The organism is Microbacterium sp. T2.11-28 (assembly GCF_950097975.1).
In the GTDB taxonomy this organism is placed as follows: domain Bacteria; phylum Actinomycetota; class Actinomycetes; order Actinomycetales; family Microbacteriaceae; genus Microbacterium.
Map to the genome: position 1 here is coordinate 1 of NZ_CATNHF010000030.1, position 55,878 is coordinate 55,878.

General features: G+C 71.3%; 54 protein-coding genes and 1 tRNA gene (1 of these 55 only partly in view). 16 read left to right on the forward strand and 39 right to left on the reverse strand.

The genetic code is table 11. The annotated features are described in order from the left end of the window. The coding region (locus QQZ13_RS13820; protein ID WP_284529952.1) for an ATP-binding cassette domain-containing protein at window positions 1–767 on the forward strand (767 nt) is incomplete at its 5' end. Between the two features lie 6 nt (window positions 768–773). Here the strand turns inward: QQZ13_RS13820 and QQZ13_RS13825 are convergent. The 5 genes from QQZ13_RS13825 to QQZ13_RS13845 form a co-directional block, all read right to left on the reverse strand. Further along, window positions 774–1,370, reverse strand: coding sequence for a GNAT family N-acetyltransferase (locus QQZ13_RS13825; protein ID WP_284529955.1), 597 nt, complete (start codon window positions 1,368–1,370; stop codon window positions 774–776). A 9-nt stretch (window positions 1,371–1,379) separates the two neighbouring features. Further along, on the reverse strand, window positions 1,380–3,029 hold the full coding sequence (locus tag QQZ13_RS13830) for an SDR family oxidoreductase (protein WP_284529956.1): 1,650 nt from the start codon (window positions 3,027–3,029) through the stop codon (window positions 1,380–1,382). A gap of 86 nt (window positions 3,030–3,115) precedes the next feature. Further along, a complete protein-coding gene (locus QQZ13_RS13835; protein WP_284529958.1) occupies window positions 3,116–5,017 on the reverse strand; it encodes a helicase HerA-like domain-containing protein in 1,902 nt (633 codons plus the stop codon). A gap of 4 nt (window positions 5,018–5,021) precedes the next feature. Next, window positions 5,022–5,651 (reverse strand): phosphatase PAP2 family protein, encoded by a 630-nt coding sequence (locus tag QQZ13_RS13840; RefSeq protein WP_284529960.1) that lies wholly within the window; start codon window positions 5,649–5,651, stop codon window positions 5,022–5,024. 67 nt (window positions 5,652–5,718) lie between these two features. After that, on the reverse strand, window positions 5,719–7,047 hold the full coding sequence (locus QQZ13_RS13845; RefSeq protein ID WP_284529961.1) for a multidrug effflux MFS transporter: 1,329 nt from the start codon (window positions 7,045–7,047) through the stop codon (window positions 5,719–5,721). A 219-nt stretch (window positions 7,048–7,266) separates the two neighbouring features. Between QQZ13_RS13845 and QQZ13_RS13850 the strand changes: the two genes are divergently transcribed. Together QQZ13_RS13850 and QQZ13_RS13855 are read left to right on the forward strand one after the other, a co-directional pair. Continuing rightward, window positions 7,267–7,980 (forward strand): DUF3105 domain-containing protein, encoded by a 714-nt coding sequence (locus QQZ13_RS13850; protein ID WP_284529962.1) that lies wholly within the window; start codon window positions 7,267–7,269, stop codon window positions 7,978–7,980. Between the two features lie 14 nt (window positions 7,981–7,994). Further along, on the forward strand, window positions 7,995–8,675 hold the full coding sequence (locus QQZ13_RS13855) for a DUF305 domain-containing protein (protein ID WP_284529963.1): 681 nt from the start codon (window positions 7,995–7,997) through the stop codon (window positions 8,673–8,675). Window positions 8,676–8,764: 89 nt separating this feature from the next. On the opposite strand, the gene QQZ13_RS13860 is transcribed toward QQZ13_RS13855, so the two are convergent. The 3 genes from QQZ13_RS13860 to QQZ13_RS13870 form a co-directional block, all read right to left on the reverse strand. Then, entirely contained in the window at window positions 8,765–9,721 is a 957-nt protein-coding gene (locus tag QQZ13_RS13860; RefSeq protein ID WP_284529964.1) for a carbohydrate ABC transporter permease, read from the reverse strand. Further along, the gene (locus tag QQZ13_RS13865) at window positions 9,721–10,860 is read right to left on the reverse strand and encodes a carbohydrate ABC transporter permease (protein ID WP_284529965.1); all 1,140 of its coding nucleotides are present in this window, start codon (window positions 10,858–10,860) and stop codon (window positions 9,721–9,723) included. The genes QQZ13_RS13860 and QQZ13_RS13865 overlap by 1 nt, the downstream gene beginning before the upstream one ends. Window positions 10,861–10,963: 103 nt before the next feature. Next, window positions 10,964–12,301 carry an ABC transporter substrate-binding protein gene (locus QQZ13_RS13870; RefSeq protein ID WP_284529966.1) on the reverse strand — a complete coding sequence of 446 codons (1,338 nt, stop codon included), beginning with the start codon at window positions 12,299–12,301 and terminating at the stop codon, window positions 10,964–10,966. Between the two features lie 236 nt (window positions 12,302–12,537). On the opposite strand from QQZ13_RS13870, the gene QQZ13_RS13875 reads away from it, so the two are divergent. After that, window positions 12,538–13,593 carry a LacI family DNA-binding transcriptional regulator gene (locus tag QQZ13_RS13875; protein WP_284529967.1) on the forward strand — a complete coding sequence of 352 codons (1,056 nt, stop codon included), beginning with the start codon at window positions 12,538–12,540 and terminating at the stop codon, window positions 13,591–13,593. 55 nt (window positions 13,594–13,648) lie between these two features. Here QQZ13_RS13875 and rplL read toward each other — a convergent pair whose 3' ends face one another. The 3 genes from rplL to QQZ13_RS13890 form a co-directional block, all read right to left on the reverse strand. Next, a complete protein-coding gene (gene rplL, locus QQZ13_RS13880; protein WP_067162486.1) occupies window positions 13,649–14,041 on the reverse strand; it encodes a 50S ribosomal protein L7/L12 in 393 nt (130 codons plus the stop codon). Window positions 14,042–14,085: 44 nt separating this feature from the next. Beyond that, window positions 14,086–14,601, reverse strand: coding sequence for a 50S ribosomal protein L10 (gene rplJ, locus QQZ13_RS13885; protein WP_284529970.1), 516 nt, complete (start codon window positions 14,599–14,601; stop codon window positions 14,086–14,088). Window positions 14,602–14,909: 308 nt separating this feature from the next. After that, window positions 14,910–15,938 carry a hypothetical protein gene (locus QQZ13_RS13890; RefSeq protein ID WP_284529971.1) on the reverse strand — a complete coding sequence of 343 codons (1,029 nt, stop codon included), beginning with the start codon at window positions 15,936–15,938 and terminating at the stop codon, window positions 14,910–14,912. Between the two features lie 310 nt (window positions 15,939–16,248). Between QQZ13_RS13890 and QQZ13_RS13895 the strand changes: the two genes are divergently transcribed. The 3 genes from QQZ13_RS13895 (at window position 16,249) to QQZ13_RS13905 (ending at window position 19,252) form a co-directional block, all read left to right on the forward strand. Next, entirely contained in the window at window positions 16,249–16,938 is a 690-nt protein-coding gene (locus tag QQZ13_RS13895; RefSeq protein WP_284529972.1) for a YqaJ viral recombinase family protein, read from the forward strand. A 126-nt stretch (window positions 16,939–17,064) separates the two neighbouring features. Further along, on the forward strand, window positions 17,065–18,783 hold the full coding sequence (locus tag QQZ13_RS13900) for an MDR family MFS transporter (protein ID WP_284529973.1): 1,719 nt from the start codon (window positions 17,065–17,067) through the stop codon (window positions 18,781–18,783). A gap of 10 nt (window positions 18,784–18,793) precedes the next feature. After that, entirely contained in the window at window positions 18,794–19,252 is a 459-nt protein-coding gene (locus QQZ13_RS13905; RefSeq protein WP_284529974.1) for a MarR family winged helix-turn-helix transcriptional regulator, read from the forward strand. 22 nt (window positions 19,253–19,274) lie between these two features. On the opposite strand, the gene QQZ13_RS13910 is transcribed toward QQZ13_RS13905, so the two are convergent. The 7 genes from QQZ13_RS13910 to QQZ13_RS13940 form a co-directional block, all read right to left on the reverse strand. Further along, window positions 19,275–20,288, reverse strand: a complete 1,014-nt coding sequence (locus QQZ13_RS13910) for a sugar phosphate isomerase/epimerase (protein ID WP_284529975.1) — start codon at window positions 20,286–20,288, stop codon at window positions 19,275–19,277. Continuing rightward, window positions 20,281–21,147: a sugar phosphate isomerase/epimerase gene (locus QQZ13_RS13915; protein ID WP_284529976.1), complete on the reverse strand. Its 867-nt coding sequence runs from the start codon at window positions 21,145–21,147 to the stop codon at window positions 20,281–20,283. Before QQZ13_RS13915 ends, QQZ13_RS13910 begins: the two co-directional genes overlap by 8 nt. A 205-nt stretch (window positions 21,148–21,352) precedes the next feature. Beyond that, window positions 21,353–22,567 (reverse strand): substrate-binding domain-containing protein, encoded by a 1,215-nt coding sequence (locus QQZ13_RS13920; protein WP_284529977.1) that lies wholly within the window; start codon window positions 22,565–22,567, stop codon window positions 21,353–21,355. A gap of 2 nt (window positions 22,568–22,569) precedes the next feature. Then, window positions 22,570–23,664 carry an ABC transporter permease gene (locus QQZ13_RS13925; protein ID WP_284529978.1) on the reverse strand — a complete coding sequence of 365 codons (1,095 nt, stop codon included), beginning with the start codon at window positions 23,662–23,664 and terminating at the stop codon, window positions 22,570–22,572. Beyond that, entirely contained in the window at window positions 23,661–24,740 is a 1,080-nt protein-coding gene (locus QQZ13_RS13930) for an ABC transporter permease (protein WP_284529979.1), read from the reverse strand. Before QQZ13_RS13930 ends, QQZ13_RS13925 begins: the two co-directional genes overlap by 4 nt. Then, window positions 24,737–26,335, reverse strand: coding sequence for a sugar ABC transporter ATP-binding protein (locus tag QQZ13_RS13935; RefSeq protein ID WP_284529980.1), 1,599 nt, complete (start codon window positions 26,333–26,335; stop codon window positions 24,737–24,739). Before QQZ13_RS13935 ends, QQZ13_RS13930 begins: the two co-directional genes overlap by 4 nt. After that, window positions 26,332–27,441, reverse strand: coding sequence for a Gfo/Idh/MocA family protein (locus QQZ13_RS13940; protein WP_284529981.1), 1,110 nt, complete (start codon window positions 27,439–27,441; stop codon window positions 26,332–26,334). The genes QQZ13_RS13935 and QQZ13_RS13940 overlap by 4 nt, the downstream gene beginning before the upstream one ends. A gap of 115 nt (window positions 27,442–27,556) precedes the next feature. Between QQZ13_RS13940 and QQZ13_RS13945 the strand changes: the two genes are divergently transcribed. Both QQZ13_RS13945 and QQZ13_RS13950 read left to right on the forward strand, forming a co-directional pair. Continuing rightward, entirely contained in the window at window positions 27,557–28,744 is a 1,188-nt protein-coding gene (locus QQZ13_RS13945; RefSeq protein ID WP_284529983.1) for an ROK family transcriptional regulator, read from the forward strand. A gap of 150 nt (window positions 28,745–28,894) precedes the next feature. Beyond that, window positions 28,895–29,926, forward strand: a complete 1,032-nt coding sequence (locus QQZ13_RS13950; RefSeq protein ID WP_284529984.1) for an NADP-dependent oxidoreductase — start codon at window positions 28,895–28,897, stop codon at window positions 29,924–29,926. 153 nt (window positions 29,927–30,079) lie between these two features. Here QQZ13_RS13950 and QQZ13_RS13955 read toward each other — a convergent pair whose 3' ends face one another. After that, window positions 30,080–30,961, reverse strand: coding sequence for a LysR family transcriptional regulator ArgP (locus tag QQZ13_RS13955; protein WP_284529985.1), 882 nt, complete (start codon window positions 30,959–30,961; stop codon window positions 30,080–30,082). 27 nt (window positions 30,962–30,988) lie between these two features. On the opposite strand from QQZ13_RS13955, the gene QQZ13_RS13960 reads away from it, so the two are divergent. Further along, window positions 30,989–31,675 carry a LysE/ArgO family amino acid transporter gene (locus QQZ13_RS13960; RefSeq protein ID WP_284529986.1) on the forward strand — a complete coding sequence of 229 codons (687 nt, stop codon included), beginning with the start codon at window positions 30,989–30,991 and terminating at the stop codon, window positions 31,673–31,675. Between the two features lie 35 nt (window positions 31,676–31,710). Here the strand turns inward: QQZ13_RS13960 and QQZ13_RS13965 are convergent, their stop codons facing one another. Then, window positions 31,711–32,067 carry an iron chaperone gene (locus QQZ13_RS13965; protein ID WP_342395271.1) on the reverse strand — a complete coding sequence of 119 codons (357 nt, stop codon included), beginning with the start codon at window positions 32,065–32,067 and terminating at the stop codon, window positions 31,711–31,713. 58 nt (window positions 32,068–32,125) lie between these two features. Between QQZ13_RS13965 and QQZ13_RS13970 the strand changes: the two genes are divergently transcribed. Further along, the gene (locus tag QQZ13_RS13970; RefSeq protein ID WP_284529987.1) at window positions 32,126–32,404 is read left to right on the forward strand and encodes an acylphosphatase; all 279 of its coding nucleotides are present in this window, start codon (window positions 32,126–32,128) and stop codon (window positions 32,402–32,404) included. 100 nt (window positions 32,405–32,504) lie between these two features. Here QQZ13_RS13970 and rplA read toward each other — a convergent pair whose 3' ends face one another. From rplA to gabT, 13 genes are all read right to left on the reverse strand, one after another. Next, window positions 32,505–33,194: a 50S ribosomal protein L1 gene (gene rplA / locus QQZ13_RS13975; RefSeq protein WP_284529988.1), complete on the reverse strand. Its 690-nt coding sequence runs from the start codon at window positions 33,192–33,194 to the stop codon at window positions 32,505–32,507. 13 nt (window positions 33,195–33,207) lie between these two features. Further along, window positions 33,208–33,639, reverse strand: coding sequence for a 50S ribosomal protein L11 (gene rplK, locus QQZ13_RS13980; protein ID WP_284529989.1), 432 nt, complete (start codon window positions 33,637–33,639; stop codon window positions 33,208–33,210). Between the two features lie 236 nt (window positions 33,640–33,875). Then, window positions 33,876–34,925 (reverse strand): transcription termination/antitermination protein NusG, encoded by a 1,050-nt coding sequence (gene nusG / locus QQZ13_RS13985; protein ID WP_284529990.1) that lies wholly within the window; start codon window positions 34,923–34,925, stop codon window positions 33,876–33,878. Window positions 34,926–34,993: 68 nt separating this feature from the next. Beyond that, window positions 34,994–35,257: a preprotein translocase subunit SecE gene (secE, locus tag QQZ13_RS13990; RefSeq protein WP_284529991.1), complete on the reverse strand. Its 264-nt coding sequence runs from the start codon at window positions 35,255–35,257 to the stop codon at window positions 34,994–34,996. 70 nt (window positions 35,258–35,327) lie between these two features. Further along, window positions 35,328–35,400: transfer RNA gene (locus QQZ13_RS13995), tRNA-Trp, on the reverse strand. A 188-nt stretch (window positions 35,401–35,588) separates the two neighbouring features. Beyond that, entirely contained in the window at window positions 35,589–36,026 is a 438-nt protein-coding gene (locus QQZ13_RS14000) for a pyridoxamine 5'-phosphate oxidase family protein (RefSeq protein ID WP_284529992.1), read from the reverse strand. A 157-nt stretch (window positions 36,027–36,183) separates the two neighbouring features. After that, entirely contained in the window at window positions 36,184–37,548 is a 1,365-nt protein-coding gene (locus QQZ13_RS14005; RefSeq protein ID WP_284529994.1) for an NAD-dependent succinate-semialdehyde dehydrogenase, read from the reverse strand. A gap of 18 nt (window positions 37,549–37,566) precedes the next feature. After that, the gene (locus QQZ13_RS14010) at window positions 37,567–39,039 is read right to left on the reverse strand and encodes an NAD-dependent succinate-semialdehyde dehydrogenase (protein ID WP_284529995.1); all 1,473 of its coding nucleotides are present in this window, start codon (window positions 39,037–39,039) and stop codon (window positions 37,567–37,569) included. Then, window positions 39,036–40,592 (reverse strand): APC family permease, encoded by a 1,557-nt coding sequence (locus QQZ13_RS14015; protein ID WP_284529996.1) that lies wholly within the window; start codon window positions 40,590–40,592, stop codon window positions 39,036–39,038. Before QQZ13_RS14015 ends, QQZ13_RS14010 begins: the two co-directional genes overlap by 4 nt. Continuing rightward, window positions 40,589–41,476, reverse strand: coding sequence for a universal stress protein (locus tag QQZ13_RS14020; RefSeq protein ID WP_284529997.1), 888 nt, complete (start codon window positions 41,474–41,476; stop codon window positions 40,589–40,591). Before QQZ13_RS14020 ends, QQZ13_RS14015 begins: the two co-directional genes overlap by 4 nt. Continuing rightward, window positions 41,473–41,625, reverse strand: coding sequence for a hypothetical protein (locus QQZ13_RS14025; protein WP_284529998.1), 153 nt, complete (start codon window positions 41,623–41,625; stop codon window positions 41,473–41,475). The genes QQZ13_RS14020 and QQZ13_RS14025 overlap by 4 nt, the downstream gene beginning before the upstream one ends. Next, entirely contained in the window at window positions 41,622–43,004 is a 1,383-nt protein-coding gene (locus QQZ13_RS14030; RefSeq protein ID WP_284529999.1) for an NAD(P)/FAD-dependent oxidoreductase, read from the reverse strand. The genes QQZ13_RS14025 and QQZ13_RS14030 overlap by 4 nt, the downstream gene beginning before the upstream one ends. A gap of 169 nt (window positions 43,005–43,173) precedes the next feature. Then, window positions 43,174–44,529, reverse strand: coding sequence for a 4-aminobutyrate--2-oxoglutarate transaminase (gabT, locus tag QQZ13_RS14035; RefSeq protein WP_284530000.1), 1,356 nt, complete (start codon window positions 44,527–44,529; stop codon window positions 43,174–43,176). A 98-nt stretch (window positions 44,530–44,627) separates the two neighbouring features. Between gabT and QQZ13_RS14040 the strand changes: the two genes are divergently transcribed. After that, window positions 44,628–46,154, forward strand: a complete 1,527-nt coding sequence (locus QQZ13_RS14040) for a PucR family transcriptional regulator (protein ID WP_284530001.1) — start codon at window positions 44,628–44,630, stop codon at window positions 46,152–46,154. Between the two features lie 156 nt (window positions 46,155–46,310). Here the strand turns inward: QQZ13_RS14040 and QQZ13_RS14045 are convergent, their stop codons facing one another. After that, entirely contained in the window at window positions 46,311–47,777 is a 1,467-nt protein-coding gene (locus QQZ13_RS14045; RefSeq protein ID WP_284530002.1) for a helix-turn-helix domain-containing protein, read from the reverse strand. A 160-nt stretch (window positions 47,778–47,937) separates the two neighbouring features. On the opposite strand from QQZ13_RS14045, the gene aceA reads away from it, so the two are divergent. From aceA to QQZ13_RS14065, 4 genes are all read left to right on the forward strand, one after another. Beyond that, the gene (aceA, locus tag QQZ13_RS14050; protein WP_284530004.1) at window positions 47,938–49,269 is read left to right on the forward strand and encodes an isocitrate lyase; all 1,332 of its coding nucleotides are present in this window, start codon (window positions 47,938–47,940) and stop codon (window positions 49,267–49,269) included. Between the two features lie 118 nt (window positions 49,270–49,387). Then, window positions 49,388–51,052 (forward strand): malate synthase A, encoded by a 1,665-nt coding sequence (aceB, locus tag QQZ13_RS14055; protein ID WP_284530006.1) that lies wholly within the window; start codon window positions 49,388–49,390, stop codon window positions 51,050–51,052. Window positions 51,053–51,188: 136 nt separating this feature from the next. After that, complete coding sequence (locus tag QQZ13_RS14060) at window positions 51,189–51,524, forward strand: YciI family protein (protein WP_284530007.1); 336 nt, start codon at window positions 51,189–51,191, stop codon at window positions 51,522–51,524. 71 nt (window positions 51,525–51,595) lie between these two features. Further along, window positions 51,596–52,813 (forward strand): pyridoxal phosphate-dependent aminotransferase, encoded by a 1,218-nt coding sequence (locus QQZ13_RS14065; RefSeq protein WP_284530009.1) that lies wholly within the window; start codon window positions 51,596–51,598, stop codon window positions 52,811–52,813. Between the two features lie 57 nt (window positions 52,814–52,870). On the opposite strand, the gene QQZ13_RS14070 is transcribed toward QQZ13_RS14065, so the two are convergent. From QQZ13_RS14070 to QQZ13_RS14090, 5 genes are all read right to left on the reverse strand, one after another. Beyond that, complete coding sequence (locus QQZ13_RS14070) at window positions 52,871–54,007, reverse strand: UDP-N-acetylmuramate dehydrogenase (RefSeq protein WP_284530011.1); 1,137 nt, start codon at window positions 54,005–54,007, stop codon at window positions 52,871–52,873. Continuing rightward, entirely contained in the window at window positions 54,007–54,447 is a 441-nt protein-coding gene (locus QQZ13_RS14075) for a MaoC/PaaZ C-terminal domain-containing protein (protein WP_284530012.1), read from the reverse strand. The genes QQZ13_RS14070 and QQZ13_RS14075 overlap by 1 nt, the downstream gene beginning before the upstream one ends. Beyond that, window positions 54,444–54,890, reverse strand: a complete 447-nt coding sequence (locus QQZ13_RS14080; RefSeq protein ID WP_284530014.1) for a MaoC family dehydratase N-terminal domain-containing protein — start codon at window positions 54,888–54,890, stop codon at window positions 54,444–54,446. Before QQZ13_RS14080 ends, QQZ13_RS14075 begins: the two co-directional genes overlap by 4 nt. 79 nt (window positions 54,891–54,969) lie before the next feature. Beyond that, the gene (locus QQZ13_RS14085; protein ID WP_284530016.1) at window positions 54,970–55,764 is read right to left on the reverse strand and encodes a sulfite exporter TauE/SafE family protein; all 795 of its coding nucleotides are present in this window, start codon (window positions 55,762–55,764) and stop codon (window positions 54,970–54,972) included. Further along, window positions 55,761–55,878: the end of an ABC transporter ATP-binding protein gene (locus QQZ13_RS14090; RefSeq protein WP_342395272.1), read on the reverse strand. It continues 1,895 nt past the right edge of the window; only the last 118 of its 2,013 coding nucleotides appear in the window; its start codon lies beyond the right edge, outside the window — the gene reads right to left on this strand; its stop codon occupies window positions 55,761–55,763. Before QQZ13_RS14090 ends, QQZ13_RS14085 begins: the two co-directional genes overlap by 4 nt.

Here is a 55,878-nt window from a genome sequence, read left to right on the forward strand (position 1 = left end):
CCGCCGCGGCGCGCATCGCGACCGCGCTGCCGGCCACCGTCCCCGCGGAGCTGCCGGCCGAGACGCCGGCCACCGGCGTCGCCCCCGGGCTCGGCGCCGGGATCTCGCTCCGGGGCGTCGACGCGCGCTGGCCGGGAGCGGCGGAGCCCTCGCTGCGCGGGATCGACCTGGACGTCGCGCCCGGGGAGCGGCTGCTCGTCGTGGGATCCAGCGGCGCCGGCAAGACCACCCTCGCCCACGTGCTGGTCCGTTTCCTGGAGCACCGCGGCACGTTCACGATCGGCGGAGCCGACGTGCGGGAGATCGCCCCCGACGACCTGCGGCTGACGGTCGGCCTGTGCGAGCAGAACCCGATGCTGTTCGACGAGGACATCCGCCAGAACCTGCTGTTCGCCCGCGACACCGCGACCGACGACGAGCTGACCGACGTGCTGGAGCGGGTGGGCCTCGGCTCGTGGCTGCGGGAGCGGGGCGGTCTCGGCGCCCGGGTGGGCGAGCGCGGCGCGCTGGTCTCGGGCGGTCAGGCCCAGCGCATCGCCCTGGCGCGGGCGCTCCTGCGCGGCTTCGACGTGCTCGTCCTCGACGAGCCGACCGCGGGGGTCGACCCCGCCGCGAGCGACGCCCTGCTCACCGACCTGCTCTCCGTGGCCGGGTCGGAGCGGGCCGCCGGCGCGGACCGGGCCGTCGTGCTCATCTCGCACGTCACGGTTCCCGCGGGTCTCGTCGACCGCACCGTGCGCCTGGCCGACGGACGCATCGTCTCCTGAGTCAGGTCAGAGGCTCATCGCGAAGGCCTGCGCGCCGTGATGCGACGGCAGCGGCGTGAAGCCGAGGCGTGTGTAGAACGCGAGGGCACCGGTGTTGGCGGACGACGCGACGAGGTGCAGGCTCGGCACGCCGCGCTCGCGCAGCGCGTCCGCCAGCGTCTCGATCAGACGGCGCCCCCACCCCTGTCCCTGGATCTCGGGCAGCAGGTCGATGTGGAGGTGGGCGGGATGCGCGTCGCCGTAGGGCTCGGCTCCGGCGCGCCGGCCGTAGGCGTAGATCAGCGTGCCGTCCTGACGCGTCCGCTCGCTCTCGGGCAGAGGCCAGCGCGCGGCGAAGCGCGGCCACCACTGCGTCGCGAACCAGTCCTCGAACGCCCGCGTGTCCGGGGTCCCGACGACGTAGCCGAGCGGGGTCCCCTCGTCGCTCTCCACGACGAAGGCGAGGTCGGGATGCCGGGCGACGTACGGGAGGACGAAGACCTCGCCCCACAGGTCGTCGTCTTCGAAGATCCCCGTCCCGTCGGCGCCGGCGTCGGCGGTGCGCAGACAGATCTCGGACAGGGCGGGCTCGTCGCCGGGGCGGAAGGGACGGATCTGGGTCACGCTCCGAGTCTAGGGAGCGGGTGCCGCCGCCTCCGGCTGCGCGGTCGGCGTCGTCTGGGATGCCTCGGGTGTCTGGGGTGCCTCGGACGTCTGAGCGTCCTGCGTCGTCGGGGCGGCCTCGGCCGCGGCCGTCATGCGGTTGGCCATCCCCCGGAAGATGAAGCCGTGGAACGGCAGCACCGCGAGCCAGTACAGCCGGCCCGCGAGCCCCCGCGGGAAGAACACGGCCCGCTGCCGGTAGACCGCACCGCCGCCCGCGCCCGGTTCCGCCGGATCGCAGGCGAGGTCGAGCCAGGCCAGCCCCGGCACGCGCATCTCGGCGCGCAGGCGCAGCAGGCGCCCCGGATCGACCTTCTCGACCCGCCAGAAGTCGATCGCGTCGCCGACCGCCACGCGTCCGCGGCTGCGGCGCCCGCGCGCGAGGCCGACTCCGCCGACGAGACGGTCCATCCATCCCCGGATCGCCCACAGCACGGGCGAGGAGTACCACCCGCTCTCGCCGCCGATCGCGGAGATCACCGCCCAGAGCCGCTCCGGAGACGCGGTCGTGCGCGCCGTGCGCACGTCGGTGTACACGGTGCGCCCCGCCCACTCCGGGTCGCTCGGCAGCGGATCGGACGGGACGCCCGACACCGCGGCGTCCTGCCAGCTCGTCTCCACCGCGTCGGCCTCCACGCGGCCGAGCGCCAGCCGCACCGCCTCGCGGTAGCCGGTGAGCCCGTCCGCGGGCGGCGGGATCAGCCGGTCGACGTCGTGGTCGTTCATGACGCAGTCGTGCACGAGAGAGGCGATGAGCGGACGTGCGATCGAGCGCGGCACCGGCGTCACGACATTCACCCAGTGCGAGGCGAGCCCCGGCGTGAGCACCGGCAGCGGCGCGATCGGCCGCTGCGGAAGCCCCGCCTCCACCGCGTAGCCGTTCATCATCTGGCCGTAGCGGAGCACGTCCGGTCCGCCGATGTCGACCGTGCGGTTGACGTCCGGCGCTACCCGTGCGGCCCCCAGCAGGTAGTGCATGACGTCTCGCACGGCGATCGGCTGGATGTGGTTGCGCACCCAGCGCGGCGCCGGCATGTAGGGCAGCACCTCGGTGAGGTGGCGGATCATCTCGAACGAGGCCGAGCCCGACCCGATCACGACCCCCGCCTGCAGCACCAGCGTCGGCACGCCGCTGCGGAGGAACTGCTCGCCGACCTCCACCCGTGAGCGCAGGTGCGGACTCAGCTCCACGCCGTCGGGGTGGAGCCCGCCGAGGTAGACGATCCGGCCGACGGAGGCCGAGGCCGCCGCGGCCGCGACGGTGCGCGCGGCGGCGAGGTCGCTCTCCTCGAATCCCTTCCCCTGGCCCATCGAGTGGATGAGGTAGAACAGCACGTCGACGTCGGGCACGGCCTCGGCGACGGCGGCCTCGTCGTCCGCGGAGCCGGCCACCACCTCGACGTCGTCGCCCCACGAGAAGGCGGGGAGTCGCCCGGGGTGGCGCACCAGCACGCGCACCCGGTAGCCGGCGGCCAGCAGGCGCGGCACGAGCCGGCCGCCCAGATAGCCGGTGGCCCCGAGCACCAGCGCGCGCGGGGCGGAGCCGTCGGCGCGCGGGAGGGCGCGCAGCACCTCCTCGCGCCCGGTCGGAGTCGACAGGCCCGCGTGATCCTCACCCATGCGGGCACCTTACGCGCTCCGGCGCCGCACCCCCTACCCCCTTGCGTCCAGGCGTTCTGGCGTCCAGGGGGATCGGCGTGGCGCGGTCAGCGGCGGCCGGTGCCGAACACGCCGCGGATGACGGAGTTCAGGATCGTCTGCGTCGTCTTGGAGTTGAGCACCTGCTCCAGCGGCGACGTCTGCTTCGCGCGCGTCGTGCGCGTGCGCGTCGAGCCGCCGGTGGCCTTGATGAGGCGGTCGTACTCCTTCTGACGCTCGCGCTCCGCCGCGGCGTCGGCCTTGGCGATCGCGGCCTGCTGCTTCGCGAACTCGGCGTCGGCCTTGGCCTTCTCGACGGCCGCCCGCTCCGCGGCATCCTGCTCGGCGGCCGCGTTCATCTTGGCCGTGAGGATCTCGCGCGCCGACTCGCGGTCGATGGCGGTGCCGTACTTCGCCAGCAGCGGCGACGCGTGCACGGCGCGCTCGATGTCCGGGTCGGGCGTGGGCGACATGAGGCCCTGCGGCGCGCGCAGCCGCGTCCAGGCGACCGGCGTCGGCGCCCCCTTCTCGCTCATCACCGTCACGATCGCCTCGCCGGTGCCGAGCTCCTGCAGCGTGCGCTCGAGGTCGTACCCGCTCTTGGGGTAGGTGCCGACGGTCGCGCGGAGCGCCTTGGCGTCGTCGGGGGTGAAGGCGCGGAGGGCGTGCTGCACGCGCGATCCCAGCTGCGCCAGCACGTCGCCGGGCACGTCCTTCGGCGTCTGGGTCACGAAGAACACGCCGACGCCCTTGGAGCGGATGAGCCGCACGGTCTGCGTGATCGCCGCGAGAAAGTCCTTCGAGGCGTCCCGGAACAGCAGGTGCGCCTCGTCGAAGAAGAAGACGAGCTTCGGCTTGTCGAGGTCGCCCACCTCGGGGAAGATCTCGAACAGCTCCGCGAGGAGGTACATCAGGAACGTCGAGAAGAGCGCCGGCTTGTCGGCGACGCCGGGGACCTCGAGCAGCGAGATGACGCCGCGCCCGTCGGCGGCCGTGCGCAGGAAGTCCGCGACGTCGAACTCGGGCTCGCCGAAGAACACGTCGGCGCCGTCGTCGGCGAAGGTGATCAGCTCGCGGAGGATCACGCCCGCCGTCGCCGCCGACAGCCCGCCGAGCTCCTTCAGCTCGGCCTTGCCGTCCTCGCTCGTCAGGTACGACAGCACCGCCCGCAGGTCGGCGAGGTCCACGAGCGCGAGCCCGTTGGCGTCGGCGTAGTGGAAGACGAGGCCGAGGCTCGACTCCTGCGTGGCGTTGAGGCCCAGCACCTTGCTGAGCAGGAGGGGCCCGAAGCCCGACACCGTCGCGCGGACCGGCACGCCCTTGCCGACGCCGCCGAGGGCGAAGTACTCGGTGGCCGAGGCCGCCGGCGCCCAGTCCTGCCCGATCGCGCTGGTGCGCGCGAGCAGCTTCTCGTTCGGCGTGCCCGGCGTCGCGACGCCCGACAGGTCGCCCTTGATGTCGGCGGCGAAGACCGGCACGCCCTTGGCCGCGAGCTGCTCGGCGAGGCCCTGCAGCGTGCGCGTCTTGCCGGTGCCGGTGGCGCCGGCGACCAGGCCGTGCCGGTTCATCATGGCGAGCGGGATGCGGATCTGCGCGGTCGGCACCGGGTCGGTGTTCACGAGCGCGCCGAGGTCGAGGGTCGGCCCGTCGAACGTGTAGCCCGTCACGACGGCGGCGACCTCGTCCGCATCCAGCGGCCCATCCGACGGCGCCGGCTCGGCGGTGGGCTCCGTCGCGGACGGTGCTCCCGCGGTCGGCGGCTCGACCGCGGCGGCCGTCGAGGGAGCCTCCTCCTCCGCGGCGGCGGCGTCGGGCGCCGGCGCGTCGTCCCGGCCCGCCTTCGCCGCCTCGGCCTTCGCCGCCGCGAGCGCGGCCTTGGCCTGGGCGAGCTTCAGCGCCGCCTCGGCGGCGTCGGCTTCGGCCTGCAGGCGGGCGAGCTCGGCGGCGGCGGCATCCTCGGGCGCGGTCATGCGCTCAGCCTAGCGAGCGCTCCCTCGCCAGCGGCAGGGTGAACGCCGCGGCGACGACCAGCGCCGCACCCGTGCCCACGAGCACTCCGCCGAGGGTGTCGCTCAGCCAGTGCGCGTGCACCTGCGTGCGGCTGAATGCCATGAGCGCCGCCCACGCCGCGCCGACCAGCGCCACCCACACGCGCGGGAAGATGATCGTCACGGCGACGGCGATCGTGGCGGCATTGGCGGTGTGACCGGACGGGAAGGACCCGTGGTCGGAGATCACGAGCATGTCCTCCGGGCGCACCCTGCCGAAGATCGTCTTCAGCAGCTGCACGAACGCCGCGCTCAGCCCGGAGGCCGCAAGGAAGTACAGGCCCGATCGCCACCTGCGCGCCGCGACCAGCGCGAGGCACCCGCCGAGGGGCACCACGTATGTGGCGAACCAGCCGCCGCCCAGGAAGTCGAGGGTGTACGACAGGTGGCTGAGACCGGGGAGCACCGAGCCCACGGTCGTGTTCCACCAGGTGTCGATGTCGACGTCGGTCTCGAGCGCCACGGCGATGCCGAGCACGATGGCGGCCGTCATCAGGACGAGTCCGACGACGAGGCGCTGGAGGCCCCAGGTGATCTCGACATCTGTGACGCGCATCGCCCCAGCGTAGCCGCGGCCGGGCCCGTGTCCGCGCCCGGCGCCGCACGGCGTCGCTCGTGTCGGGTCAGGGGGCGAGACGCTCCACGGTCCGGGGACGCACGATCAGCCAGAGCGAGGCCAGGCCGATCACGGCGCAGCCGACCATGACCGAGGCCATCGTGGTGGCCGTGATCCCGGCGTCCTTCGCGATCCAGCCCACGAGCGGCGAGATGATCCCGGCCACGCCGAAGTTCGTCGCGCCGACGATCGACTGCGCCGTGCCCGCCGCGTTCCCGTGCCGGTCGAGGGCGAGCACCTGCACGCAGGGGAAGGTGAAGCCGCACGCGGTCATGAAGAAGAACAGCGGCACGACGGTTCCCCACAGACCCAGCCCGAGCTGATCGGTGATGATGATCGACGCGCCGGCGACGACGAGCACCGCCGTCGACCAGGCCAGCACCCACTGCGGACCGAAGCGCGCGGCCAGCCGCGACGCCGCCTGCACCCCGAGCACGACGCCCAGGGAGTTGGCGGCGAAGAGCAGTCCGTACTGCTGCGCGTCGAACCCGTAGGACTCCTGGAACAGGAACGACGAGGCCGACAGGTACGAGAACAGGCCCGAGAAGCTCATGCCGCCGATGATCAGCACGCCGATGAACACGCGGTCGCCGAAGACGCTCCGGTAGCGCTGCCAGACCGTGGTGGCCCCCCGCTCCCGGCGACGTGCCGGCGGCAGTGTCTCGGGGATGAAGATGATGGCGGAGACGAGCATCACGGCGCCGTAGATCGCGAGGACTCCGAAGACGCCGCGCCACGACGTGACGAGCAGCAGACCCGAGCCCACGAGCGGCGCGAGCACGGGGGCGACGCCCGAGACCAGCGCCAGCCGGGACAGCATGACCACGAGGCGGCGCCCGCCGAACAGGTCGCGCACGATCGCCGCGGCGACGACACCGCCCGCGGCGGCTCCGGCCCCCATGAGGACGCGGGCGACCGAGAGCAGCTCGAGGGTGGGCGCGAAGGCGGCCGCCGCGCTGGCGAGCACGTGGAGCGCGGTCACCGCGAGCAGCGGCAGGCGGCGCCCGACCTTGTCGCTGAGGGGCCCGACGATCAGCTGGCCGAGGGCGAAGCCGATCATCGTGCCGGTCAGGGTCAGCTGGATCGCCGCGTCGGTGGTCTGGAAGTCCTCGCGCAGCACCGGGAAGGCGGGCAGGTAGAGGTCGATCGTGAAGGGCCCCAGAGCGGTGAGCGCCCCGAGCAGGATGACGTACAGCACACGCCGCGGCGTGGAGATCCGATCGCCCGGATGCAGGACGATCGGCGCCGTGGCCGGATGGGCGCCCAGGGTGCGGATCGCGCCGGTCGCGGCGGGGCGGGCGGCGGGCGGGAGCGGGATGGAGGCGGTGTCGCGCACGGGATCCTTGGGGAGCGAGAACGGGAAGACGGAGAGAGGAATGACCGGCGAACGGGCGCGGAACGGAACAATTCCTGCGCAGGGAAGGGCCGAATCGATTCGACGACCTCTCGATCTTAGCGCTTTCCCAGCCTGCGGGCTCATGCCGGTGCATAGGATTGACGCGTCCGTGTGCCTCGCGCCGGACCATCCGCCGTCCCCGAGCCGAGATCACCGCACATGACCCCGACTGCCCCCTCCGGTAAGCGCGCGAGCGGCAACCCCGCCACGCAGGCTTCGCTGAACCAGACCGCCAAGCAGCAGCGCGAGCAGCAGAAGCAGGCCAAGCTCGCCGAGTACCAGCGGCAGCTCGAGAAGCGCCGGCGCAGCAAGGTGCTGTGGTGGGTGGTCGGATCGACCGCGGGGCTGGCGGTCATCGCACTCATCGCCGCCTCGATCATCTTCACGCCCCGCCCGGTCACCCTCGAGCGGGGCGACGGCGACGGCTCCGGGATCTCCGGCGTCGAGACCTTCAGCAACTCGGCCACGCACGTCGAGGGCGAGGTCACCTACGCGCAGACTCCCCCGGCCGGCGGCGACCACAACCCCGTCTGGCTGAACTGCGGCGTCTACTCCGAGCCGGTTCCGAACGTCAACGCGGTCCACTCCCTCGAGCACGGCGCCGTGTGGATCACCTACGACCCCGAGCGGGTGGACGACGCGGGCGTCGCGGCGCTGCGCGAGCAGCTGCCCTCCAGCTACGTCATCCTCTCGCCCTACCCCGGTCTCCCCGCACCGATCGTCGCGAGCGCCTGGAACGCCCAGCTCCAGGTCGAGTCGGCCGACGACGAGCGCATCGGCGAGTTCCTCGGCGCGTACTGGCGCAGCACGAGCGCACCCGAGCCCAACGCGGCCTGCACCGGCGCGCTCGACGCGCCCGGCAAGCAGTCCTGAGGCCCCGCGCGCACATGACCGACGACGCGCCGGAGACGGCGGCGGCCCGCACCCTCCCGCCGTGGTGGGCGGTCCTGCTGGTCGCACTCGCCATCGCCGGCACGGCGTTCGCCATCGGCCGCTTCTCGACGTTCGACATCGCCCCGGTCACTCCCGGCGACACCTCGGCCGAGGCGGGCTTCGCGCGCGACATGCAGGTCCACCACTCGCAGGCGATCGACTTGGCGATGACCATCTACCGCTCGACCGACGACGGCGACCTGCGCGCCCTCGCCTACGACATCGCCACGGGGCAGGCCGAGCAGAAGGGCGTGATGTACGGCTGGCTCGTCCAGTGGGGACTCCCCCAGGCGGGCGGGCCGACGATGCAGTGGATGTCGGCCTCCGAGGCGGGACACGCGCACGGCGGGTCCTCGTCGGCGCCCCTGTCCGAGCAGGAGGCGCGCGAGGCGATGGGCATGGCCAGCGAGGCGGAGCTCGACGAGCTCGGCGCGGCGACCGGCCGTCAGGCGGACTGCCTGTTCCTGGAGCTGATGATCCGCCACCACGAGGGCGCGATCCCGATGGCCGAGGCGATCCTCGAACTCGGCACCGAGCCGCAGGTGCTGGCCGTGGCCGAGCGGATGAAGAACGCGCAGCAGTTCGAGATCGACGCGATGACCTCGATGCAGCAGCGCCTCGGCTGCAGCGGCTGACCCCGGCTCCCGCCGCCGAGCTCCCGGACAGACGAAGATCGGGGCCGCTCCCCCCGGTGCGGCCCCGATCCCGTACGACGCGCGGGGCGTCAGCCCTTCGTCGACCCGGCGAGGAGCCCGCGGACGAAGAACCGCTGCAGCGACAGGAACACGATCAGCGGCACGATCAGCGCGATGAACGCGCCGGCGGTGAGCAGATACCAGTCCTGGCCACGGCTGCCGGTCATCTCCGCCAGCAGCTTGGTGATCGGCGCCACGTTGCCGTCGGCGAAGATCAGCGCCACGAGCAGGTCGTTCCAGACCCACAGGAACTGGAAGATCGCCACCGAGGCGATGGCGGGGGCAGTCAGCGGCAGGATGATCCGGAAGAAGATCTGGCCGTGACCGGCGCCGTCGACCCGCGCCGCCTCGATGACCTCGCCCGGGATCTCCGAGACGAAGTTGTGGAGCAGGTAGATCACCAGCGGAAGGCCGAAGATCGTGTGCGCGATCCACACCTGGGCGTAGCCGGCGGAGCCGAAGGGCGTGACGACCGGGAACCCGAGGATCTCGCCCTGTGCGAAGAACTGCAGCACGGGGATGAGCGCCATCTGGATCGGCACGATCTGCAGCGCGAACACGCCGATGAACAGGATGTTCTTCCCGCGGAAGTCCATCCATGCGAACGCGTACGCGGCCAGCAGCGCGATCGAGATCGGCAGCACCGTGGCCGGCAGGGTGATCGCGAACGAGTTCACGAACGCCCCGGCCATGTTCAGCTGGCTGTTGCCGGTCTGGAGCGCCGTCGCGTAGTTGTCGAGCGTGAAGCCCCAGTTCTCGAAGATCGTCCACCAGCCGGTGGTGTTGATGAACTCACGAGGACGGAACGAGGTGAGGAAGAGGCCGAACGTCGGCACGGTCCACACGGCGGCGATGATCAGCGCCGCCGCGGTCGCCCACGGCGAGCTCAGGCGCTTCTTCGTGCCGGAGAACATCTTCTTCTCGCCGCGCTTGACGCGGCGTGCCGTCTGGTCGTCGACCGACAGGGCTGCGGGTGCGACGGTCATCAGCGGATCTCCCTCTGCTTCTTGAGCTGCACGGCGTTGTAGATCACGATCGGCAGCACCAGCACGAACAGGATCAGCGCGAACGCCGCGGAGCGACCCTGTTCGAAGCTCCGGAACTGGGTGTACATCTCGTTCGCGAGGACCGAGGTGCTGTTGGCACCGGCGGTCATGGTGCGGACGATGTCGAACACCTTCAGCGAGCCGATCGAGATCGTCGTCAGGACGACGATGAGGGCGGGGCGGATACCGGGTACCACGACGTTGATGAACCGCTGCCAGGCGTTCGTGCCGTCGAGCTCTGCCGCCTCCAGCTGCTCCCCCGGGACGCCCTTGATGGCGGCCGAGAGGACCACCATCGCGAAACCGGTCTGGATCCAGATGAAGACCACGATCAGCCAGAACGTGTTCCACGGATCGTCGGCGAGGAAGTTGTACGGGTCGCCGCCGAACCAGACGATCACCTGGTTCAGGAAGCCGATCTGGTTCTGCCCCTCGGGACGGGCGGTGTACATGAAGCGCCAGATGATCGACGCGCCGACGAACGAGATCGCCATCGGCATGAACACGAGGATCTTGTAGTACTTCTCCCCGCGGGTCTTGTCGATGAAGTACGCGTACGCGAGACCCGCGATCGTCGAGATCACCGGGGCGATCAGCACCCAGAGGATCGTGTTCACGATGACCCGCACGTTCTGGGGCTGCGTGAAGATCCACTCGAAGTTCGCGAAGCCGACGAAATCCGTGCCGGTCCTGTTCATGAAGGCCTGGAAGATCGTCTGGATCGTCGGGATGACGAGTCCGACGGTCAGCAGCGCCAGCGCCGGCGTCAGGAACCCGACCAGCTGGAAGATCGACCCGGCTCCCCCCTTGGAGCGCTGATCGAGGAAGAACAGGACGAGACCCAGGACCGCGGCGGTGGCCGCGGCGATGGTCCACGAGTCCATGACGAGAAGGACGAGCGCAGGTCCGACGACGCAGGCGATCAGTCGGATGATCGTGTACGTGCGGCCCGCGCGCGGCGCGATCTCGATGAAGAAGAGGATGAGCGCCACCACCGCCAGGAAGACGCCGACGATGACGACGATCTCCAGCCACGGGTTGAGGGTGGACAGCCACCGGAAGAAATCTTGAATGGTCATGGGAGCCTTTCGAGTGCGACATCGGACTCGGTGGCGGCGCGACGCGCCGCGGGAGAGGAGAGTGGGACCGCCCCGTGCCGGGACGGCCCCACTCGGCGTCAGATCACTCGGACGGCCAGCCGGACTCGATCTGCTGGAGAACGCTGTCGGTGTCCGACCCGTTCACCCAGTCGACCATGCCCTTGAAGAACGTGCCCGAACCGACAGCACCCGGCATGAGGTCGGACGCGTCGAAGCGGAACGTGGTCGTGTCGGCCTGCAGGATCTCGATGGCCGCCTTCAGGATGTTGCTGGAGGCCTTGGAGGCGTCCAGACCCTTGTTGGCGCTGATGACACCGCCGAGGCCGACGCGGGAGTTCGCCCATTCGGGGCTGGAGAGGTACTCCTGCACCTTCTGGGTCGACTCGGAGTCGTCGAAGGCGGCGACGATCTCGCCACCACCGGTGACGACCGCGCCGTCGCTGGCTCCGCCGGCCTCGAACGGCGGCATCAGGAAGGCCCAGATGTCGCCGTCCTCGGCGACCTCGCCGCCCGCGTCGCTCACGAAGCCGTCGTAGAACGAGGCCTGGTGGTGCAGCGCGCAGTCACCGTCGACGAGCGCCTGTGCCGGGTCGCCGAAGGGCGTCGTCACGATCGTGTCGGTGCCGCCGAACCCGGCGTTCACGTAGTCGGGGTTCAGCGCGATCTTGCCGAACTCGTCGAAGGCCGACTTGATGGCCGGGTCGGTGAACGGCGTCTCGTTCGCGATCCACGCGTCGTAGACGTCGGTGCCGGACTGGCGCAGGACGAGGTCCTCGATCCAGTCGGTGCCCGGCCAGCCGGTCGCCGCGTCCGAGCCGAAGCCGATGCACCACGGCGGCTGATCCGTGTCGGCCTGGATCTGCGCGGTCAGGTCGAGCAGTCCCTGCCAGTCGGTCGGGACCTCGTAGCCGTTGTCCGCGAAGAACGACGGCGAGTACCAGATCCAGCCCTTGACGCTGGCCATGAGCGGCGCGCCGTAGAGCGTGCCGTCGACGGTGGCGTAGTTGGCCCAGTCCTCGGACCAGCCCGACTCGACGTTGGCCTTCACGGCGTCGGGTGCTTCCTTCAGGTAGCCCAGGTTCGCGATGTCGGCCATCAGGCCCGGCTGCGGGAAGATCGCGATGTCAGGGGCGCTGCCACCCTGAGCGCGGACGGCGATCTGCGCCTCGAACTCCTTCGACGACTCGTACTCGATGTCGATGCCCGAGGACTCCTCGAAGTCCGCCCAGGACTGCTCGAGCAGTTCGGCCTCGGTGTCGGCGATCGTGCCGTAGACGGTCACGACATTGTCGTCGGCGCCCCCCGAGTTGTTGTCCCCGCCGTTGCCGGCGCCCGGGCCGCCGCTGCAGCCTGCGAGAGCGATACCGGCGACGCCGATGACGGCGAGCGGTGCGAGTAGACGTCGCTGTGCCATCCCCATGTGATTCCTCCTCATTGAGTGCCCGGAACGCTCCGGGTGCACGCGGGTTCCCCGATAGGGAACCGCTTCCAGGCCAGGCTAGGGGAACGGTCGGCGAACTCACAACATCACCCACATCACAACCCGATAACGGCGCGGATCCGCGTAATACCGCGCGAGCACCCCGCGACGCAACCGGTTCCACAAAATCGCGCCGATCGGATAGAGTTCCCCCGTTCCGACTCGAAGGGGAGTTCATGGCCGGCATCGCTGACGTCGCCGCACGGGCGGGCGTCTCGAAGGCGACCGCCAGCCGGGCGCTGACCGGCAGCGGGTACGTCTCGGACGCGACGCGCCAGCGCGTCCGCGCGGCCGCCGACGAGCTCGGCTACGTCCCGTCGACCAGTGCCGTGAGTCTGGCCACCGGGCGCACGCAGAACGTCGGGGTGGTCATGCCATACGTGAACAGGTGGTTCTTCGCGGAGGTGCTGGAGGGCATCCAGCAGGCGCTCCTGGAGCAGGGCATGGACCTCACCCTTTACGACGCGAAGCCCGGAACGCCGGGCCGAGAGCGCATCTTCGGCGACTTCCTCGCGCGCAAGCGGTTCGACGGACTGATCGCGGTCGGACTGGAGCCCCAGAACCACGAACTGGAGCAGCTGCTCCAGATCGGCCGGCCGATCGTCAGCGTGGTGGGCGGCGGCGAGGATGCGAGCCTCATCGCGATCGACGACGACTACGCCGCCCGGCGCGCCACCGAGCATCTCCTGGGCCTCGGCCACACCGCCATCGCGTTCCTCGGCGGGGGCATCGGTCCCCACTGGGCCCACGTCGATCGCCAGCGGCTGTCCGGCTACGAGAGCGCCATGGCGGAGGCAGGCATCGCCGACCGGATCCGCCACGTGCGCTCCGACGTGTCGCTGCCCGGCGGCTACGAGTCCGCGGTCGACCTGCTGGGCGACCCCCGGCGCCGGCCCACGGCGATCGTCGCGGTCTGCGACGAGGTGGCCGTCGGCGCCATCATCGCGGCGCGGCGCCTCGGCATCCATGTTCCGGGCGACCTCAGCGTCGTCGGCATCGACGACCACGAGTACGCCGAGATGTTCTCGCTGACCACGCTCCAGCAGGTGCCCCGCGAGCAGGGGCGGGCGGCGGTCGAGATGCTGCTGGCCCACATCGCCGACCCCGAGCGGCCGGTGGCGAACGTGCGCATGCACGCGCGCCTGATCGTGCGGAGCACCACCACGGCCGTGGACGCGCAGAGCTCGGCGGTCCTCGACGCGGATCTGATCCGCGACTCCGCCCCCGACTGAGCACGCAGAAGGCCCCCGGGACGAACCCGGGGGCCTTCGATTCGCGAGAGCGAGATTACTTCAGGGTCACCGAAGCGCCGGCCTCTTCCAGAGCGGCCTTCGCCTTCTCGGCGGTCTCCTTGTTGGCGCCCTCGAGGACGGCCTTGGGAGCACCGTCGACGACGGCCTTGGCCTCGCCGAGGCCGAGCGAGGTGAGCTCGCGGACGACCTTGATGACCTGGATCTTCTTGTCGCCGGCGGCCTCGAGGACGACGTCGAACGAGTCCTTCTCCTCCTCGGCGGCGGCGTCGCCGGCACCACCGGCGGGGGCGCCGGCAGCGGCGACCGCGACCGGGGCGGCGGCGGTGACGTCGAAGGTCTCCTCGAACGCCTTGACGAACTCGCTGAGCTCGATGAGCGTGAGCTCCTTGAACGCGTCGAGCAGCTCCTCAGTGCTGAGCTTTGCCATGATGATTCTCCTTGATTGGGGTTGTGCTATGCCGAAGCCCGGATTCAGGCCGCGGACTCCTGCTTCTCGCGCAGCGCGTCGACCGTGCGAACGGCCTTCGACGGGAGCGCGTTGAAGACGTAGGCCGCCTTGGTCAGCGAGGCCTTCATCGCACCGGCGAGCTTCGCCAGCAGGACTTCACGGCTCTCGAGATCGGCGAGCTTGTTCACCTCGGCGGCGGTCAGGGCGGCACCGTCGAAGTAGCCGCCCTTGATCACCAGCAGAGGGTGTGCCTTGGCGAAGGCACGCAGACCCTTGGCGACGGCGACAGGGTCACCGTGCACGAAGGCGATGGCGGACGGGCCCTTGAGCTCGTCGTCCAGTCCTTCGACCCCCGCGTTGCGCGCGGCGATCTTGGTCAGCGTGTTCTTCACCACGGCGTATTCCGCGTCCTGACGAATGCTGTTGCGCAGCTCCTTGAGCTGGGCAACCGTCAGACCGCGGTACTCGGTGAGCAGAACGGCGGTCGAGCCCTCGAAGTTCTTCGTGAGCTCGGCGACCGATGCTTCCTTCTGCGCCATGGCCACTCCTTGTGTGTACGTGACGCTCCACGGTGGCGGAGCGTGGGCCTCGACGCGCCGAGGTCGATCGGCATCCACACATGACAAAAGCTCCGGCGCAAGCGCACGGAGCTCGGATCGGTTTCCCGGAAGTTCTGTGTACCTGCGCGGGTCCCTGCAGTGCAGAGCTTCGTCGGCTGTTCCCTCGCGGGCGCAGCCGAGACCAGCGGTCTTTGGCTTGCCTCCACTCTACGCCATCCCGCCGCCCCTCCCAAATCCCGCACGACGCTCCTTCCGTCGACCCCACCCGATCCCGTCCACCCCACCCGCTAGAGCCCGGCGAGAAGGGGCCGGCTCGGCAGCAAGCGGTGGGCTCGACGCGGGAGCGGGATGCCGAAGGCGGACAGCCGTACCGCAAGCGCCTCGGGCGTCCGCACATCGCGCATGCCGCCGCGGACGACGCGGTACCCGGTGACGCCCCGGATCCAGTCCTCGCGGCGCTTCTCCTCCCGCACCGCCTGCTCCGGGGTGCGCCCGCCGAGCAGCGCGGGGTCGGTGTACTTCGCCTCCCCGTCGCACTCGTAGAAGGCTCGCGCCCCGGGCAGCTCGATGTCCACCCAGTACGCGGACCCGGGCGACGCCCCCGGGATCCGCACCTGGAGAGGCGGCCGCTCGAAGCCGAGACGGACGATCTGCAGCAGCGAGAGCGACTCCAGCGTCGACTGGGCGCGACCGTCGGCGACGGCGACGATGTCGCGGGCTTGCCGGATGCCGCGCACGCCCGCCGCGTCGACCCGCGCGGCGAGCGCGCGACGCAGACGCTCGGCCCGCTCGTGGTCGAAGTCGCGCGGATCCCCACCCTCGCGCGCGAGGGCCGCGTTGGCCGCCACGAGGGCGACCTCCGGACTCGCCAGTCGTGCGAGGTCGTACACGGTCCGCTCGATCGACGTGCACAGGACGCCCGCCACCGAGACCACCTCGCCGAGGGCGAGCGCGCCCTCGTGCCGGAAGACGTCGGGCGCGCTCCGCCGATCGCCCTCCCCCACGATCACGTGGACGCGCCGCGGCGCGGGGCAGGCGAGCGGGATGCCGTGGAGCACCAGAGCCGAGGAGAGACCGAAGACGGTGGCGCCCGGCGCCCGGGCGGCAGCGTCGACGGCGAGGACATGCGCCAGGTGACGGGATTCGCCCCACAGCTGGGTCCACAGCTCGCCGGCGATGTACGCCCCGCGGCGCACGCGGTGCAGCCCTCCGGATTCGCATGCGGCGCGGATGCCGCGCGGCGTCCACCCCCGCGCGATGAGATGCTCCGTCGTGCGGAGGGCCGCCCGCAGTTCCCCCTCGTCCGCTCCGCGCATCGTCCCAGCGTGGTCGCGGCGCCCGCGCATCCGCGCTCGTTCGGCTCCGCCGTCAGCCCGCGCCGCACTCCCCCCGCCTGGGGAGGAGCCGCCGCGCCGGGTCCGCCGCGTCGGCAGCCGGCCGGGAAGCCTGCCGACCCCACCCCATCCCGCCGACCCCACCCCCTGCGGCGCGGCACGAGAGGGCGGGGTCGGCGCGACAGGGCGGGGTCGGCGGGAGAGGGTGGGGTCGGCGGGAGAGGGCGGGATCGCGGAGCGCGAGGGGGTGTCGTGCGGGCCGAGGTCGGATCCGCGGGTTAGCCTCGAAGACATGACTCCGGAGGCCATTGCACGCGTCGCGCCGGCGCTGGCATCCCGGATCATCGCGGACTCGCGAGACCGTGTCGCGTGGATGCGCGCCCGCTCACGAGGGATCACGGCCACCGATGTCGCGCAGCTCACGAGCGGGAACGCCATCGCGCGCGCCGCCGACGCGAAGCTGTCGGGCGGCTCGAGCTTCTCGGGCAACGCCTACACCGCCCACGGCCGCCGCCGCGAGCCCGAGATCGCGGCGTGGGTCGCGGCGACGCATGCGATCCAGCCGTCGTCGGCGCTGTTCCACGCCGAGATCGAGAAGCGCCATCTCGCCACACCGGACGGCATCTCCGTCGACGCGTCGGGCCGGGTGACCCTCTGCGAGATCAAGACCACCAACAAGACGTGGCGGTCGATCCCCCGCACCTATCTGCGCCAGGTCTGGTGGCAGCAGCACGTGCTCGGCGCCGAGCGGACGCTCGTGGTGTGGGAGGAGCACTCCGACTTCGTGCCGGTGGGCGACGAGCCCCGCTGCGCGTGGGTCGATCGCGACGAGCGGGAGATTCGGCTGCTCGTGGGCCTCGCGACCGAGCTGATCGACGAGCTGTACCGCCGCACCACCCTGCGCCGCGCGCAGGTCCCGGCCGCACCGCCCGCACCCGCGCGGCCGCGCGAGCCCTTCCGCGCGCTCGCCCTCGCCGACTGAGCGATCCTCCGCCCCCTCCGCCGCCGCTCCGCGCGCGGGGAATAGTTGACGCGCGTCAACGATTGGACATATAGTTGACCGATCTCAACCGTTGACCTATATCAACTAACTGTCGCAAGGAACCGCATGTCCACTCCCTCGTCCGACGCCGTCGAGAAACCGCGCATGACGCACCGCCAGGTGCTCGAAGCGCTCTCCGGCCTCCTCCTCGGCATGTTCGTGTCGATGCTCGCATCGACCGTCGTGTCCACCTCGCTGCCCGTCATCATCCACGACCTCGACGGCAACCAGGTCGCCTTCACCTGGGTCGTCACGGCCACCCTGCTGACCACGGCGATCTCGACGCCGATCTGGGGCAAGCTCGCCGACCTCACCAACCGCAAGGTGCTCTACCAGCTCGCGATCCTCATCTTCGTGCTCGCGACCGCCGCCGCCGGCTTCTCGCAGAACCCGGAGATGCTGATCGCCTTCCGCGCCGTCCAGGGCATCGGCGCCGGCGGACTCGCCGCACTCAGCCAGGTGCTCATGGCCGACATCATCAGCCCGCGCGAGCGCGGCCGCTACATGGGCCTGTTCGGCGCCGTCATGGCCGTCGCCACCATCGGCGGACCGCTCCTCGGCGGCGTCATCACCGACGCCTGGGGCTGGCGCTGGAACTTCTTCGTCGCCCTCCCCGTCGCCATCATCGCGCTGATCCTGGTGCAGCAGACCCTCCACGTCCCCGCCCGGCCGAAGAAGAAGACCTCGATCGACTACCTCGGCATCGTGCTCCTCTCGGCGGCCGTCTCGCTCCTGCTCGTCTGGGTCACCCTCGCCGGCGACTCGTTCGAGTGGTGGAGCCTGGAGACCGTGCTCATGGTCGGCGGCGCGGTCCTCGGCGCCGTGCTGTTCGCCCTCGTCGAGCTGCGCTCGCGCGAGCCGCTCGTGCCGCTGTCGCTGTTCCGCAACCGCACCTTCACGCTGTCGGTGATCGCGTCGATCGCCACCGGCATCGCGATGTTCGGCGCGTCGGTGTTCCTCAGCCAGTACATGCAGCTCGCCCGGGGAGCGACCCCCACCGAGGCGGGTGTCATGACGATCCCCATGATCGGCGGGCTGCTCGTCGCCTCGATCGGCGTCGGCGCCCTCATCACGCGGTTCGGCAAGTGGAAGGCCTTCCTGGTCCTCGGTGCGGTGTTCCTCATCGCGGGCTCGGTGCTGCTGTCGACCATCCACTACGACACCGACTTCACGCTCGTCTCGATCTACATGTTCCTGCTCGGCGCCGGCGTCGGCATGACGATGCAGAACCTCGTGCTCGTCGTGCAGAACACGACGGAGCCGACGCAGATCGGCGTCGCGAGCTCCGGTGTGACGTTCTTCCGCAGCCTCGGCGGCACCATCGGCGTCTCGGTCATGGGAGCGGCGCTCGCCACCCGCGTGACCGAGCTCGTCGGCGAGCGCACCGACGACATCACCGCCGCCCTGGCCACCCTCGGCACCGAGGCGCAGACCTGGGCCGCCCAGCTGCAGTCGGGCACGCTCCCCCAGGTCTCGGCGATGCCCGAAGCCCTGCGGATCGTGTTCGAGGACATCTACGCCAACGGGATCTCGCACTCCTTCCTCATCGCCGTGCCGTTCGCGGTGCTGAGCCTCCTGGCGATCGTGTTCCTCCCGAACAAGCCGCTGACGACGATGACGACCACCGAGCGCCTGCAGGCCGGCGAGGCCGACCTCGCGACCGTGTCGGTCCCCGCCGCCATGGGGACCCTCACCGCGACCGGCTCGGTCCGGACGGTGGATGCCGCGGCGGTCGCCTCCGGCGCGGCCGACGCCGGACGCGAGCACGCGGGCCCGAAGGACTAAGGTCGATCCGATGTCGTCCACCGAGTCCCGAGAGGCGCGCACCGAGGCGGTGCGCGCCCTCGAGGCGCAGTTCAGCGAGCTGATCAACCACTTCCGCCGGATCATCACCGAGAACGCCCATCGGGTCAGCCCCGGGATGCTCCCCGGCGCCTACAAGGTGTTCACGACGATCGTCCGGCGCGAGTCGGTGACGCAGTCGGCGCTGGCGGAGGATCTGCTCGTCGACAAGGGCCAGCTCTCGCGCACGGTGCGCGAGCTCGAGACGCTCGGGCTCGTCGAGCGCTCCCCCGATCCGCGCGACGGCCGCTCCAGCCTCCTCTCTCCGACCGCGCTCGGCCTCGAGCGGCTGCAGGCCGCCCGGCTGCCCCAGGAGGACCTGCTGCTGCGCAACCTCGAGGAGTGGGACGAAGAGGACATCCGCAACCTCACCCGGCTGCTGCACGCGCTGACGAGCGGCGCGCGTCCCTGACGAGGGCGCTGCCGGACCGCGCTCAGCTCTCCTGGTGGCTGAACGCCGCGTCGAAGGAGGCCGCCGGGGCGCGCCACAGGAGCGACCGGACGAAGCCGACGGCCTCGGCGGCGCCGTGCAGGCGGTCCATGCCGGCGTCCTCCCACTCGATCGAGATGGGGCCGGCGTAGCCGATCGCGTCGAGCGCGCGGAACGCGTCCTCCCAGGGCACGTCGCCGTGCCCGGTGGAGACGAAGTCCCACCCGCGCCGCGGATCGCCCCAGGGGAGGTGGGAGCCGAGGATCCCCGCCCGGCCGGTCGTGGGACGCAGCCGGGTGTCCTTGCAGTCCACGTGGTAGATGCGGTCGGCGAAGTCGACGATGAACGCGACGGGGTCGATCCCCTGCCACATCATGTGCGACGGGTCCCAGTTGAACCCGAAGGCCTCGCGATGCCCGATCGCCTCGAGCGCCGCCCGTGAGGTCCAGTAGTCGTACGCGATCTCGCCCGGGTGCACCTCGTGCGCGAATCGCACCCCCTCGGCGTCGAACACGTCGAGGATGGGGTTCCACCGCGCCGCGAAGTCCTCGTAGCCCGCCTCGATCACCGCGGACGGAACCGGCGGGAACATCGCCACGTACGGCCAGATCGACGACCCCGTGAAGCCCACGACCGTGTCGACGCCGAGCTTTCGGGCCACCCGCGCCGCCCGCTTCATGTCCTCGGCTGCGCGTCGCCGGACCCCCTCGGCGTCGCCGTCGCCCCATACGTACTCGCGGAGGATCGCCTGGTGACGGAAGTCGATCGGCGCATCGCAGACCGCCTGGCCGGCGAGGTGGTTCGAGATCGCGAACACGCGCAGTCCGTGCCGGTCGAGGATCTCGAGGCGCGACCGCGCGTAGGCGTCGTCCTCATCCGCTCGGCGGAGGTCGAGATGATCGCCGGACGCCGCGATCTCCAGGCCGTCGTACCCCCATTCGGCGGCGAGCCGTGCGACCTCCTCGAACGGGAGGTCGGCCCACTGCCCGGTGAACAGGGTGACCGGATGCTCAGCCATGATGCTCCTTCGCGTCATGTGCTCGAAGATACGCGAGCGAGTCGGCCGCGAGGGCGTCCTGCGACACGGCGAGCGGACGCCACACCGACGCGGCCACCGCGATCGTGGCGTTCTCCCCGGTGAAGCTCTCCAGGCCCAGCACCCCGTCGTAGCCGGCGTCGTCGAGCGCGCCGAGGATCCCGGGCCAGTCCGTGTGGTCCTCGCCGACCGTCCCGCGGTCGCTGCCGCACACCTGGACGTGCGCGATCGCGGCACCGGCGCGGCGGATGGCGTCCTGCGGCCGCTTCTCCTCGATGTTCAGGTGGTAGGTGTCCAGCGCGAGGCCGAGTCCGTCGCCGAGGAGCGGGCCGAGCGCGGCCACCGCCTGGTCGACGGTGTTGAGCAGGCTCGTCTCGTAGCGGTTGAGCGGTTCGACCGCGAGCCGGATCCCGAGGTCCGCCGCCTGGTCCGCCAGCGGCCGGAGATTGTCCCGCAGCTCCGCCTCGACCGCCGCGCGCTCGGCGGCATCCATCCGCCACGTGACCCCGGTGGGCGCGTAGAAGGGACCCGCCACGCGAGTCGCCCCGATCGTCGAGGCGGCGTGCAGGCACGTCCGCAGGTACTCGGTCGTCGCCGCCACGTCGCCCGCGCGGGCGACGAGCGAGCGGCCCGGCCCCATCGCGCCCACGACGACGGGCTCCAGGTCGAGCTCGTGGAGGAGGTCGCGCGCCCCCGCCGCATCCCAGTCGCCCGGGGTCTCCAGCGGGAGCTCGATCGCCTCGAAGCCGAGCGCGGCGGCCCTGCGGGCCAGCGCCGGCAGGGTGTCGTCGGTGAGCGGCGATGCCCACACCCATGTGTTGACGCCGATCCTGCGGGTCATGTCTTCCTCACCTCGAAGGGATGTCGCGTTTCGTCTCGCCTGCGGCTCGCTCAACGACCGGGAAAGGCCGCTCCGTCTCGCCGCGGCTCGCTCAACGACCGGGAAAGACCGCTTCGTCTCGCCCGCGGCTCGCTCAACGACCGGCGGGATGTCGGCCCGCGGCCGTTGAGCGAGCGCAGCGAGACGAAACGCCGCGACGTGCCCGTTACGGGATCTGCCGCTGCTGCCAGACCTCGGGGAAGCCCGGCAGGTTCTCGCCGCCGAACTTCGCGTAGTGGCCGTCGGGCATGCCCTCGTTGGCCGCCAGGTACTGGTCGAGCTCATCGACCGTGATGGGGCTCTGCGGGAGCACCCACTCCTTGGGGATCTCCTCGCCGGCGAAGATCTTCTGCGCCGCCAACAGCGGGGTCCGCCACTGGAAGTTCGAGTAGACGGGGGCGAGCCCGGTCAGGCCCGTCTCCTTCCACTTACGCAGGAAGCTCATCTCGTCCTCGCCGGTCATCACCGGGTAGTCGACGCCGGCGTCCTCGAAGGCCTCGATCGCCGCGACGGCGCCGTCGCCGGCGTCCATCCAGATGCCCTTCACGTCGCCCTTGGCGAGCTCGTCGCTGATGATGCTCTTGATCTCGGCGGGATCGGCGCCCGTGAAGTAGTCCACCGCGTCGATGCCCGCCTCGGTGAACAGCTTCTCGGCGGCGGCCCAGCGCTGCTCGAGCACGTCGACGCCCGGAAGGATCCGCAGACCCACGACCTTGTCGCCCGGCTCCAGGTTCTCGATGAGGAACTCGGCCGTGTCGATGCCCCAGGCGAAGCCGCCGATCGGGTGGATGAAGGTCACGGGGCAGTCGGTCTGCACGCCGCGGTCGAACACGATGACCGGCTTTCCGGTCTCGCACGCCCGCTCGACCGCCGGAGTCATCGCCGCCGTGCTGTTGGGCGAGATGAGGAAGACGTCGCAGCCGCCCTCGGCGATGAAGTAGTCGATGTCGGCGATCTGGGTGTCGTCGGAGTCCTGCGCGTCGCGGGTCTCCATCTCGCTGATCACGCCTTCGTCCTGGAGCACCTTCAACTGCTGGTTCATGGTGATCCAGCCGGTCTGGCGCCACGGGTTGGAGATCGAGGCGTTGGCGAAGCACGCCTTCTTGGCGCCTTCGCTCGCGTACTCCGACGTGTCGACCATCTCGGCGTTGATGTACTGCAGGTAGGGCTCGTCGGCGGGCCCCTCCGGAGCGACGCCGCGCTGGGCGTCCTGCGTGTCGAAGACCTCCTGGTCGAACCATTCGTTGGCAGACGCCGACTCGCTGGGCGCGGGGTCGGTCGCGGCCGGTGGGGCCACATTCGGATCGGTGGTGCACCCGGCCAAGGCGAACACCCCGATCATCGCCACGGCAGCGGTGGCGATCGTCGTCGATCGTCGCATTGCTAGTCTCCTCTGGTTTCAGCTCTGGTTTCTGGGACACCCTCGGAGGCGAGGGCAGATGGTGCGGACGTGCGAGCCGTCGCGTGCGCGGGCACGTCGGGCTCCTTCCCCGGATCGGGGGAAGCGGAGGGGGGCGCGCCCCGGCGGCGAGCCCGGAAGACGACGCCGGAGTAGGCCACGGCGGCGATGATGATGACGCCCTGGACCGCGTCGCGCAGCGACGACGGGACGCCGGAGATGTTGAGGACGAGGAACAGCGCCTCGAGCACGAACGCGCCCGCCACGGCGGCGACGATCCAGCCGCGCCCTCCGCCGAGGACGACGCCGCCGAGGACGACCGCCGTGATCGCGATGAACTCGTACCCGCGGCCGACCGACGGGTGGACGCCGGCATAGCCGACCAGCAGGACGCCCGACACCGTGGCCGACACCGACGAGATCACGAACGCGCGCGTCGTGACCCACCAGGAGCGGGCACCCGCGTAGCGCGCCGCCCGGGCGTTGTCGCCGAGAGCGATCAGCACCTTGCCATAGGGGCGCGTGGTGAGCCAGATGCCGAGCGCGAGCCAGCCCGCGAGGATCAGGACGGACCACGGCAGGAAGTCGATGACCGGGAGATCGCGGAGACCGCCGCGGCCGATCTGGCGGAAGCTGTCGGCGGGGTTGCCGGTCGCGGCGCCGCCGGTCCACCACATGACCCCGCCGAGCAGCGCGAGCATCATGCCGAGCGTGACGATAAACGACGGCACCTGGAGCAGCGTCGTCAGGAGCCCGTTGACCAGCCCGATCAGCACGCCGAACACCAGCATGAGCAGCAGCACCGGCACCGTGCGGGAGTCGTCCTGGCCGACGAGGTTCCCGGCGATGATGACCTGCGCGGTGATGAGCGACCCCTGCGAGAGGTCGAACTCGCCGGCGATGATCACGAAGTACTGCCCGATCGCGATGATGGCCACCGGGGCCACCCGCTGGATGTAGCGCATGAACTGACCCGGCTCGGCGAACGACGGGTTCAGGATCGCGACCGTGACGAGGAGCACGACCAGCAGCAGGAACACGGCGCCGCGCGGGCTGACGAGGGTGCGGAGGGCGTTCATCGGCTTCCCCCTTCGGCGTCGGCGGCCGGATCGAGCGCGGCCGAGGCGGCCGCCATGGCGGGCGCGGCGGCGATGGCCGCCGCATCCCCGCCGGTGCGGGTGCCTCCCGGCCCGAATCGCGAGCGGCGGCGCACGACGGCGCGGCGGCTGTACACGGCGACCGCGGCGACGATCACGACGCCGCGGACGACGTCCTTCAGGAAGGGGTTCACCTGCATCACGCTCATCACGTTGTCCAGCACGGCGAAGATCGCGACGCCGCCGATGGTGCCCCACACGGAGCCCCGGCCGCCGAGGAGGAGCGTGCCGCCCAGGACGACCGCCGCGATCGACAGCAGCGCGTATCCGCCCTGCTGACCGACCGTGGGACTGCCGACGCCCAGCCGGCTGGCGAGCAGGAGGCCCGCGAGCCCGGCGAACAGCGAGCACATGACGTGCGCGGCGATGAGGGGCGGCCGGGTGCGCACACCGGAGAGGCGGGCGACCTCGGGGTCGCCGCCGACCGCGAACAGATGCGCGCCCGTGCGGGTGCGGTCCAAAAGGAACCACACCGCGACGGCGAGCGCGAGCATGATCAGCGTCGACAGCGGGACCGGGCCGAGCCCGACGGCGCCGATGAGCTGGAAGTCCCACGGCACCGATCCGGCGCTGCCCTGGAAGTTGGTGTTGAGCACGCCCTGGAGGATGAGCCCGACGCCCAGGGTCGCGATGAAGCCGTTGACCTTCAGCACCGTGACGATGAGCCCGTTCGCGAGCCCGATCCCCGCGCAGACGAGGAGCGTGAAGGCGACCGCCCACGGGATGTTGGCGGGGTTGCCCGCCATCGTGGTCGCGGCGAGCAGGCTCGACAGGCTCATGACGTACGTCACCGACAGGTCGAGCGATGCGCCGAGCACCACGAGGGTCTGCCCGATCGCGACGAGCCCCAGCACGCTCATGCCCGTGAGGATGTCGCGGATGTTGCCGGGGCTGAAGAAGCTCCGTCCCACGGTGGCGACCAGCACGGCGCCCACGGCGATCGTCAGCAGCAGGATGCCGAGGACGATGACGGTCGAGTCGATGCGCAGGCGCTTCATCGCTGCTCCTCCCCCGTGCTCGCGCTCGGGTCGCTGCTCACGCGCGGGTCGGCGACGACGGCGCCGGCGCTCTCCCGCGTGCCCGTCGCCGCCGCGAGCACCTCGTGCTCGGCGGAGCCGGCGGGAAGCTCTGCGGCGAGCTCCCCGTCCCGCATCACCACGATGCGGTCGCTCATCCCGATGACCTCCGGCAGCTCACTCGAGACCATCAGCACCGCCTTGCCCTCGGCGGCGAGCTGCCGCATGAGCTGGTAGACGGCGACCTTGGCCCCCACGTCGATGCCGCGCGTCGGCTCATCGAACAGCACGATCCGCGGATCGGTGACGAGCCACTTGGCGAGCACGACCTTCTGCTGGTTGCCGCCGGAGAGGAAGCGCACCTCCTGCTCCACGCCCCGCGAGCTGATCTCGAGCGCGCTGAGGATGCCGGGGATCTCGCGGCGCGCAGCCCGGGTCCGGCCGGCGAAGACGCTCCGGACGACCAGGAGCGCGTTGTCGATGACCGACTGCCCGAGCGCCAGGCCCTGGGCCTTGCGGTCCTCGGTCACCAGCGCCAGTCCCGCCCGCACGGCGTCGCGGCCGTGGCGGAAGCGCACCGGCGCTCCCGCCACCCGCACGGTCCCCCGCGAGAACGGGTGGATGCCGAAGACGCCCTCGACGAGCTCGGTGCGCCCGGAGCCCTGCAGCCCCGCCACGCCCACGATCTCGCCCGCGTGGAGGGAGAGGTCCACCCCGTCGACGAACTCGTTGCCGCACCCGTCGAGTTCCAGCAGCGCGTCACCTCGGACGGTGCCCTCCACCGGCGCGGGGAAGTAGGACTGGATGGGGCGGCCGACCATGCGGCGCACGAGCTCGTCGGGGGTGAGATCGGACGTGGCGTCGGTGGAGACCAGCGCGCCGTCCTTGAGGATCGTGATCCGGTCGCAGAGATCGAAGATCTCCTTCAGCCGGTGCGAGACGTAGACCACCGCCACCCCGCGTGCGGTGAGGCGGCGCACGATGGCGTAGAGGAGCTCGACCTCGTGGTCGCTGAGGGCGGCCGTCGGCTCGTCCATCGAGATCAGGCGGGCGTCGAACGAGAGCGCCTTGACGATCTCGACGATCTGCTGCTCCGCGACCGTGAGCGACCCCACGCGCGCATTCGGGTCGATGAACCCGACGCCGAGGTCGTCGAGCAGCGCCCGCGTGCGCGCGATCATCCCGCCGCGGTCGACGAAACCCGCCCGCCGCGGCTCGCGGCCGAGGAACACGTTCTGCGCGACGGTGCGCTCGGGAAGCAGCGTGAACTCCTGGAACACCGTCACCAGGCCGGCGTCCATCGCCTGACGCGGGTGGCTGTAGGCGACGTCGGCGCCCTCGAACTCGACGGTGCCGCGGTCGGCCGGGTGCACGCCGGCGAGGATCTTCATGAACGTGGACTTGCCGGCGCCGTTCTCGCCGACGAGGCCGTGCACCTCGCCCCGGCGCACGTCGAGGTCGATGCCCGAGAGCACCTCCACGCCGAAGAAGGACTTGCCGACGCCGCGCGCGCGGAGCACGACGCCGTCATCGGCGCCTCCGCCTCGCGGCGCGTCGGTGAGAGCGGTGTCGGTCACGCGGGCACCTCGATCCAGCTGTCGGCGGCGGCGGATGCCAGGACCGCATCGGTGAGCACGGCGGCGCGCAGGCCGTCGGCGAAGGTGGGGAGCCCCTCGGGGGCGCCGCCGCGGATGGCCGCATACGCGTCGATGACGAAGGCGTCGAAGGCGTCCTGGTAGCCCATGGGGTGACCGGCGGGCACGCGCTGGATCCGCGCGGCATCGGCGCTGGCGGTCGCGGGATCACGCAGGAGCAGCTGCGACGAGATGCGGTCGCCGATCCACAGCTCCTCGGGGCGCTCCTGCTCGAAGCGCACGCTGCGCCGCGCGCCGTGGAGCTCGAGGGTGAGCGCATTCTTCCGTCCGGCGGCCATCTGGCTGATGAGGGCCGTGCCCACCGCGCCCGAGGCGAGGTCGAACATGACGGCGGCGATGTCCTCGTTGCGGACGACCCGGTCGTCGCCGCGACGGTCGTACACGCGGCGGGTGCGCGCCGAGACGCGGGTGACCCGCTGGCCCGACACGAACTCGATGAGGTCGAACAGGTGGGAGCCGATGTCGGCGAACGCGCGCGACGGTCCCCCGGCGTCGCCGTCCGCCCGCCAGTCGTCGTCCGAGGGCAGCAGCATCCAGTCCTGGAGGTACGCGGCGTCGACGGTGAGGACTGCGCCGATCTCTCCCTGCGCGACCCGGGCGCGGGCTTCGCGGATCATCGGGTGATAGCGGTAGACGAAGGGCACGGCGCCCACGAGGCCGCGCTCCTGCGCGAGCACGACGAGCGCGCGAGCGTCGTCCACGGAGGTCGCCAGCGGCTTCTCGCACACCACGTGAACCCCTGCGAGCAGCGCCGCGCGGGCGAGACCCGCGTGCGTCGTGTTGGGGGTGCAGACGTGGACGACGTCGATGTCGCCGTCTGCCAGCAGCGCGGCGGCATCCGATCCCGCGCGGCGGTAGCCGAGATCGCGCGCCGCGGCGGCGCCCCCCGCGGCGGTCGAGGTCGCCACTCCGACGAGGTCGGCGCCGGCAGCGCGGGCGGCCGCGGTGTGCACGCGGGCCATGAACCCGCCGCCCAGCAGCCCCGTGCGTATCGTCCCGACGCCGATGTCGGTGACTTCCGTAGTCATGTCGAGGAGTCTGACACGGCGCAGGCAACTTTTGCTAGTGCTTCGTCAAAAGTTATCCGGTCGATATCGAAAGTCGTGCCTGTGCCGACAGAGGTCCCTGTGCTTTACTGTCGCCATGGTCGACGCCGTCCGCGCCGCCGGTGCGCCCGTTCCCGGTGCAGGAGAACTCTTCCAGATCCTGCGAGACGGCCGCGCGCGCACGAAAGCAGAGCTCGCGACGCTCACGGGCCTCGCCCGCTCCACGGTGTCGAGTCGCATCGACACCCTGCTCGCCGCAGGACTGCTCCGCCCCGCGGGAGAAGCGGCATCCACCGGCGGCCGCCCGCCGGCGCGGGTCGCCTTCAACCCCGCCGCGGGCGCGGTGCTCGCCGCCGATCTCGGCGCCACCCACGCCACCATCGCCGTCGCCGACCTCTCCGGGCGGATGCTCGCCTCCCGGACGCACGCACTCGACATCAGCTCCGGCCCCGAAGCCGTGCTCGACGCGGTGACCCGTGAGGGCGCCGCGCTGCTGTCCGCGCAGGGCATCGGAGACGGACTCCTCGTCGGGGTCGGCATCGGCGTCCCCGGCCCCGTCGAGCACTCGACGGGGATGCCGACCAACCCCCCGATCATGCCGGGGTGGGATCGCTTCGACGTGCCCGCCTACGTCCGGCGGACGTTCGAGGTGCCGGTGCTGGTCGACAACGACGTGAACATCCTCGCGCTCGGCGAGCAGTCGCTCAGCTGGTCGGGCGTCGACGACCTCATCTTCGTGAAGGTCGCCACCGGCATCGGCGCCGGCATCATCTCCGGCGGCGTGCTCCAGCGCGGCGCACAGGGCTCGGCCGGCGACATCGGCCACGTCCAGGTGCCCTACAGCCACGACTCGCCCCGCACCGCCGGCGACGAGCGCGACCTGGAGGCCATCGCGAGCGGACCGGCGATCGCCGCCGTCCTGCGCGCGCGCGGCGTGGAGGCGCGGGACAGCGCGGATGTGGTGCGTCTCGTCCGCGCCGGCAACGCCGAGGCGATCGCCGCCACGCGCCAGGCAGGGCGGGAGGTCGGCGAGGTGCTCTCCACCGTGGTCAACCTGCTGAATCCGTCGATCATCGTGATCGGAGGGAGTATCGCCCGCGCCGGCGAGCACCTCCTGGCAGGCGTGCGCGAGGTCGTCTACCGCCGGTCGATCCCGCTGGCGACCCAGCATCTCGGCATCGTCCAGTCCCAGGCCGGCGAGACGGCGGGCGTCCGCGGCGCCGCCATCATGGTCACCCAGCACGTCCTCTCCCCCGCCCACGTCGAGGCTCTCGCGGCGCGCTGACCCCCTCGCCGAGCCGCCAGCGGACCGGTCCCGGCGATCCTGCGGCAGCCGGTAGCACCGGCGTAACACGCCTGAGACAATCGCGCGGTTGACTGACTGCACCAGCAACGAGTGCTGCCGATGAAGACATGCGCGCGGAAGGAGCGTCCCATGAAGTTCCGTCCCCTGCGTAGCGCCCCGCATCCGGCGTCGGGCACCGCCGAGGTGGCTGCGCCGCCCGAGACGATGCGCGCGGTCGTGTTCGACGCCCCCGGCGGACCGGAGGCGCTCCACGAGGCCACCCTCCCCGTCCCCGCTCCGGTGATGAGCGAGCTGCTGGTGCGCGTGGTCGCCGCCGGCACCAACCCCATCGACGCCAAGACCCGCGGGGGCCGCGGCGTCTTCGGCGCGATCGACCGCCACCCGAGCACGCTCGGATTCGACTTCAGCGGCGTCGTGGTGTCCTCGCCGCACGAGGCGCACCCGCTCCCGCCCGGCACCGAGGTGTTCGGGATGGTCCCCTTCCCCCGTTCCGGCGGCAGCTACGCCGAGTACGTCGTCGTGCCGTCGCTGTCGGTGGCGCGGAAGCCCGCCGCCCTGTCCCACGTGGAGGCGGCCGGGGTCCCCCTCGCCGCACTCACCGCGTGGGGGCTCGTCGTCGAGACCGCCCACGCGCACGAAGGCCAGCGCGTCCTCATCCACGCGGGATCCGGCGGTGTCGGTCACTTCGCCGTGCAGCTTGCCGCCTACTTCGGCGCCCACGTGACCGCCACCGGCTCGGACCGCAACCTGCCGTGGCTGCGCGAGCTCGGAGCCGCCGTGGTGATCGACTACGCGACGACCCGCTTCGAGGACGTCGTCGGCGAAGTGGACGTCGTCATCGACCTCGTCGGCAACGCCCACGACGACACCGGCTCGCGGTCGCTGTCGGTGCTGCGGCGCGGCGGCCTGTACATCATGGTGCCCACGGGCGCGTGGCCCGGGTACGCCGAGGCCGCCGACGCGGCCGGCGTGCGGGCGACGTCGTACAAGGTCGTCCCCGACGGCGGGGTGCTGTCCACGCTGGCCCGCCTCCTGGACTCGGGCGCCGTGCAGGTCTACGTCGACCGCGTGTTCGACCTGACGGAGGCCGCCGAGGCCCACGCCGAGCTCGAGCGGGGTCACTCGCGCGGCAAGATCGTGCTGCGGGTGGGCGACGCCTGACGCGGGCCTCCGCCCGGTCCCGTCCGCGGCATCCGTGGCCGGAATCCCGTCCGCGGCATCCGTGGCCGGAACGGTGGCAGACGCAGGGCCGACCGCCGCGTCGGGCCCTGCAGCCGACCCTCGCCCGCGATCCAGCCTGCTTTCGCCCCCGCGTCAGCCGGTGAGCACGCGCCGCCCCTCGGCCACGACCTCGTCGGCGACGGCATCGAGCAGGGCCGACCGCAGGTTCCACTGCTGCCAGTGCAGCGGCACGTCCACCGGAGGCGCGCCGAGGCGGACGAGCTCCCCGGACGCGAGCGCCGCCGCGGACTGGAAGCCCGGCAGCAGGCCCCACCCGAACCCCATCGCCACGGCGACGGCGAAGTCGTGCGAGGCCGGCACATAGTGGCGCGGCCCGGTGTCGCCCGCGACGCCCCGCGCTTCGAGCCACTGCCGCTGCAGGTCGTCGCGACGGTCGAAGTCCACGCGCGGCGCGACCGCCAGGGCCTCCGCCGTCGGGCCCTCGGGCAGTCGCCGCGCGACGAACTCGGGGGTGGCGACCGCCTCGTAGCGCATCGTGCCGAGGGCGACCACGCGGCATCCCGCGACCGGCTGGGAGCGCGAGGTCACCGCCCCCATCACCGTGCCGGCCTCCAGCAGCGCCGCCGTGAAGTCCTGATCGTCGCGGTGGAGGTCGAAGACGACGGCACGCGACGCGGACAGGCGCGCGAGCGGCGCGAGGAACCACGTCGCCAGGGAGTCCGCGTTGACCGCCAGCGGGATCGTGACCTGCGCCCGCTCGGCACCGAGTTCCGCGAGTGCGTCGTGCTCGAGGAGCGCGAGCTGGCGCGCGTACCGGACCACCGCGTGCGCCGCCTCGGTCGGGCGGACGGGCTTGGCGCGCACCAGGAGCACCCGGCCGGTCTGCTCCTCCAGGGACCGGATGCGCTGGCTGACCGCCGACGGCGTGATGTGGAGGCGCCGGGCGGCCGCGTCGAGGCTCCCCTCGTCGATGACGGTCGCGAGGGTGCGGGCGAGCTCGGCGGACAGCTGCATTAGCTCAGCTTACGCACCGCAAGGATCATGAACTGGATTTCAGATGTGCACCGTCGTAGCGTCGTCGACGTGATCCCCTCCTTCCTCGCCGGCATCGGCCTCGGACTGTCGCTCATCGTGGCGATCGGCGCGCAGAACCTCTTCGTGCTGCGCCAGGGCATCCGGCGCGAGCATGCTCTCGCCGTCGCGGCGGTGTGCGCCGTCTCCGATGCCGTCCTCATCGTGGTGGGTGTCTCGGGGCTCGGCCTGATCCTCCACACCGTGCCCTGGCTGGTCGACGTCGTCCGGTGGGCCGGGTTCGCCTTCCTCCTCGTCTACGGACTGCTCGCCGCGCGGCGCGCGCTCCGCCCCACCGGGCAGGCGCTGCGGGTCGACGGTGCGGCAGCGCCCGCGCCCTCCACTCCCCGCGGCGGCACCGCGACCGCCACCCGCCTCGCACCGGTGCTGCTGACGTGCCTCGCCCTCACCTGGCTCAACCCCCACGTGTACCTCGACACGGTGTTCCTCCTCGGATCGGTCGCCAGCACGCACGGCGAGACCCGCTGGTGGTTCGCCGCCGGGGCGAGCCTGGCGAGCCTGCTGTGGTTCTTCGGACTCGCCCTCGGCGCCCGCTACCTGGGCCGCTGGCTGGCGACCCCGCGCGCCTGGCGCATCCTCGACGGGATCATCGCCGTCGTCATGATCGTGATCGCGGTCAGCCTCGTCTGGCCCTGACGGAGAGCAGCCGGCACGAGCGCCGGCCGTCGCGCTCAGACGCCGTCGATCTGCTCCCGACGCGCGAGGACCAGGGCCCGGACGGTGTCGTCCGGCAGCGGGTCGGCGGGATCGAACCGGATGGTGCCCTTCGCGTGGTCGACGCCCGACAGCAGCGGGGCCACCGCGACGATGGCCGCGGGACTGAACGGATACACGCCGATGTGGGACTTCGCCCGCATCACCGACAGCAGGGGCTTGCCGCGGTAGGTGAGCGCGGGCATGCCGTAGCCCTTCCCCTGCGCGGCGTCCGGGACGACCTCCCGGGCGACGTCGTAGACGTGGCCGATCACCGCGGCATCCGGAGCCTCGAGTCCCGCCAGGTAGTCGTCGATCGTGTGCAGCGTCGCCATGCCGGCATCCTCCCACGCGGGCCCGCGCGCCGACGGGGGCAGGTGCCAGGATGAGTCCATGAGACGGGTCCATGTGATCGTCGACGGCTCGGTCCAGGGCGTCGGCTACCGCTACACGATGCGGATGGTCGCGCGCGAGGCGGGCGTGACCGGCTGGGTGCGCAACCGCCGCGACGGCACGGTCGAAGCCGAGGTCGAAGGCTCCGGCAGCCAGGTCGACGAGGTGCTCGCGTGGATGGCGGAGGGCCCGCCGGGATCATCCGTGACGAGCGCCCGGGTCACCGAGCTCGACGCGACGACGTCCGAGTCGTCCTTCGAGGTGCGCGCCGACGGCTGACCGGCGATCGACGGGGCGATCGCTCCGGTGAACGCCACAGGGGCCCCACCCGAAGGTGGAGCCCCTGTGCGCACGGGTTGCCCCTGAGCCTGTCGAAGGGTCAGGCGAGCGAGTTGACGTCCAGCGGGATGCCGGGGCCGAACGTGGTCGACACGGCGCCCTTCTGGATGTAGCGGCCCTTCGAGCTCGACGGCTTCAGGCGCACGATCTCCTCGAGAGCGGCCTTGAAGTTCTCGTCCAGCTGCTCGGCCGTGAACGAGGCCTTGCCGACGACGAAGTGCACGTTGGCGTGCTTGTCGACGCGGAACTCGATCTTGCCGCCCTTGATCTCCTCCACGGCCTTGGCCGGGTTGGGGGTCACGGTGCCGGTCTTCGGGTTCGGCATGAGGCCGCGGGGACCGAGCACCTTGCCGAGGCGTCCGACCTGGCCCATGAGCTCGGGCGTGGAGACGGCCGAGTCGAACGCGGTCCAGCCGGCCGCGACCTTCTCGATGAGCTCGGCGCCGCCGACCTCGTCCGCACCCGCGGCGATAGCGGCCTCGGCCGCGGCACCGGTGGCGAACACGATGACGCGGGCGGTCTTGCCCGTGCCGTGCGGCAGGATGACCGTGCCGCGGACCATCTGGTCGGCCTTGCGCGGGTCGACCGCGAGCTTGAGGGCGACCTCGACAGTGGAGTCGAACTTCTTCGAACCCGTCTCCTTGGCGAGCTTCACTGCCTCGGTGGACGTGTAGAACGAGTCGCGGTCGATCTTGGCCGCGGCTGCTTCGTAAACCTTGGACTTAGCCATGTGCGTCTTCCCCTCAGTCCTCAACCGTGATGCCCATGGAGCGGGCGGTGCCGGCGATGATCTTCGAGGCGGCCTCGAGGTCGTTCGCGTTCAGGTCGGGCTGCTTCGTCTCGGCGATCTGGCGAACCTGATCCTTGGTGAGCTTCGCGACCTTGGTCGTGTGCGGGGTCGGCGAGCCCTTGGCCACGCCGGCCGCCTTCTTGATGAGCTCCGCCGCCGGCGGGGTCTTCAGGATGAACGTGAAGCTGCGGTCCTCGTAGACGGTGATCTCCACGGGGATGACGTTGCCGCGCTGCGACTCGGTCGCCGCGTTGTACGCCTTGCAGAACTCCATGATGTTGACGCCATGCTGACCGAGCGCGGGGCCGATCGGCGGCGCCGGGTTGGCGGCACCGGCGTTGATCTGGAGCTTGATCAGGCCGGTCACCTTCTTCTTCGGTGCCATTCTCTTTCCTTCTGTCGAGCGCCGGCGAGCGGGTGCTCAGCAGGCGCGCTTCCACGTATCAGGCGATTCCTGACGGTGGTGGGTTCGGTGCGCGACACGCGCGCAACCGCTCAAGTCTACCGGATGGCGCTGCCTGCCAGGGCACGCCGTTTCGTCTCGGTCGCTACGCTCCCTCGCTCAACGCCCGGGGCACGCCACCCGGTCGTCGAGCGAGCGCAGCGAGTCGAAACGCCGCCTCAGAGCTTGGTGACCTGGTCGAACGACAGCTCGACCGGGGTCTCGCGCTCGAAGAGCGAGACGAGGACGGTGAGCTTGCCGCTCTCCGGCTTGATCTCGCTGATCGTGCCGGGAAGACCCGCGAACGAGCCCTCCTTGATCGTGATGGTCTCGCCGACCTCGAAGTCGACCTCGGCCGGGATCGAGCGGGCCTGCGTGGCCTGGCCCTTGGCGCCGGAGCCCTTGGCGGGTGCGACGTCCTTGACCTCGACGAGGGACTTCAGCATGTTGAAGGCCTCTTCGAAGCGCAGCGGGGTGGGGTTGTGGGCGTTGCCGACGAAGCCGGTGACGCCGGGCGTGTGACGCACGACGGACCAGGTGTCCTCGTTGAGCTCCATGCGCACGAGCACGTAGCCGGGGATCCGGACGCGCGTGACCATCTTGCGCTGACCGTTCTTGATCTCGACGACGTCCTCCATCGGGACCTCGATCTGGTAGATGTCCTCTTCGACCTCGAGCGTCGACTTGCGCTGCTCGATGTTGGCCTTCACCTTGCGCTCGAATCCGGCGTAGGAGTGGATGACGTACCACTTGCCCGGGAGGCTGCGCAGCTCGGCGCGGTAGGCCTCGTAGGGGTCCTGGTCCTCGTCGGACTCGGACTCGTCCTCGGCGCCCACGTCGGCGGTCTCGTCGTCGTCGTCGCCGAGCTCGGGACCGTCGTACGGTGCGACCTCTTCGGCAGCCTGGGCGGCGGCCTCGGCCTGCTCCTCGGCGAGGGAGTCGGTGAGGACCTCGGCGGCGGCCTCCGCCTCGTCGGCGTGGTCGATCTCGAGTGCGTCGTTCACGATGGCGTCTGCCTCCGGGTCGTCGATGTCGATGTCGTCGAGGTCGGCGTCGGCGTCCTCGACCAGCACGTCCTCGTCGTCCACCACGTGGACGGCGACGTGCTCGGCGGCCTCGACGGAGCGCTCCTGGTCGGCGAGGTAGTTGCCCTCCTGGGCCTCGTCGTCCTCGCTGGACTGCTCTGCGGCGGTCGCCCAGTCGGCGTCGTCGGCGTACTTCTCAGACAATTGCGTTCTCTTCCATTGGATGGTCGGTGGCCGTCATCCGCGGCGCGTGGGGGCGAGCGGGATCCCGCTCAGCTCGGCACGCCGAAGACGACCTGCACGACCCAGGTGAACAGCAGGTCGAGGCCGTAGACGAGCGCCATCATGACCACGACGAAGCCCAGCACGACCGCCGTGAACTTCCCGAGCTCCTGCCGCGTCGGTGTGACGACCTTGCGGAGCTCGGCGAAGACCTGACGGATGAAGAGGGCGATGCGCTGGAAGAAGTTGAGCTTCTTCTCGCGGGATGCGCCGCCGACCGCGACGATCTCGCCGTTCGCCTCATCCTGGACCATGTACCCACCTGTATGAATTGCGTCGTGCCAGCTCGGTGCTGGCGCGTGTGTCAGCGCGAGCGCTGACGCGCAGGGCGGACAGGAATCGAACCTGCAACCTGCGGTTTTGGAGACCGCTGCTCTGCCAATTGAGCTACCGCCCTAGACGTCCCGTCCGGTCTGGACCGGGCGTTCCCTCTGGTGCATCCGGAGCCTGACGGACCCGGTGCCCCACCCTTCCACCGTAACCACATCGGGGCGGATTCCGTCCCGCGGGCATGGCGAAAGAATGCAGACAACTGCGTCGTCAAGTGTACGGCATCCGCAGCCGGCCGCGAACCGGGCGGCGGTCTCAGTACTGCTGGATGCCGTAGCGGTCGGGCTCCTCGCCGCGCAGGAACCGGCGTCCCGACACCGTCGTGGGCACGATCCGCACGTAGTTGTACTTGAGCGTGGGGATCCACGGCTTCAGGGGCAGCTCGTCGGCGGCGCGCACCTCGTCGGAGGTCTCCAGCCGCTGCGCGTGGCCGCGGACGATGACGCTCCACGCGTCGGCGGCGGTGTGGTCGTCGACCTCGAAGAGCACCTCGTCGTTGACCGTCAGCTCGGTGAGCTTGCTGCCCTCAGCGGTGCGGAAGACGACCGAGCGGCCGTCGAGGGTGTAGTTCACCGGGAAGATGTCGAGCACGTCGCCCGCATGGGTCACGAGACGTCCGAGCTCATGGCCGGCGAGCCGCGTGAAGCACTCCTCGTCGGTCAGGTACGTGATCACCGCACTCTTGTCGTCCACGGCACCATGTTCCTCCTCATCGCCGAGGCGCGCACCCTTTCGGGCCGGGAGAATCCGCACCGTCCGCGAGCCCGCCCCCACGCGCCGAGCCCACCCCGTCCAGACGCTCTGGACGGGGTGGGCTCGGCGATAGGGGGTGGGCTCGACGAGAGTCGGCTCAGGCGACGCGGATGAGCTTCTTGTTGACGAACTCGTCGGCGGCGAGCAGGCCCATCTCGCGGCCCGTCCCGCTGCGCTTGACGCCGCCGAACGGCAGTGCGGGCTCATCGGCCAGCACGACGTTGACGTAGACCATCCCGGCCTCGATCTTGTCGGCGATCCGCTCGGCCTGCTCCGCGTCGGTCGTGAAGACGTACGAGCCGAGGCCGAACGGCGTCGCGTTGGCGACCTCGATCGCCTCCTCCTCGCCCGAGACCCGGTAGACGACGCCCACGGGGCCGAAGAACTCCTCGCGGTAGGCGTCCATCTCCGGGGTCACCCCGGTGAGGACGGTGCCCGGGTAGAAGGCGCCGTCGCGCGTTCCGCCGGTCACGAGGGTGGCGCCCGCCGCCACGGCGGCATCGACCTGCGCGGCGAGCCGCTCGGCGGCCGCCAGCGACGACAGGGGCCCGAGCACGGTGTCCTCGGCGAACGGGTCGCCCACGCTCGCCGCCGCCATCGCCGCGGTGAACTTCTCGAGGAACGCGTCGTAGAGGTCGTCGCCGACGATGAAGCGCTTGGCCGCGTTGCAGGACTGGCCGGTGTTGTCCAGGCGCGCGTCGACGGCGGCCTGCACGGCCGCGTCGAGGTCGTCGGTGGACAGCAGGATGAACGGGTCCGAGCCGCCCAGCTCCAGTGCCACCTTCTTGAGGTGGCGACCGGCGATCTCGGCCACGGCGGCGCCCGCACGCTCCGACCCGGTCACCGAGACGCCCTGCACGCGGCGGTCCGCGATCACGGCGGCCGCCTGGTCGTTGGTGAGCCGCACGTCCGCGTAGGCGCCCTCCGGGAAGCCGGCGTCGGCGTACATCTGCGCGATGGCCGCCGCCGACTCCGGGCACTGCGGGGCGTGCTTGAGCAGGATGGTGTTGCCGAGCGCCAGGTTGGGCGCCGCGAAGCGGGCCACCTGGTAGTAGGGGAAGTTCCACGGCATGATCCCCAGCAGCACCCCGAGCGGCGCCTTGCGGATCACCGCGGTGCCGTCGCCGTCGATGTCCAGCGGCACGTCCGCGGTGATCTTGTCGATGTGGTCGGCGTAGTACTCGGTGATGTCGGCGGCGAAGTCGACCTCACCCTCGGCGGCGGCCAGCGGCTTGCCCATCTCGCGCACGATGATCGCAGCCAGCTCGTCGCGACGCTCGCGGTGCAGGCGCGCCACGGTGCGCAGGAGCTCCGCACGCTCGGCCGGAGACGAGGTGCGCCCCCAGCTGCGGTAGGCGGCGTCCGCGGCGGCGATCGCCGCGTCGACCTCGGCGTCGGTGGCCGTCGGGTAGGTCGCCAGGGTCTCGCCGGTGGCCGGGTTCACGACCGCATAGTCACTCATGGTGCTCCCTCACTCCCGTCAGTCGACGGGGATCAGCGTGTACTTGGTGGACAGGTATTCGTGGATGCCCTCGAGGCCGCCCTCGCGGCCGACGCCCGACTGCTTGACGCCGCCGAAGGGCGCCGCGGCGTTGGAGACGACGCCCACGTTCAGCCCCATCATGCCGGTCTCGAGGCGATCGATCATCCGGTGCCCGCGGGCGAGGTCCTGCGTGAAGACGTAGGAGACGAGACCGTACTCGGTGTCGTTGGCCAGGCGCACGGCCTCGTCCTCGTCGGTGAACGTGGCGATGGCCAGCACGGGTCCGAAGATCTCCTCGCGGAGGATGGCGCTTCCCGGCGCTACCCCGGCGACCACCGTCGGCTCGTAGAACGTGCCGGCGCTGAGCGCCTCGTCCGCGGGCTTGCGGCCGCCGGCCAGGACGGTCGCGCCGCGCGAGACGGCGTCGGCGACGAGCTCCTCGGCCTTGGCCACGGCCTTGTCGTCGATGAGGGGGCCGATCTGCACGCCGTTCTCGGTGCCGCGCCCGATGCTCATCGCCGACACGCGCTCGGTGACACGCCGGGCGAACTCGTCGGCGACCGCCTCGTGGACGATGAACCGGTTGGCGGCGGTGCAGGCCTGGCCGATGTTGCGGAACTTCGCCGCCATCGCGCCGTCGACCGCCTTGTCGAGGTCGGCGTCGTCGAACACGACGAACGGCGCATTGCCGCCGAGCTCCATCGACACCCGCAGCACGCCCTCGGCGGCCTGCGCGATGAGCTTGCGCCCGACCTCGGTCGACCCGGTGAACGACAGCTTCCGCAGCCGCGGGTCGGAGATCACGGGAGCCGAGGTGGAGCTCGATCGCGTCGTGGTGAAGACGTTGACGACGCCGTCGGGAAGCCCCGCCTCGACGAGGAGCTTCACGAAGTAGAGCGTCGTCAGCGGCGTGAGCTCCGGCGGCTTGATCACGACGGTGCAGCCGGCGGCGAGCGCCGGCGCGATCTTCCGCGTCGCCATCGCGAAGGGGAAGTTCCACGGCGTGATGAAGAACGACGGTCCCACCGGGCGCTGCGAGACGACCATGCGACCCGTGCCCTCGGGGTTCAGGCCGTACCGGCCGGCGATGCGCACCGCCTCCTCGCTGAACCACCGCAGGAACTCCCCGCCGTACACGACCTCGCCGCGCGCCTCCGCGAGGGGCTTGCCCATCTCGAGGGTCATCAGCAGCGCGAGATCCTCCTTGTGCACCTGCACGAGGTCGAACGCGCGGCGCAGGATGTCGCTGCGGGTGCGGGGCGGCGTGGCCGCCCACGCCTCCTGCGCGGCGACCGCGGCGTCGAGCGCGCGCACGGCGTCCTCCGGGGACGCGTCGGCGATCTCGAGCAGGGTGTCGCCGGTGGCGGGATCCTTCACCGGGAAGGTCGCCCCGGTGTCGACCCATTCGCCGCCGATGAACAGGCCGGTGGGCACCTCTGCGAGCAGTGCCTGCTCCGTGTCGCGGGTCATCGTGCCGCCTTCCTCATCGCCCGCGCGCTCGGCGGGGCATCGATCGACAGGGTCTCGCCGCGGAAGAACGCGGGACGCCTCACGGACTGCCAGACCATCACGATCACGCCGATGACGATGATCAGCATGCCGAGGATGAACACGATCCCGATCCCGCCGATGTTCGACCCCGAACCGTATGCCGGGTCCATCGAGTCGATCAGCGTCGTGAAGAAGAGCACGGCGAGGATGAGGCCGCCCACGAGCGGGAACAGGAACGTGAAGAACACGTTCCGCACCGAGTCGAACCACTGCTTGCGGAAGTACCAGACGCAGGCGAACGCGGTGATCCCGTAGTAGAAGCAGATCATCATGCCGAGGGTGAGGATCGTGTCCCACAGCGTGTCCTCGCTCACCACGCGCATCACCGCGTAGAAGACGGATGCCACGACGGCCGACACGATCGTCGCGTAGCCCGGCGTGAAGAACCGCGGGCTGACCCGGGCGAACGCCGGCGGCAGGGCCCCGTAGTGACCCATCGACAGGAGCGTGCGGGCCGGGCCGACGAAGGTCGACTGCAGCGACGACGCCGAGCTCGTCAGCACGGCGAGCGAGACGAGGAAGGCGAGCGGGCCGAGCACGGGGTCTGACAGGAAGAAGAACACGTTGGACTGGATGTCCTCGTTGCCGAGGCCCAGCTCTCCCGTGCCGACACCGGCGAACATGATCATCGCGACGGCGAGCAGCAGGTACAGCGAGACGATGGTGAGGACGGTGACGGTCGCCGCCCGGCCCGGGGTCTTCTCGGGATCCTTGGTCTCCTCGTTCATCGTGAGGGTGACGTCCCATCCCCAGAAGATGAAGATCGACAGCGACAGGCCGGCCGCGAACGCGCTGAAGGACGACACCGCGAACGGGTTGAACCACTCGAGCGAGAACGGCGTGTAGTCGAAGCCGCCCCCGCCCACCGCCTGCGCGATGGCGGCGACGGCGAAGACGACGAGCACCAGCACCTGGAAGGTCACCAGCACGTACTGGAGCTTCTGGGTGGTCTGCATGTCGCGGTACGAGATGTATGTCGCACCCAGCATGAACAGCAGGCACACGCCGATGTTGATCCACAGCTCGAACGCGAGGTCGGCGATGCCGGGGTTCCCGGTCACCTGCGAGATGAGCAGGAACAGGAACTCCACCGCCACGCCGGCGAGGTTGGAGAGCACCAGGATCGTCGCGACGATCAGTCCCCAGCCCGCCATCCAGCCCACCCACGGCCCGAACGCGCGCGCGGCCCAGGTGAAGGACGTGCCGGCGTCCGGCATCCGGTTGTTGAGCTCGCGGTAACCGAATGCCACCAGCAGCATCGGGATGAAGCCAACCAGGATGATCGCCGGGATCTGGGCGCCGACGACCGATGCGGTCGGACCGACGGCGGCCGTGAAGGTGTAGGCCGGGGCGATGCAGGAGATGCCGATGACGACGGCGCCGAGCAGGCCGATGGTCCCCGCGCTCAGGCCCTTCTTGGAGATGCCGCCGTCGGGCGCGCTGCCCGTGACCGAGGGGGCGTTCTGGCTCATGATCCGGCCTCTTCCTTGTGGCGGGTGCGCGGGACGACGATGACCGGCACGGGGACTTCGTGGAGCATCTTGGCGGCCGTGGAGCCCAGGAACAGGCGCCGCGGCTGGGCGAGGCGGCTGGATCCGGCGAGGAGGACCTCGCCCGGCTGCCAGTCCAGGTGGGCGACGGCATCCTCGATGCTCTCCCCCTCGGCGACGACGACCTCGGCCTGCAGGCCCTCCGGCAGGCGCGTCTTCGCCGCCGCGAGCACCTCGTCGACCTGGGTGGACCCCGCCAGGCGGATCGCCCCGGTGTCGGCGGTGGGCGGGAGGTCGACCGTGAGCAGCGACAGCAGCCGGACCGGCACGCCGGTGGCGGCCACGAGCGACTGCGCGTCGTCCATGAGGGCGTCGGCACCGGGGCGGGTGCCCACGGCCACCGTCAGCCGGGTGATCCCGGTCTCGGGCGCGATCTTGCGGGCGCCGCGGGGCACGAGGACCACGGGCACGTCGGAGGAGTGCAGGAGCTCGGTCGTCGTGGTGCCCAGGCGGTGGCGTCCGCGGCTGGCGCCGTCGGCGGCGCCGACGACGATGTACGCGGCGGCGAGCTCGTGGGCGACCTCGATGAGGCCCTCGGCGAAGGACTCCGCCGAGCGGACGTGGGCGTGCGCGACGACGTCGGCGGGGATCCGGTCGATGGCCTCGGCGATCCACCGCTGGGCCTGCTCGCGCAGGAGGCGGTCGTAGGAGGCGTCGGGCGGCGTGATGACGCTGCGTCCTTCGCCGGGCAGGATCACCACGACGTCGAGCACGGCGTCGACGGCGTAGGCGAGTCGGGCGGCGAACGCGACGGCGTCCCGCCCCGTCTTGGTGGCGGTGTAGCCCACGACGATGTGGCCGGTCATGTGAGGTCTCCTCCTCGGTCGGTGCGCGAGCGCAGCCCTCGGTCGTCGAGCGAGCGCAGCCCTCGGTCGTCGAGCGAGCGCAGCCCTCGGTCGTTGAGCGAGCGCAGCCCTCGGTCGTTGAGCGAGCGCAGCGAGACGAAACGGCTCATGCCCGCAGCTCCTCGATGATCTGGTCGGCGGCGAGGCGCCCCATGCGGATGGCGCCGTCCACGTGCTGGTACCCGGCGCCGGCGAGGTCGCTGCACGCGAAGCGGATCGGGCCCACGGGCGTGCGCAGGTCCGCTCCGTAGCGGTGCAGCCCGCCCATGTCGAAGCTCGCCGCGTACGCACCCCGGGTCCACTCCTCCGAGCCCCAGTCGCTCTCGTAGTACACGATCGGGTTCTTCGCCTCGGGTCCGTAGTAGTGCGAGAGCGACTCCAGGATGCGCTCCTTGCGCTCCTCGGCGCTGAGCGTGAAGAGGTCGTCGGCGTTCTGGTCCGACACGAAGCCGACCAGCGTCCCGCGCTCGTCACCGTGGTTCGTGTTGTCGTAGGCCTCGTGCGACAGCTCGTAGGGGCTGAACGCGGTGCCCGACAAGCCCTGCTCGCGCCAGAACGGGCGGTCGTAGACGGCGTGCACCTTGATGACGAACCCCATCGAGATGTGCTGGTGCATCTGGTGCTGACGGCGCGGCAGCGGCGGGTCGAACGAGATGCGCGGGTAGAGCACGGGCGCGAGGGCGAGGATCACCTGCCGGGCGTGGACGGTCATGCCGTCGGCGGTCACCGTGACCGGAGACTGCGACCCCGAGCCCGCGGACGGCTCGGACCAGGCGATGGAGCGCACCGGCTGCCCCAGGAACACGTCGGCCCCGAGTCGCTCGGCCAGCAGCAGCGGAACCTGCTGCAGACCGCCGACGACGCGCTTGTCGAGGATGAAGTCCGCGTCGACGAGGTGGGAGTAGGAGCCTGCCGACGCCGCCATGAGCAGCGACTGGAGCAGCGAGAACGTGTGGGTCGGCTTGGTCAGCATCGCCGACCCGGTCGCGAAGGCGAGGTTGCGCACGGCCTCGTCGTCGTCGGTCTGGGCGCGCAGCCACGCGTCCCACGAGACCCGGTCCCACTCCGCCGCCTTCTCGTGCGCCCACGGGCGATCGGGGTCGATCTCGGCGACCATCGCGTCGAGACGCTCGGTGATCTCCGCGATCGCCCGCTCGGTCTCGGGCGACACGGGGAACATCTCGCCCGTGAACCGTCGCGCCCGGCCGTCCGGACCGACATAGACGCTGTCGCCCTCGCGGTAGCGCGAGTACGTCTCGAGGCCGAGCTCGGCGACCGTCTCGATCAGGGCGTCCTGATCCGGCGACACCCACTGGCCGCCGATCTCCAGCATCGCGCCGTCGATCTCGTCGGTCCACAGCCGCCCTCCGACGCGGTCGCGCGCCTCGAGGACCGCCACGGACAGCCCCGCCTTCTTCAGCTGGTTCGCCGCGGTCAGGCCGGCGGCGCCGGCCCCCACGATCACGACGTCTCGGGTGATCTCGCTCATCGGGTACTCCTTCGTCTTCGATCGGCTTGGGAACATCCCGGCTCCGGGTTCGTCCCGTGGGGGCAAGAGCGGGGGCCCCCGAGCCCCGATTGCCCCCACGGGACGAACCCTGCGCCTCTCCCCATAGGTCGTCTGCCGGCGTCGTCTCGTTCGCTCGAGAGGGGTTGGGTCAGTGCGCGGCGAGGGCGTCGGCGACGACGTCGAGCCCCTCGTTCAGCAGGTCGTCGGGAATGCTGAGCGGCGGCAGGAAGCGGATCACGTTGCCGTACGTGCCGCAGGTGAGGACGATGACGCCTTCGGCGATCGCCGCCTTCGCCACGGCCGCCGTCAGGGCCGCATCCGGCTCCCGCGTCTCGGGGTGGGCGAACTCGGCCGCGATCATCGCGCCGTGCCCGCGGACCTCGCCGATGCGCGGGTCGCTCTGCTGCAGAGACTCGAGGCGGGCGCGGAGGATCCCCCCGATCTCACGCGCCCGCTCGAGCAGTCCGTCGTTCTCGAAGGCGTCGATCGCCGCGAGCGCCGCCGCACAGGCGACGGGGTTTCCGCCGTAGGTGCCGCCGAGGCCGCCCGCGTGCGCGGCGTCCATGATCTCGGCGCGGCCGGTGACCGCGGCCAGCGGCATGCCGCCGGCGATGCCCTTGGCCGTGGTGACGAGGTCGGGGACGATCCCGAACAGCTCACTGGCGAACATGGCGCCGGTGCGCGCGAAGCCCGACTGCACCTCGTCGGCGATGAAGACCACCCCGTTCGCGCGGCACCAGTCCACGAGCGCGGGGAGGAACCCGTCGGCGGGGACGATGAAGCCGCCCTCGCCCTGGATCGGCTCGATGATCACGGCGGCGAGGTTGTCGGCGCCGATCTGCTTCTCCATGATCGAGATCGCCTTGGCCGCCGCCGCCGCGCCGGTCAGGCCGTCGCGGTACGGGTACGACATGGGCGCCCGGTAGATCTCGGAGGCGAAGGGCCCGAAGCCGCTCTTGTAGGGCATCGACTTGGCGGTGAGACCCATCGTCAGGTTGGTGCGGCCGTGGTAGCCGTGGTCGAAGGCGACGACCGCCGGGCGACCGGTGAACTTGCGGGCGATCTTCACCGCGTTCTCGACGGCCTCGGCCCCGGAGTTGAACAGTGCCGACTTCTTCGCGTGGTCGCCGGGGGTCAGGCGGTTCAGAGCCTCGGCCACCGCGACGTAGGACTCGTAGGGCGAGATCATGAAGCACGTGTGGGTGAACTGGGCGGCCTGCGCGGCGATCGCCTGGGCGACCTTCGGGTGCGCGTTGCCGACAGTCGTCACGGCGATGCCCGATCCGAGGTCGATGAGCGAGTTGCCGTCGGCGTCGACGACGACGCCTCCGCCCGCGGCCACCGCTTCGACGGGGACCGTGTGGCCGACGCCCGCGGCGACGGCGGCGGCCTTGCGCGCGAGCAGCTCCTGAGAGCGCGGACCGGGGATCGGCGTGACCAGGCGGCGCTCCTGCGGGAGGGAGGGGCCGCCGAGCGGGAGGGCGTCGAGTTCGGCGAGGGTCATGCCGGTGAGCGTACGACGCGGACACCACGGTCCACAGCCGCCGCGGTGTACATTCTGACCAGACCTGCGTACATCGCGTACACCGACCCGAGGATGCCATGATCCAGCCGACCCTGCGCGCCCTGCTGTCGCGGCGGGAGCTGCAGCTGCGGCTGGAGAGCGACGACGCCGCCCTCGCCCCCGACGCGCTCGACGCGCCGCTGCGGTGGGTGCACAGCTCCGACCTCCTCGATCCGACGCCGTTCCTCGCCGAGGAGCTGCTGCTGCTGACGACGGGCACGCAGTTCGCCCCGGACGCCGGTGCCGACGTGTTCACCGGGTACGTCACGCGGCTGCGCACGCGCGGCGTGCGCGGGCTCGGCTTCGGGACCGAGGTCGCCCGCGACGGCATCCCGCGCCTGCTGTCCGAGGCCTGCGCGGCCGCCGGCATGCCGCTGTTCGAGGTCCCCTACCGCACGCCGTTCATCGCGTTGGCCCGCGCCAACGCCGAGGCGATCGCGGCGCAGGCCTATGCGCGGCGCACCTGGGCGCTCGATGCGCAGCGCGCCATCTCGCTCGCGGCGCTGCGGCCCGACGGCCTCGGGGCCACCGTGGCCGAGCTCGCCCGGCAGCTCGGCACGTGGGTGGGCATGTTCGACGCCGCCGGCGTGCTGACCCAGCGCCATCCGATCGACGGCATCGGCGAGCAGGTGCTCGCCCACCTCACGGCAGAGGTCGGATCGGTGCTGCGGCGCGGCGTCCGAGCGGGATCGACGCTCGACGTCGACGGTGCGCGGTTCACGCTGCAGACGCTCGGCCGCGGCGGACACCTCCGCGGGGCGATCGTCATCGCCGGCGGCGACCTCGACCTCGAGGGACGCGGGGTCGTCACCTCGGTGATCGCGATGGCGGGACTCGCCCTCGAGCAGAACGTCGGACTCGGGAAGGCGCGCGGCGCGCTCCGCGCCGGACTCGTGCACAGCCTGCTCACGGGCGATCCGACGCTCGCGCGCCGGGTCTCGCGTGAGCTGTGGGGCGCCCTGCCGTCCGCCCCGATCGTCGTCGCCGTCGCGGAGGTCTCGCACGCGCGCGCCGATGCGGCCGTCGACTGGCTCGAGCTCGCCGTCACCGAGAACCGCGGCACCCTGTTCCACGGCCGGGGTCCGGACGGGCTGGTGGTCGTGGTCGCCGCCGAGCGCCGAGCCGTGCTCGACGAGTTCGCAGAGCTCTTCGAGGCCGCGGCGGGTGTCTCCGATCCCGTCGGCTACGCGGGGTTCGCCGACGCCCACGCCCAGGCGGTGACCGCCCGGCGGCGGTCCGCCCCGGGACGCGCGGCGGACTTCGCCGAGGTCGCCGCCGGCGGCATCCTCGGCCAGCTCGACACGGTCGAGGCGCGCGCTCTCGCCGAGTCCCGGTTGGCTCCGCTGCGCGAGCACGACCGCACCCAGGGCACGCAGCTGCTCCGGACCGTCCGCACCTGGCTGGAGCAGGACGCCCGGATCGACGCGGCCGCCGAGGCGCTCGGCATCCATCGGCACACGGTCCGCGCCCGCGTCGCCCAGGCCCAGGCGCTGCTGGGCGTCGACCTCACGTCGTTCCCCGCCCGCGCCGAGCTGTGGGCCGCGCTGGTGACCGCCGACCGCTGAGACCCGCGCCGCTCAGCCCGCGAGCGCTTCCCTCGCGAACCGACACGCCCCGTGCGAGCCGACACGCCCCGTGCCGCACGCAGCGTGTCGGCTCGGTGAAATCGTGTCGGCTCGGCGGATGCACTCCTCCGCGACTGCTGCCGGTCAGGAGGTCCCTCACGACGCCGGGGAGTGCCCCTCGAGGAACTCGTACAGATCGGTCGTGTCGACGCCGGGGAAGGCGCCCGTCGGGAGGGTCGCCAGCAGCGTCCGCGGCGTCCGCACGTTCGGCCACGCCTGATCGCGCCATACGCTCTCCAGCTCGGCGGGCGCGCGGCGGCAGCAGACCTCCACGGCATGCCGCGACACGCCGCGGTTGGACGTCTCACGACCGATGAACCACTTCGTGTCGTCGAAGCGCACCCCGACGCTCACCGAATGCGCGCCCTCGCTCGAGGCCTCTACCCGCGCGGTGCACCAGTAGGTGCCGTTCCCGGTGTCGGTGTACTGGTAGTACGGGTTGAACTTGTCGGGGATGTCGAAGACGACGCGGCTCGTCCACCGGCGGCAGCACAGCTGACCCTCGATCGCGCCGAGCCGGTCGGCCGGGAAGTTCACGTCGTCGTTCTCGTACGCCTTCGTGATGGTCCCCGACTCGTGGACCTTCAGAAAGTGCACCGGGATGCCCAGGTGCGGCGTCGCGAGATTCGTGAACCGGTGCGCGGCCGTCTCGTACGACACCGAGTAGGCGTCGCGGAGGTCCTCGATCGAGATCGCGCGGCGCGCCTTGGCGTCCTGCAGGAACGGCACGGCGTCGGCCTCGGGGATGAGGAGCGCGCCGGTGAGGTAGTTCGTCTCGACGCGCTGGCGCAGGAACTCGGCGTACGACCGCGGCTCGCTGTGCCCGAGGATCCGGCTCGACAGCGCCTGCAGCACGGCGGTGCGGGAGTCCCCCTTCGCCGGCACGGTGCTCGAGAGGTAGAGCCGGCCGTTCTTGAGGTCGGCGACGCTGCGCACCGACGGCGGGAGGTCGGGCACGTAGTGGAGGGAGAACCCCAGGTGGGCGGCGATGTCGGAGGCGCTCCGCTGCGTGAGGGGCCCGCCCGGATGATCGACGGCGTCGAGGATGCCGCGGGCCTGCGCCTCGAGGTCGGCGAAGTAGTTGTCCTGGCGGCGCATGAGGTGGCGCAGTTCGACGTTCGCCCGTCGCGCCTCCTCCGGCGTCGCGGAGCGCTCGTCGTGGAGACGTTCGATCTCGCCCTGGAGTGCGAGCAGCGCGCGCAGGGCGTCGTCCGGCACGGCCTTGCCGATGCGGAAGGGCGAGATGCCGAGCGACTGGAACGTCTGGCCCTTCATGGCGCGCTCGAGGGCGATCTCCATCGTCGACCGCTCGTCGAGGGTCTCGGCCTCCAGCAGCGCGTCGATCGTGGTGCCGAGGGCGCGGGCGATCGCCTGCAGGAGCGTGAGCTTGGGCTCGCGCTTGCCGGTCTCGATCATCGACAGCTGGCTGGGCGCGCGGTCGACGGCGGCAGCGAGCTCTTCGAGGGTGAGCCCCTGCGCCGTCCGCAGCTGCCGGATACGGCGCCCGATGGTCAGCGCATCGGCGCCGCCTGCGGGTTCGTCGATCACGTCGTTGTCGATCATGCGGGCGAGTGTGCCACACGAGCGACCTCGATGCATCACATTTGCAGAAATTCCGCCGAACTTCACACGTCGAATGGTCGTATTGGCCGTGATTATTCACCCAGAGTGGATGCCACGACCACCCGGGCACCGTCGCCCGGCATCCGACGAAGGAGACACCATGACGATCCACTCCACCCCCGGACGACCCGCACTGCGTGCCGGAGACCAGGTCGAGACGGCCGCCGAGCTCCAGGAGCAGTGGGCCACCGACCCCCGCTGGGACGGTATCGAGCGCACCTACACGGCCGAGGACGTCATCCGGCTGCGCGGCTCGGTCCGCGAGGAGAACACGCTCGCCCGCCGCGGCGCGGAGAACCTCTGGAACCTCCTCCAGACCGAGGACTACATCCGGGCGCTCGGCGCGTACACCGGCGGTCAGGCGGTCCAGCAGGTGCGGGCCGGCCTGAAGGCGATCTACCTCTCGGGCTGGCAGGTCGCCGCCGACGGGAACCTCGCCGGTCAGACCTACCCCGACCAGAGCCTCTACCCCGCCAACTCGGTGCCGTCCGTGGTGCGCCGCATCAACAACGCGCTGCTGCGGCAGGACCAGATCGAGCACGCGGAGGCCTACGACGGGGAGGGCGAGATCACCCGCGACTGGCTGGCGCCCATCGTCGCAGATGCCGAGGCCGGCTTCGGCGGCCCCCTGAACGCGTACGAGCTCGCGCACTCGCTCATCCAGGCCGGTGCCGCGGGCATCCACTGGGAGGACCAGCTCGCGAGCGAGAAGAAGTGCGGCCACCTCGGCGGCAAGGTGCTCGTGCCCACCCAGCAGCACATCCGCACGCTGAATGCGGCGCGACTGGCCGCCGATGTGGCGGGCGTCCCCACCGTCATCATCGCCCGCACCGACGCCCTGGCGGCCGACCTGCTCACGAGCGACGTCGACCCGCGTGACCAGGAGTTCACCACCGGCGAGCGCACGAGCGAGGGCTTCTACCGCGTGCGCCCCGGACTGGAGTCGGTCATCAGCCGCGGCCTCGCCTTCGCGCCGTACGCCGACCTCATCTGGGTCGAGACCGGCGAGCCCGACATCGAACTGGCACGGGAGTTCGCCGCGGCCATCCACGAGAAGTTCCCCGGCAAGCTGCTCGCCTACAACTGCTCGCCGAGCTTCAACTGGAAGCGCCACCTCGACGACGCGCAGATCGCCTCGTTCCAGCAGGACCTCGCCGACCTCGGCTACGCCTTCCAGTTCATCACGCTGGCCGGCTTCCACGCCCTGAACCACTCGATGTTCGACCTGGCCTCCGGCTACGCCGAGCGCGCCATGAGCGCCTACGTCGAGCTGCAGGAGGCGGAGTTCGCCGCCGAGGCCCGCGGCTACACCGCGACCAAGCACCAGCGCGAGGCCGGCACCGGCTACTTCGACGTCGTCTCGACGGCGCTGAACCCCGACAGCGCCACCCTCGCGCTCGTCGGGTCGACCGAGGCCGCGCAGTTCCACTGATCCGCCGCCGTTCCGTCTCCTCGCTCCGCATGACCCCCGGTCGTCGAGCGAGCGCAGCGAGACGAACGCACCACCGCCAACGGCACCGACACCACCACCGACACAGAAGGACAGGGCCATGACTCCCACCGCCACGGGCACCGCGCCCACCACGCCGACGACCACCTCTCCCGCGCCCGCCGCCGGACCCCGCATCGACGTGACCGGGCCGATGCGCCCGCGCTACGACGAGATCCTCACCACCGAGGCGCTCGCCTTCGTCACCGAGCTCCATCACCGGTTCTCGGGGCGGCGCCACGACCGCCTCGCCGACCGCATGCGCCGCCGGTTCGAGATCGGGAACGGCCACGACCCGCAGTTCCGCAGCGACACCGCGCACATCCGCGACGACGCCACCTGGCGGGTGGCGGGCCCCGGGCCCGGCCTGGAGGACCGTCGCGTCGAGATCACCGGGCCGACCGACCCGAAGATGACGATCAACGCGCTGAACTCCGGCGCACGGGTGTGGCTCGCCGACCAGGAGGACGCGACGAGCCCGACCTGGGCGAACGTCATCGAGGGGCAGCTGTCGCTGTTCGACGCGATCCGCGGACAGCTGCGCTACACCTCGCCGGAGGGCAAGGAGTACGCGGTCACCGCCGAGCGCACCCCCACGATCGTGATGCGCCCCCGCGGCTGGCACCTCGTCGAGAAGCACCTGCGGTACACCGACCGCACGGGGCGCGCGCTGGCTGCCTCGGGATCGCTCGTCGACTACGGGCTGTACTTCTTCCACAACGCGCAGGCGCTCATCGCGAACGGCGTCGGGCCCTACTTCTACCTGCCCAAGCTCGAGTCCGCCGAAGAGGCCAAGCTGTGGGACGACGTCTTCACCTTCAGCGAGGAGTACATCGGCATCCCGCACGGCACGATCCGCGCGACCGTGCTGATCGAGACGCTGCCTGCCGCGTTCGAGATGGAGGAGATCCTCTTCGAGCTGCGCGATCACGTCGCGGGATTGAACGCCGGGCGGTGGGACTACATCTTCTCGATGATCAAGAACTACCGCGGTCGCGGTGCCCGGTTCGTGCTGCCCGACCGCAGCCAGGTCACGATGACCGTGCCGTTCATGCGGGCGTACACCGAGCTGCTCGTGCAGACCTGCCACAAGCGGGGCGCCTTCGCCATCGGCGGCATGAGCGCCTTCATCCCGAACCGGCGCGACCCCGAGGTCACCGCGCAGGCGTTCGAGAAGGTGACCGCCGACAAGCGGCGCGAGGCGGGCGACGGATTCGACGGCACCTGGGTCGCCCATCCCGACCTGATCCCGGTCGCGCAGGCGGAGTTCGACGCGGTCCTCGGCGACCGGCCGAACCAGGTGGACCGCCTGCGCCCCGAGGTCGCCGTGACGGCGTCGCAGCTCATCGACGTGCACATCGGCCTGCCGATCACCGCGGCGGGGGTGAAGGGGAACGTCTCGGTCGCGATCCGCTACATCGAGGCGTGGCTCCGCGGCCTGGGCGCGGTCGCGATCGACAACCTGATGGAGGATGCGGCGACGGCCGAGATCAGCCGCAGCCAGGTGTGGCAGTGGATCCACCAGGACCGGGTCACCGACGACGGCACCGCCATCACGGCGGCGTACATCGAAACGCTCATCGACGAGGTGCTGGCGTCGGCGGAGCGCCGCAGCGGCGACCGGTTCGACGACGCCGCCGAGGTGTTCCGCGAGGTCGCACTGGGGCAGGACTTCCCCGCGTTCCTCACGATCCCCGCCTACCACCGGTACCTGTCCGAGGACTGAGCCGGCACCGCCCGCCCACGATTCCCGGCATCCCCGACGGAGAGGGTGCCGGGAATCGTGTGCGCGGGATGTCGATCCCTTCCGCGGCCGTTCGACGTGTTCACGTAACGTCGCTCACGACGGAAAGGAAACGACGATGCGCTATCTCATGCTGGTCCTCACCGACCCCGACCTCGCCGAGGCCGAAGAGACACCGATCACGATCGAGGAATGGGCGGGCGAGACCTATGGCACCGGCCGCGCCGTCGAGGGCGATCGCCTGCGGCCGGCAGCCGAGGCCAAGACGATCCGCCGCCGCCGGGGCGAGGTGATCGTCAGCGACGGCCCCTTCGCCGAGGCGTACGAGCTCATCGGCGGCTTCGACGTCCTCGAGTGCGAGAGCCTCGACGAGGCGATCGAGCTCGCCTCCCGTCACCCCATGGCCGCAGGCGGCGTGATCCAGCTCCACCCCGCCTGGCCCCTGGACCTCTGACGCTCCTCCGGCGCCGATCATCCGGCACCTGCGGGTGACCGCGGGGAGCGCGTCCCGGCTACGCTCGTAGCGTGACCGAACGCGCTCCCCTGCCCCGCACTCCCCGCGTCTCCGCGAAGCTCAGCGCCATCGCCGAGTCGGCGACCCTCAAGGTCGACGCCAAGGCCAAGGCCCTGCAGGCCGCGGGGCGCCCCGTGATCTCCTACGCCGCCGGCGAGCCCGACTTCGCGACCCCGCAGTTCATCGTCGACGCCGCCGCCGAGGCGCTGCACGACCCCGCCAACTTCCGCTACACCCCCGCCGCCGGTCTGCCGGTGCTGCGCGAGGCCATCGCCGCCAAGACGCTGCGCGACTCGGGCCTCGAGGTCTCCGCCGCCCAGGTGATCGTCACCAACGGCGGCAAGCAGGCCGTCTACCAGGCGTTCCAGGCCGTCGTGAACCCGGGTGACGAAGTGCTGCTGCCCGCCCCGTACTGGACCACCTACCCCGAGGCGATCGCGCTGGCTGACGGCGTGCCGGTGGAGGTGTTCGCGGGTGCCGACCAGGACTACAAGGTGACCGTCGAGCAGCTGGAGGCGGCGCGCACCGAGCGCACCACCGTGCTCGTGTTCGTGTCGCCCTCCAACCCGACGGGATCGGTCTACACGCCCGAGGAGACCCGCGCCATCGGCCAATGGGCCCTCGAGCACGGCATCTGGGTGATCAGCGACGAGATCTACCAGAACCTCGTGTACGAGGGCGCCCGAGCGGTGTCGATCGTCGAGGCCGTCCCCGAGCTCGCCGGCCAGACGATCCTCGTCAACGGCGTCGCGAAGACCTACGCGATGACCGGATGGCGTGTGGGCTGGATGGTGGGACCGGCGGCCGCGATCAAGGTCGCCGGCAACCTCCAGTCGCACCTCAGCTCCAACGTCAACAACGTGGCCCAGCGCGCGGCCCTGGCCGCCCTCACCGGCCCCCAGACGGAGGCCGAGGAGATGCGCCAGGCGTTCGACCGGCGCCGCCGCCTCATCGTCTCGGAGCTCGCGAAGATCCCTGGCGTCACCGTGCCGAACCCGCTCGGCGCCTTCTACGTGTACCCGGACGTGCGCGGACTGCTGGGGCGCGACTGGCACGGCACGACCGTCTCGACGTCGCTCGAGCTCGCCGACCTCATCCTCGAGCAGGCCGAGGTCGCCGTGGTGCCCGGTGAGGCGTTCGGCCCGAGCGGCTATCTGCGCCTGTCGTACGCGCTCGGCGACGACGCGCTCCTGGAGGGCGTGCAGCGCCTGCAGAAGCTCTTCGGCTGAGAGGTCGCGCGCCCCATGGCGCCGCACCCCGGCCGTGTCGTTTCGCCGGGGTGCGGGTCAGATCTCGACGCCGACGAGCACGGGTTCGGGCTGGAGCATGAGCCCGAACTCCGACTGCACCCGGCCGCGGATGAAGCGGGCCAGCTCGGCGAGCTCTCCCGCGGTCGCGCCGCCGCGGTTGGTCAGCGCGAGAGCGTGCTTGGTCGACAGTCCCGCGCGTGATCGCGGGAGCGAGAACCCCTTGCGCAGCCCCGCGTGCTCGATGAGCCAGGCGGCGCTGACCTTGACGTCCGGCTCGTGCGCGACCGGCGCCGGCACGATCCCGTCGAAGACGTCGAGCGGGATCACCGTCACGGGGTCGAGGTCGACCGAGACCGGCCATCGCGGGCACGCGGCGGGCAGCGTCCGGGCGAAGGCCGCGGTGACGATCGCGTTCTGGAAGAACGAGCCCGCGCTGTAGGTGTCGGGGTCGGCGTCGTCGAGCACCATGCCTTTGCGGGCGCGTGTGGCGAGCACGGTGTCGCGCAGCCACGCGAGCGAGGCCGACGACGAGGCATCGAGCCCGAGGGACTGACGCAGCTGGGCACCCCGCACGGGGATCTCGCCATGGCCGGCCTCGGCGAGCTCGAGGGTGATCGAGAGGATCACGGCGTCACGTCGCGCGACCGCGCCGTAGTGGGCCTTGAGCACGGACGTGCGGAAGCCGAGCTCGAGCTCGGCGGCCGGCACGACAGACACGTCGCCGGTCGCATGGTCGAGGAGCTCGACCTCGACGAGGGTCTGGATGAGCTCCTGGCCGTACGCTCCGATGTTCTGCACGGGGGCCGCCCCGGCGGTGCCCGGGATGCCCGACATCGCCTCGATGCCCTGCAGCCCCTCGGCGACCGTGAAGGCGACGAGCTCGTCCCAGCCGTGCCCGGCTTCGGCCCGGACGCGCGCGAACCCCTGGCGGGGCGACGGGAGGCGCTCGAGGCCCCCGGTCCGCACGACGACGACTGTGCCGTCGAACGGCTCGTCCCCGACGAGCAGGTTCGATCCGCCGCCGACCACGAGCCACGGCTCGCCGGTCGCCCAGACGTCGCGCAGCTCCGCGACGAGCTCGTCGCGGGTGCGCGCCTCGACCATCCGGCGGGGGGCCGCGCCGGTGCGCAGCGTGGTGAGCTGCGACAGCGGCAGCGGTGTGATCTCGGTCATCAGGCGTCCGCGCGCACGCGGACCTGCGCCTTGCCCAGGACGACGGTGTCGCCGTGCGAGACGGTGAGGTCCACGCGCAGGGAGGCGTCGTCGATCGCGCCGACCTTGGCCACGACGGTCAGCTCCGCGCCGTCTTCGGCGTCGACGACGACCGGACGGGTGAAGCGCACGCCGTACTCGAGGATGCGCCCGCTGTCTCCGAGCCACTCGACGATCGTCTCGACCGCCAGCCCCATGGTGAGCATGCCGTGCGCCAGGACGCCGGGAAGGCCGACGCGCTCGGCGACGTCGTCGCGGTAGTGGATCGGGTTGAAGTCGCCCGAGGCCCCGGCGTACCGCACGAGCGATTCGCGCGTCAGGTGGACGGTGCGCTCGGCGACGACCGTGCCGACCTCGATGGCGGCCGCCGTGCGGTCGTCCGCATTCGCCGAAGAGCTCATTCCTCGCCTCCGATCAGCAGCACCGACACGGCGGTGACCACGTGGGATCCGCCGGCGTCGGTGATCTCGGCTTCGCTGGTGACCATGGCCCCCTTGCCGAAAGGTCGCACGCCGGTCACCTGCAGCCGCGCGGTCAGCTCGTCGCCCGCGACGATGGGACGCGTGTAGCGGAACCGCTGCTCGGCGTGCACGGTGCGCTCGAGCGCGATCCCGGAGTCGGGCTCGCTCAGGAGCTGCTGGAGCGTCAGGTCCTGGATCACCATCGCGAAGGTGGGCGGCGCGACCACGTCGGAGTAGCCGAGCCGCTGCGCGGCGGCGGGGTCGGTGTGCTGCGGGTCGGTGGCGAACACGGCGCGCGCGAACTCGCGCACCTTCTCGCGGCCGACGAGGTACGGCGGAGTCGGCGGGAAGTCTCGACCGACGAGCTCAGGGTTCACGGACACCGTGCAATCCTACCGAGGCCACCCGCGGCGACGGGGCGGGGCGACCGGACAAAGCCCGGTGCACACGCGGTGCGAGCCGTCACCGCGCCGAGCGGGCACGCCAGGCGCGGACGCTCAGCTGCACCGCGATGAAGGCGAGGAAGCCGGCGAAGAGGATGTTCGACGTGAGCGGGTCGAGGAGGGTCGCCAGCCACGCGCCGAGCGCGGTCGTCGTGCACGCCGCCAGCCCGATGAGCGCGGCCGCGACGAGGTCGACGTTGCGGCGACGCAGGTTGCCGAGCGTGCCCGACACCGCGGTCGGGATCATCATCAGCAGCGACGTGCCCTTGGCGACGAGGTCGCTCGTGCCGAACAGGAACATGAGCGCGGGCACCACGATCACGCCGCCGCCGACGCCCAGGAGCCCGGCCATGATGCCGGTGAACACCCCGAGGCCGCCGAGGCCGAGGCCGGTGAGCACGGTGAGCTCCAGCTCGGCGTCGCGGGACGGCACGACGATGAACAGCATGACGATGACGACGAGGAGGAAGCCGATGAACCCCCAGCGGAGCGCGTTCTGCGGGAGACGCGCCAGCAGCCAGGTGCCGAGCTGGGCCCCGACCACCGCTCCCACGGCGAGGATCAGCGCCGGGATCCACGCGACCGAGCCGTGCACGGCGTAGGAGACGACGCCGACGGACGCCGTCGGCACGATCGCGGCCAGCGACGTGCCGGCGGCGAGGCGCTGGTCGAAGTGGAGGAAGAGGAGCAGCAGCGGCACGATGACGGTGCCGCCGCCCACGCCGAACAGACCCGACAGGAGTCCGGCGAGCAGGCCGATGCCCAGGCAGGCGACGACGTAGCGCGGACCGCGCGCGGCGTCCCGCGCCGTCACGCCGCGGGCTCCGGCTCCTGAGGCTCGACCGCGGCGGGCTCTTCGGCCGCCGCCTTCTCGAACTGCGAGCGGTACAGGCGCCAGTACGCTCCCTGGGCGGCGATCAGCTCGTCG

Bases quoted from the DNA above. Each gene is read 5' to 3' on its own strand.
- QQZ13_RS13920 (WP_284529977.1), bottom strand. From the start codon at position 22,567: ATGCGACGATCGACGACGATCGCCACCGCTGCCGTGGCGATGATCGGG.
- QQZ13_RS14005 (WP_284529994.1), bottom strand. From the start codon at position 37,548: ATGAGTGACTATGCGGTCGTGAACCCGGCCACCGGCGAGACCCTGGCG.
- QQZ13_RS13865 (WP_284529965.1), bottom strand. From the start codon at position 10,860: ATGACCATTCAAGATTTCTTCCGGTGGCTGTCCACCCTCAACCCGTGG.
- QQZ13_RS13855 (WP_284529963.1), top strand. From the start codon at position 7,995: ATGACCGACGACGCGCCGGAGACGGCGGCGGCCCGCACCCTCCCGCCG.
- QQZ13_RS13950 (WP_284529984.1), top strand. From the start codon at position 28,895: ATGAAGTTCCGTCCCCTGCGTAGCGCCCCGCATCCGGCGTCGGGCACC.
- QQZ13_RS13960 (WP_284529986.1), top strand. From the start codon at position 30,989: ATGAACTGGATTTCAGATGTGCACCGTCGTAGCGTCGTCGACGTGATC.
- QQZ13_RS13870 (WP_284529966.1), bottom strand. From the start codon at position 12,301: ATGGGGATGGCACAGCGACGTCTACTCGCACCGCTCGCCGTCATCGGC.
- QQZ13_RS14075 (WP_284530012.1), bottom strand. From the start codon at position 54,447: ATGAGCTCTTCGGCGAATGCGGACGACCGCACGGCGGCCGCCATCGAG.
- QQZ13_RS14015 (WP_284529996.1), bottom strand. From the start codon at position 40,592: ATGAGCCAGAACGCCCCCTCGGTCACGGGCAGCGCGCCCGACGGCGGC.
- QQZ13_RS14025 (WP_284529998.1), bottom strand. From the start codon at position 41,625: ATGAGCCGTTTCGTCTCGCTGCGCTCGCTCAACGACCGAGGGCTGCGC.
- QQZ13_RS13965 (WP_342395271.1), bottom strand. From the start codon at position 32,067: ATGGCGACGCTGCACACGATCGACGACTACCTGGCGGGACTCGAGGCT.
- rplL (WP_067162486.1), bottom strand. From the start codon at position 14,041: ATGGCAAAGCTCAGCACTGAGGAGCTGCTCGACGCGTTCAAGGAGCTC.
- QQZ13_RS13850 (WP_284529962.1), top strand. From the start codon at position 7,267: ATGACCCCGACTGCCCCCTCCGGTAAGCGCGCGAGCGGCAACCCCGCC.
- QQZ13_RS13915 (WP_284529976.1), bottom strand. From the start codon at position 21,147: ATGACCCGCAGGATCGGCGTCAACACATGGGTGTGGGCATCGCCGCTC.
- aceB (WP_284530006.1), top strand. From the start codon at position 49,388: ATGACTCCCACCGCCACGGGCACCGCGCCCACCACGCCGACGACCACC.
- QQZ13_RS13940 (WP_284529981.1), bottom strand. From the start codon at position 27,441: ATGACTACGGAAGTCACCGACATCGGCGTCGGGACGATACGCACGGGG.
- QQZ13_RS13890 (WP_284529971.1), bottom strand. From the start codon at position 15,938: ATGCGCGGAGCGGACGAGGGGGAACTGCGGGCGGCCCTCCGCACGACG.
- QQZ13_RS13925 (WP_284529978.1), bottom strand. From the start codon at position 23,664: ATGAACGCCCTCCGCACCCTCGTCAGCCCGCGCGGCGCCGTGTTCCTG.
- QQZ13_RS13945 (WP_284529983.1), top strand. From the start codon at position 27,557: ATGGTCGACGCCGTCCGCGCCGCCGGTGCGCCCGTTCCCGGTGCAGGA.
- QQZ13_RS13830 (WP_284529956.1), bottom strand. From the start codon at position 3,029: ATGGGTGAGGATCACGCGGGCCTGTCGACTCCGACCGGGCGCGAGGAG.
- secE (WP_284529991.1), bottom strand. From the start codon at position 35,257: ATGGTCCAGGATGAGGCGAACGGCGAGATCGTCGCGGTCGGCGGCGCA.
- QQZ13_RS13895 (WP_284529972.1), top strand. From the start codon at position 16,249: ATGACTCCGGAGGCCATTGCACGCGTCGCGCCGGCGCTGGCATCCCGG.
- QQZ13_RS14060 (WP_284530007.1), top strand. From the start codon at position 51,189: ATGCGCTATCTCATGCTGGTCCTCACCGACCCCGACCTCGCCGAGGCC.
- QQZ13_RS14040 (WP_284530001.1), top strand. From the start codon at position 44,628: ATGATCCAGCCGACCCTGCGCGCCCTGCTGTCGCGGCGGGAGCTGCAG.
- rplA (WP_284529988.1), bottom strand. From the start codon at position 33,194: ATGGCTAAGTCCAAGGTTTACGAAGCAGCCGCGGCCAAGATCGACCGC.
- QQZ13_RS13835 (WP_284529958.1), bottom strand. From the start codon at position 5,017: ATGACCGCGCCCGAGGATGCCGCCGCCGCCGAGCTCGCCCGCCTGCAG.
- QQZ13_RS13970 (WP_284529987.1), top strand. From the start codon at position 32,126: ATGAGACGGGTCCATGTGATCGTCGACGGCTCGGTCCAGGGCGTCGGC.
- QQZ13_RS14030 (WP_284529999.1), bottom strand. From the start codon at position 43,004: ATGAGCGAGATCACCCGAGACGTCGTGATCGTGGGGGCCGGCGCCGCC.
- QQZ13_RS13910 (WP_284529975.1), bottom strand. From the start codon at position 20,288: ATGGCTGAGCATCCGGTCACCCTGTTCACCGGGCAGTGGGCCGACCTC.
- QQZ13_RS13840 (WP_284529960.1), bottom strand. From the start codon at position 5,651: ATGCGCGTCACAGATGTCGAGATCACCTGGGGCCTCCAGCGCCTCGTC.
- rplK (WP_284529989.1), bottom strand. From the start codon at position 33,639: ATGGCACCGAAGAAGAAGGTGACCGGCCTGATCAAGCTCCAGATCAAC.
- QQZ13_RS13955 (WP_284529985.1), bottom strand. From the start codon at position 30,961: ATGCAGCTGTCCGCCGAGCTCGCCCGCACCCTCGCGACCGTCATCGAC.
- QQZ13_RS14020 (WP_284529997.1), bottom strand. From the start codon at position 41,476: ATGACCGGCCACATCGTCGTGGGCTACACCGCCACCAAGACGGGGCGG.
- aceA (WP_284530004.1), top strand. From the start codon at position 47,938: ATGACGATCCACTCCACCCCCGGACGACCCGCACTGCGTGCCGGAGAC.
- QQZ13_RS13860 (WP_284529964.1), bottom strand. From the start codon at position 9,721: ATGACCGTCGCACCCGCAGCCCTGTCGGTCGACGACCAGACGGCACGC.
- gabT (WP_284530000.1), bottom strand. From the start codon at position 44,529: ATGACCCTCGCCGAACTCGACGCCCTCCCGCTCGGCGGCCCCTCCCTC.
- QQZ13_RS13905 (WP_284529974.1), top strand. From the start codon at position 18,794: ATGTCGTCCACCGAGTCCCGAGAGGCGCGCACCGAGGCGGTGCGCGCC.
- QQZ13_RS14010 (WP_284529995.1), bottom strand. From the start codon at position 39,039: ATGACCCGCGACACGGAGCAGGCACTGCTCGCAGAGGTGCCCACCGGC.
- QQZ13_RS13900 (WP_284529973.1), top strand. From the start codon at position 17,065: ATGTCCACTCCCTCGTCCGACGCCGTCGAGAAACCGCGCATGACGCAC.
- QQZ13_RS13930 (WP_284529979.1), bottom strand. From the start codon at position 24,740: ATGAAGCGCCTGCGCATCGACTCGACCGTCATCGTCCTCGGCATCCTG.
- QQZ13_RS14070 (WP_284530011.1), bottom strand. From the start codon at position 54,007: ATGACCGAGATCACACCGCTGCCGCTGTCGCAGCTCACCACGCTGCGC.
- QQZ13_RS13875 (WP_284529967.1), top strand. From the start codon at position 12,538: ATGGCCGGCATCGCTGACGTCGCCGCACGGGCGGGCGTCTCGAAGGCG.
- QQZ13_RS14045 (WP_284530002.1), bottom strand. From the start codon at position 47,777: ATGATCGACAACGACGTGATCGACGAACCCGCAGGCGGCGCCGATGCG.
- rplJ (WP_284529970.1), bottom strand. From the start codon at position 14,601: ATGGCGCAGAAGGAAGCATCGGTCGCCGAGCTCACGAAGAACTTCGAG.